The organism is Arthrobacter mangrovi (assembly GCF_026011795.1).
Lineage (GTDB): Bacteria > Actinomycetota > Actinomycetes > Actinomycetales > Micrococcaceae > Crystallibacter > Crystallibacter mangrovi.
On sequence record NZ_BRVS01000008.1, the window covers coordinates 113,414 to 169,525 of the forward strand.

Consider the following 56,112-nt stretch of genomic DNA (forward strand, 5'->3'; position numbering starts at 1 on the left):
ATGCTGTCCTGGTGCGCGCATCACTACCGCGAGCACGAACAAGCCCTGTTCGCCTACGCCATCAGCATCCAGGACGAACGGCATCTGCTCGACGCTTAGCCCCGTCCACCTCAGGCGGCGGCGAACAGCCCGGCGTCCAGCCGGCCGAGCACGTCGGATCCGTCCGTGTAGTTGAAGCCGCGGCGAAGCATCCGGACGCCGCCGTTCCTCGACGGATGCGCCAGGGCTACGTGCTAATCTGCGGGGACCAGCGGGCCGTCGCTGCCCTTGAGCGTAAAGTCCGGCTCAGTGGCTTCCTTTGCCGGTTTATAACGCGTCCGCGGACGTCATACGCCCGTGTGGGCGGCCGCCCTGCCGGTGGCGGTCCTACCGGCCGCTGCCCGGTTCCACGACCCCGGCCGCGGAATCGCCGGCCGGCCCGTCCGCCAGCGTATCCTCGACAGCCGGACCGCCGACGGCCTCACCCATCCACGTCACGGCTTCCCAGGTGCTGCCCGATCCCTCGAGCACCACGACGCCGGTGTTGCTGAGGATGTTGCGGGCCGCAAACTCCGCATCGAGGTTCTTCGCGCGGGCGCCTGCCCAACTGCGGATCATCGCCCCGTGGCTGAAGAGCGCCACCGTGCCCAGCCCCTCGGCCTCCGCCTCGGCGACCACGTCGTCGAACCGGCCGAACGTTTCAAAGCCGTCCGGCCCGCCGGGCATCCTCCGGTCCAGCTCTCCGGCAGTCCAGGCGAAGACGGTGCGCAGATAGACGGCGATCGACTCGCCGTCGCCAAGCATCTCGTACTCCCCGGCCGAGATCTCCCGCAGGCCGTCGCGGATTCCGACATCCAAGCGCGTGGACCCGGCCAGCGGCGATGCCGTCAGCTGCGTCCTGATCGCCGTCGAGGCATACAGTGCCTCGATCGGTTCCTCCGCCAGGGCCGACGGCAGCGCACGGGCCTGTTCATGGCCCAGCCGGGTCAGTTCGGGCCCGGGAACGGCGGTGTCCAGCAGCCCCTTGATATTGGACGGCGTCTGGCCGTGGCGGATCAGCAGCAGCCTCATGCGCCTGCCCCGTCAGGAGCCGAGCGGACGGCCGGCCATCCGCTCCAGCCGCGCCACCCGGTCATCCATCGGCGGATGGGTGCTGAACAGCTTGCCGACCCCGCCGCCCTTGAAGGGGTTGGCGATCATCAGGTGGCTGGTATTGACGAGCTTCTGGTCTTGCGGCAGCGGGGCCGCCTGGGTACCCAGCTGCAGCTTACGCAGCGCCGAGGCCAGGGCCAGCGGATCCTCGGTCAGCTTGGCGCCGTCCTCGTCGGCGTCGTACTCCCGGGTCCGGCTGATCGACATCTGGACCAGCGCGGCGGCGATCGGCGCGAGCAGCGACATCGCCAGCAGGGCGATCGGGTTCGCATTGCGGTCCCTGCCGCCGAAGAACAACATGAACTGGGCGACCGAGGTGATCACGCCGGCGACGGCGGCGGCAACCGAGGATGTCAGGATGTCGCGGTTGTAGACGTGCATCAGCTCGTGGCCGAGGACGCCGCGCAGCTCGCGTTCGGTGAGCAGCCGCAGGATTCCCTCGGTGCAGCAGACCGCGGCGTTCTGCGGGTTCCGCCCGGTGGCGAACGCGTTGGGGGCCTGCGTCGGCGAAACATAGAGCCGCGGCATCGGCTGGTTGGCGCGCGCGGACAGCTCGCGGACGATCCGGTACATCTCGGGCGCCTGCTGCTCCGTCACGGGGTAGGCATGCATCGCCCGGATCGCCAGCTTGTCGCTGTTCCAGTAGCTGTAGGCCGTCGTCCCCAAGCCGATCAGCGCCATGATCCAGATCCAGCTGCTGCTGCCCGTGCCGCTGGCCAGCAGGCCGCCGATCCCGAGCAGGATGGCGAACAGCACGCCGAACAGGACGGCGGTCTTCAAACCGTTGAAATGATGGTGCACCGCTTCAAGTCTCCTTCTGCGAACGACCGGCCGGCCGCCGTCGTACTGGCCGCCCCCGCGATGGGACCGGACACTTCCTATAACGCGCTGGCTTGGCCTGCTGTTCCATCACGGTTCGGGATGGCGGTCATCGTAGCCGGCAAACCGCGGCTGCCAGCGGTGCAGCAGCCAGACGGCCAGCACGCAGGCCAGGCCGCCCGCGAGCGCTGCCATCCCCTCGCCGAGCCACTGGCCATTGCCGCCGGCCACCGCGTCGCCCAGCCGCGGGCCGCCCGCGACCACCACGATGAAGATCCCCTGGAGCCGCCCGCGCATGGCGTCCGGTGTCGCGGATTGCAGAATGGTGTTGCGGAAGACTCCGCTGACCGTGTCCGCCGCGCCGGCGGCCATCAGCGCGGCCGCCGCGGGCAGCAGCCAGGGGCTAACGGTTCCGTCCAGGGGCGGACCATCGTTCCGGGCCAGTACGACGACGGCGCCAAAGACTGCGACGGCGGTTCCCCACAGTGCCACGCACCACAGCACGGCCAGGCCCTGCCGGCGCACCTGGCCCAGCGGGCCGGAAAACAGCGCAGCCAGGAAGGCACCGGCGGCAACCGCGGCGAGCAGGACGCCCGCTGTCGCCTCCCCTCCCCCGAGCACGACGGCGCCGATGGCCGGCATCAGCGCACGGGGCTGGGCCAGCACCATTGCGGCCAGGTCCACCAGGAACGTCATCCGGATGTTCGGCCTGGTGCGCAGGAACTGCAGGCCCTCCAGGACCGACCGGATGCCTGCCCTGTGCACGTCGCCCTCCGGGGGCAGCGGCGGCAGGCGGAACAGCGCCCACATGGCCGCGGTGAACGTAATGACGTCGATGGTGTAGGTCCAGCCGAAGCCCACGTTGGCCACGAGGACGCCGGCGAGCAGCGGGCCCAGCGTCATGCCCAAACCGAAGGTCATCATGTTCAGGGCATTGGCTGCCGGCAGCAGCTGCCGCTTGACCAGCCGCGGGATGATCGCGTTGCGGGCCGGCTGGTTGACGCCGGCGGCTGCGGAGTGGATGGCGATGAGCACATACAGCAGCCAGACCTGTCCCAGCCCGAACCACGCATGGAGGGCGAAGAGGCCGGCACAGACCCAGAGCACCAGCCCCGAATACAGTGCCACTTTGCGGCGGTCGTAGGCGTCCACGATGGCCCCGCCGTACAGCCCGGCGAGCACCAGCGGGACCAGCCCGACGATGCCGATCGCGCCGACCGCCAGCGTGGAGCGGGTGAGGTCGTAGACTTCCAGGCTGACCGCGACCAACGTCAGCTGGGCGCCGACCGAAGACAGCGAGGTGCCGGTCCATAGCCGGCGGAAATCCGGGCTCTTCTTCAGCGGCGTGGTGTCGGCCAGGAGTCTCGGCATGAGCAGATTCTAGTTTGCTCAGGCACCTTTCCTTGGCAGCCGGTCCCTGATGATCTGCAGCGGGCGAGGATCGGCGATGACACGGAAATGGCCGTACTTCTCCAGCACGATGTTCTCGGCATCGGCCAGATGGCTGCCGCCCGGAATATGGGGATCGAACTTACTGAAGACCGAGGTGATGCGGCTATGGGCCGCCCGCTTCCTGGCCAGTGCAAGCAGGGCGGGATTCCGGGGAGCGAAGGCCCGGATGCTCGGATCCAGGAAGAACCTGGCGTAGTGCGAACCCGAGAAGGGCGTATTGACCGCGACCATGTGGCGGATCCGGCCCGCCGATGCGGGCAGAGTCATCAGGAGCTTGCCGATCAGCCCGCCCTTGCTGTGCGCCACAATGGTCACGTTCGAGATCTCGGCTGCCTCCAGGTAGGCAGTGACCAGGGCGGCCATCTTGGCCACCGTTCCACGGTTGTACCCGAGAGTCCGAACAACGTGGACCGGGTGGCCGTCTGCATGCAGCGCGTCAGCGATCGGCTTGAGGAACTGCCAGTTTTCGTAGACCCCCGGCAGCAGCAGTACGGGAGCATCCTTACGCTCTCCGGCCTCAAGATACGGCAATGGATCATGCCGGACCAGGAAGCCGTGGATCTGCCGGTGGGCCACATAGGCGTAGTCCAGCACCCAGCCCCATGTCCGGCCGGCGACTGCCCGCAGCGCGGTCCTCAATGTGCTCAACATGCCCGCTCCGCCACCTCCCGGCAGTAGGCCGCTACCGTTTCCGGACGGCTGAACATCAGCGCATGGGGCTCGCCCTCGATCTCGACGAGGCGGCCCCTCGGCGCAGCCGCGGCCAGCTCTGCCGCCCAATCACGCGGCACGATCGGATCGCGTCCTCCGCGGAGAATCAGTGTAGGGACTTGGATAATGGGCATAACGTCCTCGAGATGGTGCCGCAGCAGCTCCTGCAGGGTTCGGAAGTACCAGCGCGGGCCGGACCGGAAATAGTCGCTCAGGACGATCCACACCAAGTGCGGAGACTCGCGGAGAGCGTCCTGGGCGAGCCGGAGGGCCTGCAACCGTCCGCTGCGTTCATGCCGGTTTGCTGATGGGCTGAGCAGCACCAGGGCCTGCGCCGGCGAGGGGCAGGAGACCGCCATTTCTGCAACGATCTGTGCGCCCATTGAGTGCCCGATCAGCACCGCTGAATCCACGCCGATCCGGGATAGGGCCTCGCGGACCAATGCTGCGAACTGCGCAATGGCCACCTGTCGCTGCGGAGAACGGACCGCTCCGAACCCAGGCAGTTCCACTGCATGTACGGTTCCTATTTTAGCAAGCGCTTCGGCCAGGGGACCGAAGTAGCGCGGCGATACCCCTATGCCGGGCACGAGCACGTAGGACTGGGCCCCTTGTCCCCGGGTCGTGATCCTCAACTCGCAGCCGCAGATATCGATGCTCAGCTGCCGCGTCTTATCCATCTCGTCGGCTCCGCTCTCCGTGAGGGAAATGGTAGTCCAAAGCGCCACCGCCCGCCCAAGCCCAGGAGGGTCCGGGACACCGCTGCCTTCTCCTGCGGGATCATGACGAGGCCCAAAACTTTTTCTGGACCCAGTCCAGAAAACCTGACATGATCGTGGCATGGTCGACATGAGGAAGCCGGAGGAGCTGCTGCGCGGAGCGATGCTGCGCGTGACGCGTCCTCGTACTGCAGTGCTGGAAGCAGTACGCGCACACCCTCATGCCGACGCCGACACCATCACCGGGGTGGTGCGGGACGAGCTCGGCACGGTATCCAAGCAGGCCGTGTACGACGTCCTCGCCGCACTGACCGACGCCAGGCTGGTGCGCCGGATCGAACCTTCGGGTTCGCCGGCGCGCTATGAGGCCAGGGTCGGCGACAACCATCACCACGTGGTGTGCCGGATTTGCGGCGCGATCGAAGATGTCGATTGCGCCGTGGGTGCAGCGCCGTGCCTTTCGGCGGCCGATGACCACGGTTTCGCGATTGACGAGGCCGAGGTCACATACTGGGGCACATGCCCGGCCTGCGCCGCCAAGCAGGACCGTCATATGGAAGATCCGACAAGGAGCAAAAGATAGATGGCTGACAACACCAAGCCGCTGACAACCGTTGCGGGCGCACCCGTAGCGGACAACCAGGACAGCTTGACCGCCGGGCCGCGCGGTCCCATGCTGCTCCAGGACGTCTGGTTCCTGGAGAAGATGGCGCACTTCGACCGTGAGGTCATTCCCGAGCGCCGCATGCATGCTAAGGGGTCCGGTGCCTTCGGTACCTTTACGGTTACCCACGACATCACGAAGTACAGCTCCGCGAAGATCTTCTCCGAGGTCGGCAAGAAGACCGAGATGTTCGCCCGCTTCTCCACCGTTGCCGGCGAGCGCGGCGCCGCCGACGCCGAGCGCGACATCCGCGGCTTCGCACTGCGCTTTTACACCGAAGAGGGCAACTGGGACGTGGTCGGCAACAACACGCCGGTCTTCTTCTTCCGCGATCCGCTGAAGTTCCCGGACCTCAACCATGCGGTCAAGCGCGACCCGCGCACCAACCTGCGCAGCGCCGAGAACAACTGGGACTTCTGGACCAACCTGCCCGAGGCCCTGCACCAGGTCACCATCGTCATGTCGGACCGCGGTATTCCCGCGAGCTACCGCCACATGCACGGCTTCGGCTCGCACACCTACAGCTTCATCAACGACGCCGGTGAGCGCTTCTGGGTGAAGTTCCACTTCCGCACCCAGCAGGGCATCAAGAACCTCAGCGATGCCGAGGCCGCCAAGCTGGTCGGCGAGGACCGCGAGTCGCACCAGCGCGACCTCTTCGACTCCATCGAACAGGGCGACTTCCCCAAGTGGACCCTCTTCGTGCAGGTCATGCCGGAAGCCGAGGCGGAGACCTACAAGTACCACCCGTTCGACCTCACCAAGGTCTGGTCCAAGAAGGACTACCCGCTCATCGAGGTCGGCGAGTTCGAACTCAACCGCAACCCGGAGAACTACTTCGCCGACGTCGAGCAGGCTGCCTTCACTCCGGCCAACGTGGTCCCGGGCATCAGCTTCTCGCCCGACCGCATGCTGCAGGGCCGCCTGTTCTCCTACGGTGACGCCGCCCGCTACCGCCTGGGCGTCAACCACCACCAGATTCCGGTGAACTACCCGCGCGGCGCCAAGCTCGTCAACTCCTTCCACCGCGACGGAGCCATGCGGGTCGACGGCAACCAGGGCGGGACCCCGGGCATCAACCCGAACTCCTACGGCCGCTGGGAGGAACAGCCGGCCTACCGCGACCCGGCCCAGGCCGTGGGTGCCGTGGCCGACCGGTTCAACTACCGCGAGGACGACGCCAACTACTTCGAGCAGCCGGGCATCCTCTTCCGCGAGAAGATGACCGAGGAGCAGCGGCAGGTCCTGTTCGAGAACACCGCCCGTGCGATCGACGGAGCCTCCCAGGCGACCATCGAGCGGCACATCGCCAACTGCACGCAGGCCGACCCGGCCTACGGCGAAGGCGTGCGCAAGGCGATCGAGGCCCTCCAGGCCGGCAAGATCTCCCCGGTCGACGTGAACACCGACTCCGCCTAATCCTTCCGAGGCGCGACTGCCCGGGACCAGCCGACACGGCCGGTCCCGGGCAGTTTTTTGTAGAGGGTCAGTCGGTGGCGGCCCATGTGGCTTGGCCGCCGGCCGGAGCCTTCCCTACTGGCTGAGGAGATGCTCCCGGCCGAACATCCTGGCCGCCTCCCGAGCGCTCGGGGTACCGGCGTCCACGTCCGCCCCCGCCGCGAGCAGCCTGGACACTACGGCGTCCTCGCCCTTGAACAGGGCTCCGGCGATCGGGGACTGGTCGCGGGCATTGCGGATATCGGGGTCCGCCCCGCGCCCCAGCAGCATCGCGACGGTCTCCTCCTGTCCGTGGTAGGCGGCCAGCATCAGCAGAGTGTTTCGGCTCTCGTCCGCCACGTCGACCGGAAGGCCGTGGTCGAGGAACTCGGCCAGCTCGGCACTCTTACCTTCCCGCGCCAGGTCCATGGCGAGTTCGATGATCCTCAGGGTCTGTTCAGCATTCAACGGCTCATTGTTGGTCACGTCTCCAGCGTAGGCGAAGCCCCTCGGCGCCGGCGCCATACCCTCCGGAGCTCGAAGGCACTACGGCTGCGGATGGTCCCCGTGTTCCTTCCGCAGCCGCACCCGCTCTTCGTGTTCCCGGCGGTGCTGTTCGTGTTCCAGCCGATGATGTTCCTCCCGCTCGTATTCGAGCGGGATCAGCTCCGGATGGTTCAGCCGCGAATGCTGCCGCCCGTACAGCAAGTAGATGGCCAGGCCGATAGCCAGCCAGACGGCGAAACGCACCCACGTGAGCGTGGTCAGGTTCAGCATCAGCCAGAAACAGAGAGCCGCCGAGAGGATGGGGATAACGGGCGACAGCGGAACCCGGAAAGCGCGCGGCAGGTCCGGCCGCGTCTTCCGCAGCACGACGATGCCGATGCTCACCAGCACGAAGGCGGAGAGGGTACCGATGTTGATCATCTCTTCGAGGACGTCCACGTTGGTAAAACCGGCCACGAGCGCGACCAGTGCGCCGGCCACGATCTGGACGCGGGCCGGCGTCCGCCGGCGTTCGGTGGTGTGGCTGAGCCATCGCGGCAGCAGCCCGTCCCGGCTCATGGCGAAAACGACCCGGGCCAGACCGAGCAGGAGCACCATGATGACCGTGGTCAAGCCGATCAGGATGCCGATCGAAATGACCTGCGCCGCCCAGTCCGCGCCGACATTGATGAACGCGGTGGCCAGGGACGCCTCGTCAGCGGCCGCCAGGTCTTTGTAGGAGACCATGCCCGTCAGGGCCAGCGTCACCAGGATGTAGAGCACGGTCACGATCGCCAGGCCGCCGAAGATGCCGCGGGGCAGGGTCTTCTGCGGGTTCCGTACCTCTTCGGCGCTGGTGGCAACGACGTCGAACCCGATGAAGGCGAAGAACACCAGGGCCGCGCCGGCCAGGATCCCCAGTACCCCGTACTGCTGCGGCTCGGCGCCGCTGAGGAAGGAGAACAGCGACTGGGTCCACACGCTTCCCCCGGTTCCGGACGTGGGCATCGGTTCCGGCACGAACGGGGTGTAGTTTTCCGCGCGCACATACAGGAAGCCGACCACGATCACGAACAGGACAATCGCCACCTTAATCAGGGTGAAGACGTTGTTTACCCGGGCCGACAGTTCGGTGCCGAGGACCAGCAAGGTCGTGAAGATGGCAACGATCAGCAGCGGGCCCCAGGTCAGCTCGAGGCCGAAGAAGCTCACGGTGGTGGGAACGTTGATGTCGAAGAGATGGAAGACATTGCTGAGGTAGATGCCCCAGTATTTGGCGATGACGGCGCCGGCCGTGAACAGCTCAAGGATCAGGTCCCAGCCGATGATCCAGGCGAGCAGTTCGCCGAGGGTCGCGTAGGTATAGGTGTAGGCGCTGCCGGCGACAGGAATGGCGGAGGCGAACTCGGCGTAGCACATGATTGCCAGGAAGCAGGTGATCGCCGCCAGCACGAAGGACAAGGTCACGGCCGGACCGGCGTAGCTGCCGGCGGCCTTCGCGCCGACGGAGAAGATGCCCGCCCCAACGGCCACCGCCACGCCCAGGATCATCAGGTCGAAGGTGCTCAGCGTGCGTTTAAGCTGATGCCCCGGCTCATCCGTGTCCGCAATGGACTGCTCAATCGACTTGGTCCGGAAGAGGCTCATAGGTCAAGTTTCCTCGCGAAGCCCCTCCTTGAATACCTTTTTTCCGCCTATTCCCCGGACCGGCGGCTGCCGCCCATGGAGCCCGTCGGCGTGTCCCGGTTCGCGGTTACGGAAAACTCCAAGATGCGCCCCCATACTGGTACAAGGAACCGGAGCGTCAGGCCGGTCCAACCGGAAACGGTTCCACGTTCAACCAAGGGGCGGGTCAAGTGGACACCAAGCGGTCGCTGCTGCAATGGTGCAGCGCGAAACTATGGGGAAGGCCGGGCATTGTTCCGGCTGCACGGGATGTTCCGGCGCGCCGGAATATCCTTGTGGAGGACAATTCGGACAGACTCATCACCAGCCTGCGCACGGCTTATCCGGGTGCCCGGATCAGCAGCGTCGGAGGATACAAGGTCCGCCTCGAACTCCCCAGCGGGGACGTGCTGAGCTTCTACGTCAACACCTGATCCGGCCCGGCCGCGAACAACCGGGCCGGATCGGTCAGGCCCGGGAGATCCTGACCATGTCCTCGCGCGGCACGACCTTGACCCGCTCGCGCTTAACCTCGGGTTCGCCGTCGTCCGTTGCGACGTACGCGGCACCCAGCTGGCGCTCATGCTCGTCCAGCTTTAGCCAGCCCTCCCACGTGGTGTATTCGACGCCCCGCTCCTCGAGCAGCGTGATGATCGCGTCTTCACCCGGATTCTTGGCCGCGGGCAGGTCCAGCCGGTCCTCGAGCAGGAATCCGATGGTCTCCAGGGCATCGCCCTTGGTGTGGCCGATCAGGCCGACCGGGCCGCGCTTGATCCACCCGGTGGCGTAGATGCCGGGGACCGGCTTGCCGTCGGTGTCGATGACGCGGCCACCCTCGTTCGGGATCACGCCGCGGCGCTCGTCGAAGCCCACTTCCGGAAGCTCCGAGCCGAAGTAGCCGATGGCCCGGTAGACGGCCTGGACCGGATACTCGACGAATTCGCCGGTGCCGCGCACGTTGCCCGTGCCGTCCAGCTCGTTGCGCTCGAACTTGATGCCTGCCACCTTGCCGGCACCGTCGGCGGTTCCCTCGATGATCTCCACCGGAGTGTGCAGGAAGTGCAGGTGAAGCCGGCGGGAGGCACCGGTGTCCTGCTCCTCCACCAGCCAGTTGGTCAGCGTGTTGACCATGGTCTTCGTCTGGTTGTTGGAACGGATCTGCTCGTCCGAGCCCTCGTCGAAGTCGAAGTCCTCCGGGTAGAGCACGATGTCCACGTCGCGCGAATGGGACAGTTCGCGCAGCTCCAGCGGCGTGAACTTCACCTGCGCCGGGCCGCGGCGGCCGAACACGTGCACATCCGTGACCGGGGAATTCTTCAGTCCGCGGTAGACATTCTCGGGGATTTCCGTGGTGAGCAGGTCCTCGGCGTGCTTGGAGAGGACGCGTGCGACGTCGAGGGCAACGTTTCCGTTTCCGATCACCGCGATTTCCTTCGCCTCGAGCGGCCACTCGCGGGAGACGTCGGGGTGTCCGTCGTACCAGGACACGAAGTCCGCGGCGCCGAAGGAGCCCTCAAGGTTGATGCCCGGAATGTCCAGGGCGGCGTCTTTGATAGCGCCGGTCGCGAAGATGATCGCGTCGTAGAAGTCCCGGAAGTCCTTCAGCGTCAGGTCCCGGCCGTAGTTGACGTTGCCAAGGAAGCGGATGTCGCCGCGGTCCAGCACCTTGTGCAGCGCGGTGACGATTCCCTTGATGCGGGGATGGTCCGGGGCCACGCCGTAGCGGATCAGGCCGTAGGGCGCCGGGTACTGGTCGAACAAGTCGATGCTGACCTCGAAGTCGCGCTCGGCCTTGGTCAGGATGTCGGCAGCGTACACGCCTGCAGGGCCGGCTCCGATGATGGCCACCCGCAGGGGGCGCTGGCGGTCTGCGGCTGGATTAGACACTGATCGTCCTTCTTTCGGGGAAACCTGCTGCTCAATAGAGCACAGTTTCCTATTCTAAATGGCGCCGCGGCCTGCGTCCTAAAGCAGTGGCCGACGCCTCACGGCCTGCCTGGTTGCCCAGTCACCATCCGGCTTTGCGAAGCGCAGCGGCGAGATCGCGGTGCCGGACGAGCCGGAAATCCGTGAGCTCGGCAGCGGGCACGATTGCTTCGACGCTGTCCCGTTCAGCCTGGCCGTGCCAGTGCCCCGACCGGTCGAGCAGGCCCACCAATCGTCCGCCGCTTAGCGATCTACCATCCGGCTCGCCAGCCCACCCGGTCGCCCGCCCATCGGCACCGATGCGCATGAGGCCGAATTCGTAGCCGTGCCATTGAGCCTTGACGATGAACTCCTCGTAGGCCTCGAGCTCGGCAAACGGCACGGTGCGTGTGAAGCGCCGGCCCGCAGGGGAGCTTTCCGCGTTCTCCTCCCATCCCGGCCCGGGCGCCTCGGCGCCTTCATGGGACAACAGCATCAGCTTCTCGTCATCGCTGTAGGTCCGGGCCTCGTACCAACCGCCCCGCCACAGCGCCCATTTGCCCGGGTACGGCACACCATAGGGTGAATCAACCACGCAGTCTCTTTTCCATCCGGCCCGGCTCCGTCAACGGGCGAACTGCGTCGGACGCAGCTGCACTTCCCTCACATCGGCGACTTCTGCCCGTGTTGCCGTGGCCCAGTACACGCCGGCGTCGGACTTGTGCAGGCCTGCTGCCTCCGCAGCGGCAGCATCGTGGCCAAGGTAATGGAGCTTGAAAATGTCCTGCCCCTGGTCGTCCCGCCCGAGACCCGTAATCCGGAAGTCCAAGCCGCGGAAGCTGGCCGTCCAAACCCCCTCGAACACGTCCGTGACTTCCCCGATATCGACCTTCTTCCGCCATAGACCGCGCGCGGTTTCGGTCCACGGCTCCCGGAACTCGTCCTCGTCCAGGTCACCGTCCTCAGGCTCCTCGTCATCGGGCTGGGCAAAGGCGCACAGCACCACGGCCCCGCCGTCGTCCACAATGTCGGCGATGTACGGGTTGAAGTCCCATACAGCGACAGTGCCGAGCACGTCCTGCGGCGCCAGCATCTCGAACGTACCCGGACCACCCCATTCAACCGGGACCCACCCTGAAGCGGCATCGGGGTACACGCCGAGTAGCGTCTCGGCGCCCTGTCCGGTGATCCGCCACAGCTCCGCTCCGGCCGGCACCCGCACAGGGTCCAGGTAGTAGAGCGGCACCGGCACGCCGCCATCCCAGCTGGCGAACCCGGTCCCGGTGAAGGGCGGATGATCCCGAATCTCAGGGGCCACCGCATCATGGCAGAATTCCCGGGCCGGTGCCGGGAACCGCAGGACGTCGACGTATTCGGGGTCGGCCGGGAACGGCGAACCAGCGAAGCCGAGACCGTGCACCATATGCAGTTGCGCGGGCGCCAGACCGGCGACCTGGGCAGCCGGAACCGCGTATCCTGCCAGTAGGTCCGCCGACCGTCCGAGGAACTGCTCCAGATCGAAGGCATGAACGGCCTTCTGCAAAATCGTTACCACACGTTCCCTTTCCTGCCCGGCGATGGCCGGCATGCGCCTTCATTCCATTCCGGAATGCCATTCCCCGCCGGATTCGTTTGCCGGCCGGGCCGGCTAGAGCCCGGCGTCTGCCTTCATCCAGTCCGGAATGTTCTCCGGCGAACGGGGAAACCGTTCCAGTTCCTCCCCGTACAGGCCGGGCTCCACTTCCATTCCCCATGCCGGCGGCTCGTCGTAGTTGTAGTCGGCGTCCGCGCTGCCGTCCGCGCTGATGGAGATCCTTACACTGAGCCATGTTCCGGTGTCCGGACGGTACATGGCCTCCTTGAGCTCCTCGAAGAGATCGATAACCTCTTCCGGAGGATCCGGCCAGGTCGTTTCCCCTCCGGCCACGACATCGACCGACGCAGATCCGAAGCCCGCGGCTTCGGCGTTCCAGATTTCGATCCGATCCCATCCCGGTTCCTGGCCAGCCACGACGAGGGCAACGATGCGGCTAACGATCTCTTGAGCAGCGATGCTGCCGTCCAGAAATGACACGGCTATCCTTCCTGCCTAAACCCGATTGGTCAGGCGGAGCACTTTGGGCTTGGCCCCGTCGATACTGTACCGAACTGTGTATCGGTGCGGCACTTTCGATTCGCCCCGGAACAGGTTGCGCACATCGAATTCTATGGAAGTACCCGGATTCGCCCGCAGGAGCGCCTCCAGTTCACGCTCCACCCGGAAGAACGACGCTATGCCCGTTCGTCCGCCGTTCAGGATCTTGCTCATCGGCGTGTAGTTCAGCCACTCCCGGATGCCTCCGAAGGCCCTGCCCAGCCCGTGGCCGCCTTCGTACTTGGCCTGGTGCTGGTACTCCGAGTACGGGCGCTTCGTGCCGTTCTCGTCAAGGCGTATGTCCTTCCCGCCGTTGAGCTCCGCGTTACCGATGTGGCCGACTTCGGTCTGGTTCACCCGGTGCCGGCCGCCGTCTGCCAGCGAGAGTGCGTCGACGTGGGTATGGACCGTCCTGCCCAGGTCGTCGGTCTTGACGACCATGTAGTCGTTGACATGGTAGGTGGCATTCGGAAGCGGGTTCTGCAGGTCGGGATTCAGCCGGCCGAACCGCTTCGTGGAGGTCTCGACCAGGACGACCTTGCCGTCGCCGTCCGTGTAGAACTTTCCGCGGCCGCTGACGTCGTAGAGCGTGTTGGGTTCCAGGTCGGTCCGTGCGCTGAAGATTTCCGTCTTCCGCAGGCCCTCGACCGGAACCTCGCGGACGATCTCGGGCCGTGCGGCGTCAATGAGCTGCTGGCCGGCACTGGGACCCGGAGTAGGTGTGCTTGGCGTGGAAGGGCCGGTACCGCCGTCGAACTCCGCCACGCGGTCCCAAATCTTGCCGTTGTAGACCCCCGTGAGCGTCTCTTTGCCCGAGCCGTTGATCTCCCACATCTCGGCACCCTTTTGGTACTGCACCGCGCCGATGTCCCGGTGGGTGGCCTCTTCCGGGATCAGGTCGCCGTTCGAGGATGTGCTGCTGGTGAAACCGTGTCCGGTGTTCGGGCTCGCGTCCCGGTGGGGCGATGGAGTGCTGTAGTCGTCCGGGGCATCCGGCCGGGCATGCGGGGCATCCGGGCCGTGCAGGGCGTCCATCATGCGCCCATCGGGCACCCGAACGTTTCCGATGGAGTCGGCCGTCCCCTGGAACCTGACCGCGTAGACCGGCAGCGAATTATCGGGCCGGTACGGCGTGTTGTCGTAGTCCAGCCGGAGGCCGTCGTGGATGTCTGCCGGCGTCCGAAGCCCGGCGGTGTGCTCCGCCCGCGAGATGTAGCCCATCGCGCCGCCCCGGTACGGGTTCGACGCATCGAAGAGGGCATCGGCGCTGCCGCGGTCCATGACCTTCTGGAACACCGTCGAGGTATCCGGTGCCGGGATGGAACGGCGGATGTCGTGGAGCGCGGCGGCATCTTCCGGCGAGAGTTCTTCGACCTGGCGTCCGACGACGTCGCGGAGCCAGTCCTCGTCCTTGCCGCTGCGTTCCAGCGCCTCGCGGACGTCGTCCCAGGCGTCGGCCTGGCGCAGGTTGGACAGGTTCGTGGTCACCTTGTGCTCGGTGCCGTCCGGGAACCGCACGATGCTCGGGTTGCCGTCGGCATCGCGGATCAATTCGCCCGCGGCGGGTCTTCCCGAGGTATCGGTTCCGGGAACAGAGCCAGCCTGGCCGTCCGCCGGGGCACCGCGGCCTGCCGGAGCCTCCGCCTCCGGAGTAGCGGCGGCCGGAGTGCGGTTGTCCCCCGAATCCGGCACGTTGGAGGCGGCATCCGTATCCGCGGCCGGGCCGCTGGGCTCCCGGGCGGGTGCATCCGCGTCGGCGTGGCCGGCCGGGCCGCGGTTGGGGCCGGAGGGGCCTTCGGTATCGAAGCGGGTGATGAGGTTGTCGATCCGGGTGCTGACCGGACCCGGGCCGTGGCCCGCGCTGACGCCGGCGTAGGCGGGACGCGGACCGGACAGCGTGTTGCCGACGTCGTTAAGGAAGTTGTCCACGCGGACCGCGGCGGGTGCCATCCGGCCGAGGGTTACGCGGGCGCTGTCGGTGGCGAAGTTGATGGTGTTGACCTTGAGCGCAGACCCGAGGTCCAGGACCTTGGTCGTCAGGCCGGCCATGCGGGAGAGGCCGCTGACGTTGACCACCGAGCCGATCTTGCTGCCGGTCTGGCCGATGCGGGTGACGGCGGAGGCGACCGAGCCGGTCTTGGCGACGGCACCGCCGCCGGCGGTGAGCAGGATGGATGCCAAGTCGAAGGTGGTGGCACCGGCGGCATACGCCGGGTCCCGCTTCCAGTCGTCCCAGTGGATGGCGGCCTTGCCGACGGCCACCAGCCGCTCCCCCGCCCCATCGGCGATGCGGCCGTTGCCGGTGGCACGCAGGGCGACCTGGGCCACCGGGGAAGTCACGATGGCCACGTCCAGCGCGAGCTGTCCGATCCCCTTCCAGGTCGCCGAGAACGTGTCCATGTCCGTGAAGTTGACCATGTTCCACAGGCCGGTCACGGTGCCGGTGATGCCGCTCCAAACGCCCTTGCCGAACGAGACGACCCCGTCCCATGCGTCCCGGTACCAGGGTTTGTCCCATTCGGTCGGCTCGCCCCAGGGGATGTGGCCCTCGGCGGTGGCGGCGTCGAGCTGCTCCGAGGTGTAGCCGTAGGCGACCTGGTTGGCGCCGGGGCCGTCCTCGGTGGTCACCACGTAGGAAGGACCGCCGAACAGGCCGGAGATGGCGCTCGCGCAGGCGCGTTCGGCGGCCATGTGGTCCTCGACCAGGACGTTGGCGTCCTTCAGGATCTGGTTGTCGTCATTGACCAGGTCCTCGTTCTTGCGCCAGTCGTCGCCCTCGTCGGCGATGCGCGCCCGCACCGAGAGCCAGTCGCTGTACAGGGCGTCGTAGCGCCGCTTGGCTTCGCGCGCCCACTCGGCATAGGTATCGATGGCGTCCGCGACTGAATTCGAGTCCTCCAGCACCGTGTCCGCCTCGGTGAGGACCCGGTTGAACGCCGAATGGACCTGCCAGTCCCCCGGTCCCTTATAGGCAGTGGCCGTGCCCTGCCAGATGCTGTGCGATTCCGAAGCCGCGGACTGGATGCCCTCAGCCTTGGTCCGGAGCTTGCCCGCGTGCTGTTCGAGCACCTCGGCATCCGGCAGCGGGGGAAACTCAGACGGGTTCCAGCCCATGGGTCTTTACCTTCTTCTTCGTCTCAAGCTCAGGGGGTCTTCGGCGGTGCGTCGGCTACTGCATTTGCGGCTGCCGGCCGCGGGGAGGGGCCCCGGACGGCGCCGGCTCCGGGATGTATTCGTCGTTGGCCTTGTCCTGGGCGGCACGGACCGACTGGGCCATGGTGGAATCCCCGGCGACGATGGCGTTCACGGCCTCGGTCGTCGAATTAAGGGCCTGCGCGCTGCGGCCCTGGACCTGCGTCATGGCGGCCTGCAGCTTCTCCTCGGACAGGCTGACAAGGGCCTCCCCGACAATCTGCGACTTGGACGCCTGGATCAGGGAGGAGACCTCCGCTCCGTAGTCCTCGAACAGCTGCGTGTACTTCTCCACCTGCGACTGCACCCTGGTCAGGATGCTGTTCAGGGAGCCGGTATCGAGATCCCAATCCGCTGCCATCTTTACCTCCGGTCGTGACGGGGGCGGCTTCCGGGCCGCCCCCGGGGGTGCTTGCTAGCCGATGTTCTGCACGGCGGCGCGGGCACGGGCGCCGGTGTTGGCAGCGGTCTGGTCGTTCTGCTCCATGGTGCTGCGGACGAGGCGGATAATCTCCTTGACCTCGCCGGCTGCGTTCTTCCAGCGGTTTTCCACGTGCTGGTACTCCTCGGAGACGCCGTCGGCCTGGTAGTCGGACATGGCGGCGGCAACGGCCTTCTCCCGGTCGGCGATGAGGCTCTCGAGGCGGCCGACGATGGACTGGATTTCGCCCTGGACCTGGGCGGAGACGTTGGTGTCGTACGTGAGGCGATCCTGGGACATTGCTGTTCCTTTCAGAAGGCGGCGGTGCTCTTGGCCCGCCTGCAAAGCATGGGTGGAAGAGGTGCAGACAGCAGGGTCAGCGCGAGGAGCCGAAGTTGGCCGCGTCGAAGTTGGCGGAGCCCTGTGCCTGCGCGGCGTTGTCAGCGGACTCCTGGTCGCCGGTGTGGAAGGCGGTATCCATCTCGCTCTGGCCGGTCAGGATCGCGGCGAGGGCACCGTTGAGGTTATTGGCGATCTCGTCGGCCCGGGACTTGAACTCGTCGAACTTCACACGGGCCTGGCCGTTGAACTTGCCCTCCAGCGGAGCGACTGCGTCGACGAGGTTGCGGACCAGCTGGCCCAGGTCCTCATTGGATCCGCCGGTCTGCGAAGTCAGCTGCGACAGGGTCTGGGATCCCATATCGAATTTCATTGTTACCACCTTTGCGGGCGCACTGGCGCTCTAGTTTCGGTCTGGTTTATCGTTTCCAGAAGCTGCCCGCAGTTTGCCCTTCATCAAGCGGAGGGTCTGGGGCTGTCGGCCTCTTCAATGAAACCGCAAGCGCCCAAATGTCTGCAAGGAAGGGCGATGGGGAGAACTACCCACCCGGCCCGCCGCGGCCCGATTGTGTCGGCCGGAGGTGACATGATGGAAAGCGCCGGCCCTCCTTGCCGCCGGCGAAACCTTTCCACATGCTGAATCAGCGACCAACGAGGAGTCCTGGGTGGCCAACGATTACGACAACCAGCTCATCGAGTCCGTCGTCGTCCGGCGCAACCGCATCACCTCCGCACTGCTGTACGGGGACAACCCGCATCAGCGCCGGTGGGTGGACAGCGTCAGGCTCTTCCTGTTCAGCATCGCCCTGGCCGCCCTGATCGCCGCTATCTGTGTCGGCTATTCCTTTATCAGCAATCTGCTGGCGCAGCAGCGCGCGGAACAGCAGCAGCGCCAGTCCGCGGCCGTAGAACTGCAGCAATCCACTGGACCCGGGGCCGAGCCCCTCGAAATCATTCCGGGAGCCTGACCGCAATGCCCCTTGCCTTCACCCGCGTCACGCTGATCGGCGATAGCCGTCATCTGGACCTGCTGCTCCCCTCCGAAGAGCCCGTCGGGACGCTCATGCCGCAGATCCTGGACATGCTGGCGGACTCCCCGCGGGACAATGTCGCCGCAAAGCTCCTGGTCCAGGCCTCCGGCGAACCGCTGGCGGAACAGCAGAGCCTGGCGGACCACGGGGTCACCGACGGCAGCAAGCTCACCCTGTTCAGCGCGTCCGACGCTCCTCCGCCCGCCGTGGTCTACGACGTCACGGACACCGTCGTGGAACAGACCGAGGCCGTGGCCGGCCGCTGGGACGAGCGCTGCCGCCACGCGGCCGCCGGCGTCTTCGCGGCAGCGGGCAGCTGGGCGGCGCTGGAGATCATGCTGGCCAGCTTTGCGGCGCCGCACGCCTGGTGGATCCTGCTGGCCCTCGCCGTCGTGCTGCTGGGCGCGTCCACGGGCTTCGGTGCCCGGCCCCGTCGAAGCATCGGCCTGACCCTGGCCGGGACCGGCTGGCTGTTCGGGCTGGGCACAGTGCTGCACCTGCCCGCGACGGCTGAGGTCAAGGTGCTGGTCCTGGCGGGCTTGTCCGCGGCTGCCTTGGCCGCCATCGGAATGGTGCTGGGACGCTCCCGGGCACTCTTCGGCGCGGCCGGAACCCTGGTTGCGCTGACCGCGGTCTGGGCAGCCAGCGGGCTCGCCGGCACTGCCCCGCGCACGGCCGCGATTGCCGGCATCCTGAGCATTGTCGGGCTGGGCCTGCTGCCCAAAACCGCCCTCTCCCTCTCCGGCCTGGCGACGCTGGATGACCAGCGTTCCCAGGGCCGCTCCATCCGCAGGACGGATGCGCTGGCCGCCATCGATGACGCACACCGCACCCTCGCCGTCGGAACCGTGCTCGTGGCGCTCTCGCTCGCCGCGGCGATGTGGCTCCTGGGCACGGACGCGGCGGACCCGGTCTGGACCCTGCCGCTGCTGGCGGCGCTGGTCCTCGCCACCGCGCTGCGCGCACGGTCCTTCCCCCTGGCCGTCGAGCGGCTGGCCCTCTACGCGGCCGCCTCGCTGGGCGTCGCCGCCCTGGCGCTGTCCGCGGCCCGGTACATGGCGGGCTCCGAATGGCTGGTGGGCCTGCTCCTGCTGGCGACCGCGCTGATCATCGGCTCGGCCCTCGCGCTGCGACTACCGGCACATTCGGCTGCAAGGCTCCGGTTGGCCGGCAACCGCCTCGAAACCATCGCCATCCTCGCCACCGTGCCGCTGGTGCTGGGGCTTTTCGGCCTCTTTGCCCAGCTGCTCGCCAGCTTCCCGTGACCGCGATGCGCTCCGCCCGCCCCGTCCCACTCCGTCCGGAAGGATGCCCTCAGTGACCTACGATCCGTGGAGCCCGCAGCCCGGCCCGCAGACCCGGCGCCAGGCCCAGGCCCTCGCCGCGGCGGACGGCGGCGGTTTCGAATCCGCCTCGGAGGCGTCCCGCCGCCGGCTGCGCACGCGCCCCGGCATGCCTGCCGGCCGCCGGTTCCTGCGCCAGCTCAGCGGCCTCTTCCGTTCCGACGACTACTCGCAGCGGCTGATCGCGGCGGCAGCCGGGGTGCAGGACCCGGTCTCCACGGGCCGCAGGATCGCGGTCATCAGTTCGCGCGGCGGGTCCGGCAAGACAACGACGACGGCGGTCCTCGCCTCGGTCTTCGCGTCCATGCGGCAGGATGCCGTGGCGGCCGTGGACAATGACCCGGGCCTCGGCTCGCTCCCCCTTCGCCTGGGCCTCGATTCCGCTCCGTCCCTCGACCTGCTGGCCTCCGCCGTCGCTCAGAAGGCGCCGGAGACGCGCGATGAGCTTGCCGCCCGGATGGCCGCGGCGGACGGGAACCTCTTCGCGACCGGGGCACGGCTGTGGCATCCCCGGGCGGATGCGCAGGCGCTGGACCGCGCGGTGACCAGCCTCAGCCGCTTCTTCCCCATCACCCTGCTGGACTCCCCGACCGGGATCAGCCATCCGGACGCAGTCTGGGCGGTCAAGGCGGCGCACGCGGTACTGCTGGTGGTTCCGGCGACCGTCGCGGGAAGACAGGACGCGCTCGTCTACCACCAGGCGTGGCAGCAGGACCCGGCCACCCGCGAGGTCCCGCTGCTGGCCGTGGTAACCGGCACGGATGCCGGCGCCCCGCTGGACCCGGTACGCGAGGCCGTCCGGCTCAGCCGCGACGGGCTCGACGCCATGACCCTGCCCTACGACCGGCACCTGGCCGCCGGCGTGGAGATCGACCTGGCCCTGCTCGCGCCGCAGACCCGGCTGGACGCGACGGCGCTGGCCTCGCGGGTGCTGCTGGCTGCCAACGGGAACCGCTGACCATGGGCGTGACATTGATCCACCGCCCCGCCCGGACCACCGCCCCGGCCCGCAGCGCCGAGCCGTATGCCCTGGACGCGCCGCCGCCCGTCACCGACCGCCCGGGCGGAGTGAACATGATGTCGCTCGTCCCGCTGCTCGGTGCCGGCGCATCGATGACCGTAATGATGCTCTTCCGCGGTTCCTCGCTGGCGGCCGTCGGCGCGCTGATGATGATCGTGACCATCCTCGCCTCTATTGCCCTGATGATCAGCCAAAAGGGCAAGCAGGCCCGGCAGGGCCGCGAGCAGCGCGAGCGCTACCTGGAGTACCTGGAGCGCGCGCGGACCGAGCTGCGCAGCGACGAGCAGCAGGCGATCAGGGTCGCGCGCATTGCCAGCCCGCCGCCGTCGGCCTTGTTCGACATCATCCGCAATCCGAAACGGCTGTGGGAACGGCGGCGGCGCAATGAGGATTTCCTGCACGTCCGGCTGGGCAGCGGGGAACGGCGCAACCGCGACATCCGGGTCAATGATTCCTCCTCCAGCCTGCAGCAGAACGACACGTTCATGACCACCGAACTGGAGATCCTCCGGCAGCGGTTCGAGTCCTCTCCCGAGCTGCCGCTGACGGTGCCGCTGGATTCGGCCGGCAACGTCAGCGTGGTCGGCTCCCGGGAGTTCGCCCTAGCCGTCTGCCGCAACCTCCTGCTGGAGGCGGCCGCCTTCCATTCGCCCGAGGACCTGCACGTCGCACTCTCCGTCCCCGAAGACCGTTACGACGACTGGGCGTGGGCGACGTGGCTGCCGCACCTGGCCGACCAGTCCAAAACGCATGCCACCGGTCCGGTGCGGCGGCTCGCGCCGTCGCTGGAGGCGCTGGCGGACGTCCTGAAGGATGACCTGCAGGGCCGCTCCACCAAGGCCGCGGCGGCGCGGCAGAACCACCTGGGCCGCAGCGCAGGCGGCGTCGGCAGCGGCATGCCGCGGCTGCTCGTCATCGCGGACACCTATGGCGAGGAACCGCAGGAGCTCGTGCTGCCGGAGAAGCATTCGAGCCCCGGACAGCTTGGCATCACCGTCATCTATCTGGCCGGGAACCGCGGCTCCGAGCCGGGCGAGGTCAGCATCCGGATCAGCGAGACCGGCACCGGCCCGGGCGCTTTCGCGAGCCAGAACTACCGGGAGGATCCGGTCGAGCCGCTGACCGAAGAGGGCACTCTGGACGAGCTCCCCGTGGCCACGGCGGAGGCGCTGGCCCGCGAGCTGGCACCGCTGCGGCTGTCCCCGGACTCGCTGGAACACAACAGCACCGAGAGCTCGACGGACTACCTGGAGATGCTCGGGCTGTCGAAGCGGCTGGATGCCGAGGACGTCCGCAGGCTGTGGCGGCCGCGCGGCGAAATCGATTTCCTGCGGGTGCCGCTGGGGCCGGACGACCGCGGCAAGCCCGCGATGCTTGACCTCAAGGAGGCGGCCCAGTTCGGCATGGGCCCGCACGGCCTCTGTGTTGGCGCCACCGGCTCGGGCAAGTCCGAGATGCTGCGCAGCCTGGTGCTCGGCCTGCTCGCCACGCACTCCCCCGAGGTGCTGGCCATGGTGCTGGTGGACTTCAAGGGCGGCGCGACGTTCGCCCCGTTCGAGGGCGCACCGCAGGTCACCGGCATCATCACGAACCTCTCCGACGACCTGTCCCTGATCGAGCGCGTCTATGCCAGCCTGAATGGCGAAATCCTGCGCCGCCAGGAACTGCTGAAGGCCGCCGGCAACATCGCCAACATCACCGACTACCAGCTGCACCGCCAGGAACGGCTGGCCCGCGGGGAGCATATGGACCCGCTGCCCCACCTGGTGGTCATCATCGACGAGTTCGGCGAACTGCTGACCGCACGGCCGGACTTCATCGAACTGTTCCTGTCCATCGGCCGCATCGGCCGCTCCATCGGCGTGCACCTGCTGCTCAGCAGCCAGCGCATCGAGGGCGGCAAGCTGCGCGGCCTGGACACCTACCTGTCCTACCGGATCGGGCTGCGCACTCTCTCCGAGGCGGAAAGCCGCACTGTGCTGGACACCCCGGATGCCTTCCACCTGCCGCCGGCGCCGGGATTCGGCTACCTCAAGGTGGACACCACCACCTACACCCGTTTCAAGTCCGGCTACGTGTCCGGTCCGGTGGACGTGGAAGAGGACGACGACGAACCGCAGGCCGCCGAGCCTATGGTCCTCCGCGCCCCGCGCTATGCCGCCGTGCTGGAGGCGCCGCCGCCGTCGGCTGCCGGGAAGAAGTCGGGGCTGAAGACCAAGGCGTCCCAGCGCACCACCGGCCCGACGGTCATGTCCACCCTGATGGACACCCTGCGGACCTTCCCGCGCTCAGTGCAGCCGATCTGGCTGCCGCCGCTGCCCCGGGGCATCGCGCTGGACAAGGCCGCCGGTTCGGCCGCGGCGACCAGCCAGGGCATCCGGCTGGCCAAGGGCGGCAATCTGCGCGTGCCCATAGGGCTGCTGGATGATCCGGCCAAGCAGTGGCAGGGGCTGTGGGAGCTGGACCTGAACAACGCCGGCGGCAATGTCATCATCGTCGGCGGCCCGCAGTCGGGCAAAAGCACCGCGCTGCGCACCATCGTGGCGAGCCTGGCGCTGACCCACGGCCCCGCCGAGGTGGGCATCTACGCTGTCGACCTGCTGGGCAGTTCCCTGCTGCCGCTGGAGGGCCTGCCGCACGTGGGCGGCGTGGCCGTGCGCACCAACCGCGAGGTCGTGCGGCGGACGATCGAGGAGGTCGCGGCGATGCTGACGCTGCGCGAGCAGGTCTTCGAGCGGTACCAGATCGATTCCCTCCAGACGCTGCGGCGGATGTGCGCCAAGGGCATGGTCCCCGAGCTGGCCAGTGCGGACATTGTCCTGGTACTGGACGGTTACGGCCAGCTCAGCGACGAGTTCGACGACATCGAGAAGCAGGTGCATTCGATCATCTCGCGCGGGGGCGGCTACGGCATCCACGTCATCGCGACCTCCGTCCGCACCAACGAAGTGCGGATCGCGCAGCAGAGCTTCTTCGGCAACCGCATCGAACTGCGGCTGGGCGACCCCGCCGAATCCGCATTCGGGCGGAAGCTCGCCGAAGGCATCAGCGCGGACCGGCCCGGCCGCGGCCTCATGGACCAGAAGCTGATCGGGCACATCGCGCTGCCGAGGATCGACGGAAATCCGGATCCGGACAGCGCGGTCCAGGGCATGCGGGACCTGGTGGCCGCGGTGGCGGCCTCTACGGACGGGCGTGCCATGCAGGTCCGGGTGCTCCCGCCGCTGGTGGACGCCGCCACGGCCCGGATTCCCGCGCGGCAGGGCCGGATTCCGCTGGGCCTGCGCGAGACGGACCTGGGCGCCGAGTACCTGGACATGCACTCAAAGGACCGGCATCTTGTGGTGCTCGGCGACGAGGGCGCGGGAAAGTCCAACCTGATGCGCTCGGTGATCCGTTCCCTCTCCGCCCAGCACGGGCCCGAGGAGCTGGTCTTCGCGGTGTTCGATCCGCGCCGGGGGCTGGCCGACGAGGTGCCCGAGGCATACCTAGGCGGCTACGCCACGAGCCCGGCGCTGGCGGAGCAGCTGGCCGGCGCCGTCGCCACGGAACTGGACAAGCGGGTCAACGGCGACGGCGAAGCCGGCAACGGCGGGAAGCCGCCGCGCGTGGTCCTCCTGATCGATGATTACGACGTGCTCACCGCGGGCGGCTCCTCGCCGCTGAGCCGCCTGGTTCCCTACCTGCCGCTGGGACCCGAGATCGGCCTGCACGCCGTACTCACCCGCCGCGTGCGCGGGGCGAGCCGGGGCATGTACGAGTCCTTCTTCATGTCACTGCGGGATTCGGGCAGTACCGGCATCCTGATGTCCGGCGACCGCGGCGAAGGCGCCCTGCTCAATGGGATCCGCGCGCGTGCGCTGCCGCCGGGCCGGGCCCAACTGGTGCAGGCGGGCAAGCCCGTCAATACGGTCCAGCTCTACTACCACAGCACGGAAGAGGAAACCGATGAGCTCTGATTGGACCGTGGTCAGCCTCCGCGAGCCCGACCAGCTGACCCTGGTCGAGGCCATGGTGGCGGCCGTGCCGGACCTGAACGTCCGCCAGGCTGCGGGCGATTCCCTGCTCGAGCTGCTTGATGATGCAGGCGAGCTCCAGCTGGCCATCGAGCTGCCCCGGCTCGTCCGGGTGCCGCAGGAAGCGACGCGGCTGCTTGCCGGGGCCGAGATCTCGGCCGTGCCCGGCACGCCTGTTCCGGCCATCTTCAGCCCGGGCAGCGGGAATCCGGCAGACCAGCCGCTGTGGTGGCAGGAAATCCACGTCCGCGACGGCGCACCAAAGGCAACCGTCCGGGCGGAATCCCTCTGCCACGAAATTGCCCGCCGATGCGACGGCGTCGTGGCCCTGCCGCAGGTTGCCGGCGCATGAGCCACGAATCCGCCTTCGACTTCCGCAGCGCCGGCACCGGCGTGGTGTTCCAGAACAAGCCGCTGGCCACCCTCTCGCCGTGGCTGGCCAAGTCGCGCGCCGCCGCGGCCGCGGACGCCATGCAGTTCGTGCTGGTCACGCCGAGCTCCACCGCCATCAGCCTGCCGTTGTCGGCGCTGCTCGCGGAACCGGGCTGCCAATGGCTGGCGACCACGGAGGACGGCACCTTCTTCGACGGATTCACCGGCCGCGTGCACGCCTGGGACGGCGCGGCCTTCCGGCCCCTGGAAGAGATCGGAGAGGACTTCCTGCTCACACCGGCGCTGCCCGGCGGGCTGGTCCACGTTCGGGCGGAAACCATGCATCCGGCCAGCCACTCCACCCGGATCGGCGGCTTTACCGAGCAGCTGTTCATCGAACTTACCGGTGCCGCCCCCACCGGCTGGGGCGTGGCCGAACCCGTCAGCGAGCCGTGGGACGAAGCCGCCGTCACCGCGCACTGCTTCGATCTCGCCCCGGAGACAGCGTTGCTGGTGGTGGTGGGGCACGCCCGGGTCGGAACCGCGTCACCGGCCATCGCCGTCGTCACGGTGGAACGCTCTGCCGCCGGCGTCCACGAAAGCGTCGAACTACTGGTGGAGAGCCCGGAACCGCTCGATGCCGCGGCGCTTGATTCCTTCAGCGCGCGCATGCACCGGATCCATGCCCGCACCGCCGTGCTGGGGCACGCCCTCGCCTTCGACGGCCTTGCCCGGCCCGCCCGATTCACGGGAGTATCAGTGCCGGCCTGTGCGGTCTTCGGTCCGGAGGCCCTGCGGGATTACGGTGCCAATGCCGCCCTGGCCGCGGCCGGACCCCGCGCCAGGCTGATCGGCGTGGCCCCCGCCCAGTCGCTGGCGGTCCAGTACCAGCAGGAGCCGGACGGGGAACGCCACCCGCTGGAGGCATGGGCCATGCTCTGTGCGCGGCTGTCCGGAGAACCGGGACCGGCGGACGGGCTGGAATAGCTCCGCGGGAGGTGATGTTATGAGCCTTGTGCCCCATAACGACGGCGTCAGCGCCTCCCTGCCAGATCCCTCCGTGACCGCTGCTGCGTCAGTGCCTGGCGGCACCGTCGGTGCGGACGCGGGACCGGCAGGCACAGTGCCGGGCGGCACCGGTCCGGCAGCGGCACGGCCTTTGGCATCCCGACCCGGCCCTGCCGGCCGTGGCAAGGGCCGCCGCCCGCGCAGCGAGGGCAGCGTGGGCCTGGCCTTCGGACTCGCCGCCTACGGCATCTGGGGCATCCTGCCGCTGTACTTCGCCACGCTCGATCCCGCCGGTCCGCTGGAAATCGTGGCCAACCGGATCGTCTGGTCCCTGCTCTTCTGCGTGCTGCTGATGACGGCGATGCGCAGCTGGCGCCCCTTCCTCGCGGCGGTGCGCAACCGCCGCATCCTGGGGATTCTCTCGCTCGCGGCACTGCTCATCGCCATCAACTGGTTCACCTACACGGTGGCCGTGCTGAGCGAGCGCACCGTCGAGGCCTCGCTGGGCTATTTCATCAACCCGCTGGTGTCCGTGCTGCTGGGCGTCCTGTTGTTGAAGGAAAAGCTGCGCCGGGCCCAGTGGGCCGCGCTCATCGTCGCCTTCGTCGCGGTCCTGGTGCTGGCCTTCGGCTACGGCAACGTCCCCTGGCTTTCGCTGGTGCTGGCGCTGAGTTTCGGTTTCTACGGGCTGGTCAAGAAGAATGTCGGCACCAGGGTGGATGCGGTCTCCAGCCTGAGCGTCGAGACGCTGGTCCTGACGCCGGTCTCCGCCGTGATCATGGGCGTGCTGATGGTGCAGGGGCAGGCCACGCTGTTGGCCAACGGCCCGGGGCACTTCTGGCTGATGGCCGCCGGCGGCCTGATCACCGCCCTGCCGCTGCTGTTCTTCGGCGCGGCCGCCCGGAGGCTGCCGCTGAGCACCGTGGGCCTGCTGCAATACCTGGCGCCCCTGCTGCAGTTCATCACCGCGCTGTTGGTCTTCCACGAACCGATGCCTCCGGAGCGCTGGGCCGGCTTCGCCCTCGTCTGGCTCTCGCTGGTCATCCTGACGGCGGACATGGTCGTGTCCTACCGCAAGGCGCCCCGCCCCGTCGCCGCGTGACCGCCGTCGTATCCTAGCGCCGCCCCCGCGCGGCCGCCGTCGTCCCCCTACGGAGACCTCGAGGACACCGTCAGACGTGCGGCACCCGCCGCTCCCCCGCCCCGTGATCGTGGGGACGCGGCACGACGACCATCGGCACCGGGAGCGCCCGCAGCACCTTCAGCGCCGTGCTTCCCAGGAACAAGCGGTTGTGCTGGGCGAGCCGGCCGGAGCCGATGATGACCAGTTCGCCGTCCTCCCAGTCCAGCGAATCGATGGCCTGCTCGATGCTCCGTCCGTGCGCCACCGTCACCGTGGCCGTCCCTTCCAGCAGCTTGGAGGCCGCCTCGGCCAGCACCGAATTGGCGTGCAGGTGGGCCTGGTGGATGGCCTCGCCGGAGTCCGAGTGCTCATGGGTGTCGAGCGCGACCAGGGAGACCAGGCGCAGCGGCAGCCCGCGGCGGGAAGCGGCGGACACCGCGACGTCCCGAGCCGCCTGCGCGCCGGGCCGGTCACCGATGAAGGCCGTGAGCCGCGTCAGAGGTCCCTGGTTCTGGTAGCCGCGCGGGGCAAGTGCCACCGGCACGGGCGAGGCGTGCAGCAGCGCGTTGGCCACGCTGCCGATGGTGAAGCGCTTGAAGACCCCGGAGGATGCGGCGCCGATGACGATCAGCGCGGCTTCGTCCTCCTGGGCGGTCTTGATCAGGCCCTCGGAGAAGGAGTCGGCGTCCACCACGCGGAAATCAGCCTCGACGTCGGACGGCACGAGCTTCAGCGCCTGCCGCCGGGCGTTCGTTATCTCCTGTTCGCCGGCCCGGATCCGGCGGCCGCGCGGCTGGACCGAGACAAAGGGCGCGTTCTCCGGGACCACGTAGACGATGTCCAGCCCCACTCCCTGGGCGCGGGCGATGGCGACCCCCAGGGCGACGGCATCAGCCCCGCGCTCATCCGGCTGGTATCCGACGACATAACGCATGAGTCACTCCCCCTCGCGGCATCTGGTGGAACAGACTCTACCGTCAGGCTGCCGACAAATCATCAGGTCAGCGGGCAGCCGAAAGGGGCAGGCGCACCACGAATCGGTGCCCCTGCCCCTCGCTATCGCTGCGGTGGACGGTCCGGATCGGGCCGTCCTGCGAACCGCCCCTTACGCCGCTTCGCGGATGGCCGCCTCCAGCACGTCCAGCGCGTCGGCCAGAAGCTCGTCGCTGATGACCAGCGGCGGGAGCAGCCGGATGACGTTTCCGTAGGTGCCGCAGGTCAGGATCACGACGCCGGCCTTCAGGCACGCGTCGGCGATCGCCTTGGTCGCGGCGGGGTTGGGCTCCTTGGTGGTGGCGGCGGTGCCGGCCTGGACAAACTCCAGGGCCAGCATGGCGCCGCGGCCGCGCACCTCGCCGATGATGCTGTTCGCGCCCAGCTCCTCGGCGAGCCTGCGCAGCCGGCCCATGACCTGCTCCTCGATGGACCGGGCGCGGGCGTTCAGGTCCTGCTGCTCCATGGACTCGATCGCGGCCAGTGCGGCCGCGCAGGCCACCGGGTTGCCGCCGTAGGTGCCGCCGAGGCCGCCGGGGTGGACAGCGTCGAGCAGGTCGGCGCGGCCGGTGATCGCGGACAGCGGCATGCCGCCCGCGATGCCCTTCGCCATCGTGATGATGTCCGGAACGATGCCCTCATGGTCGGAAGCGAACCAGGCGCCGGTGCGGCAGAAGCCCGCCTGGACCTCGTCCGCGATGAAGACGACGCCCTTCTCCTTGGCCCAGGCCGCCAGCGCCGGCAGGAAGCCCTCGGCCGGGACGATGAAGCCGCCCTCGCCCTGGATCGGCTCGATCAGGATGGCAGCGACGTTCTCGGCGCCGATCTGCTTCTCGATCATGGTGATGGCGCGGCGGGCGGCGTCCTCGCCCTTCAGCTCCGCCTCTTCCCGGAACGGGTAGCTCATCGGAACCCGGTAGATCTCCGGGGCGAAGGGGCCGAAGCTGCCGGCCGGGCTGGACTTGTAGGGGTTGGCCTTGGCGGTTAGCCCCATGGTCAGGTTGGTCCGGCCGTGGTAGGCGTGGTCGAAAGCAACGACGGCGGTGCGGCCCGTGGCCACGCGGGCCACCTTCACCGCGTTCTCCACCGCTTCCGCGCCCGAGTTGAACAGCACCGAACGCTTCTCGTGGTCGCCCGGCGTCAGCTGGGCGAGCTTTTCGGCGACGGCGATGTAGCCCTCGTATGGGCTGACCATGAAGCAGGTGTGCGTGAAGTGCCCGACCTGCTCCCTGACGGCCTCCGCCACGGCCGGGTCGGAGGCACCGACGCTGGTCACGGCGATGCCGGAACCGAGGTCGATGAAGGAGTTGCCGTCGACGTCCACGATGATGCCGCCGTCGGCGTCCGCCACGTACACCGGAACGCTGGAGGCCACGCCGCCGGCCACAACCTTCGCCCGGCGGGCCGCGAGTTCCGCCGACTTCGGGCCCGGGAACTCGCCGGTGATCCTGCGCTTCTGTTCCAGCCGGTAGGTCCGCTGGGTGGTCTGCGTCGTCATCAGAGTGCCTTTCATGCGAGGTTCGGGGTGTATCCGGATGTATCGGCGCACAGCAGGCGGCCGGCGGTGCGGAGACACTGCCGACCTTATGCCCCGGCTCCGGCGCCGGGCCATGGCCCCTTGCACACAGCCTCACCCGATCCTTGGTGCATTTGTCCAGCGGGCCTTGGTACCGTCCGCGGCACCGGCCGCGGCACCGGCGCCGTGGCTAGAGTTCGGGAGCGTGGTCTTCCGGCATCATCGTGTCGTCTTCGGGGTGGCGCTGCAGGTTCAGCAGGGCGAGCGCCAGCCCGCCCCAGACGGTCAGGATGGCGATGATCAGCATGATGATCGAGGCTGTGCTCATCGGGCGGCCTCCTTCCGGGTGTTGGCGTCCGCGTCGAGGACGGGATGGTTTGCTGCGGAACGTCTGCTCCACGGGATCAGCGACAGGATGAACGCCACCACGATGAGGGCGCCGGCCATGCCCCAGCCGAAGACGCCCACGAACCAGGCAGGCATATCGTTGTAGCCTTCCTGGATCCTGGCGATCAGCTCGTTGACCAGGATGTAGCCCAGGACAATGGGGGCGACCACGCCTGCCATGATGCGCCATCCGAGGCCCAGCTTGATCGAGGACGTCTCGTTGACGTGGCCGCCCAGCATGGGCAGGGCACGGAAGCCGTAGGCGAGCATCAGCACTGCAACCAGCGCCGCAGCCATGATGCCGAAATTGTTGACGAAGGCGTCGGTGACGTCGAGCAGGTTCAGCCCGGTCGTCGTCGGGAACAGCAGAATGGAGAGCACGGCCAGCGGCAGGCCCACGGCCATGGTCGCCGGCACCCGCTGCAGGCCCAGCTTGTCCTGGACGGCGGCAATGATGACTTCGACGATGCTGATCAGGGAGGTCAGCCCGGCGAACACGAGCGAACCGAAGAACAGCACGCCCAGCAGGGTCCCCAGCGGGGCCTCGGAAATGATGGTCGGGAAGGCGATGAAGGCCAGGCCGATGCCGCCGGAGCCGGCCACCTCGCCAACCGGCGCGCCGGCCGAGTGCGCCATGAAGCCCACGGCCGCAAAAACGCCGATGCCGGCCAGGATTTCGAATCCGGAGTTGGAGAACGCCACCACGTAGCCTGAGCCGGTCAGGTCGGTCTTGCGCTTCAGGTAGGAGGCGTAGGTGACCATGATGCCGAACGCCACCGAGAGCGAGAAGAAGATCTGGCCGAACGCGGCGGCCCAGACCCCGGTGTCCGCCAGCGCGGCCCAGTCCGGCCGGAACAGGGCATCCAGCCCCTCGCCCGCGCCGGGCAGGAACAGCGCCTGCACCACCAGCAGCAGGAACATCACCAGCAGCAGCGGCAGGAAGATGATGTTGGCCCGGCCGATGCCCTTCTGCACCCCGGCGGCCAGCACGAACAACACCACGGCCCAGACCAGGACGAGCGGGATCAGCACACCGGGGACGAAGTCGAAGCCGATGTTCACGTTCCCGCTCACCTGCAGGAACTCGCCCAGGAAGAAGCCTTCCGGGTCGTCGCCCCAGGCCTCGGTGACGGAGAAGATCATGTACATCGCGGCCCAGGCGATGATGACCGCGTAATACACGGCGATGACGAAGCAGATGGCGACCTGCCACCAGCCCAGTCCCTCCGCCCGGGGGTGCAGCCTCCGGTAGGCCAGGGGCGCCGAGCCGCGGAACTTGTGCCCGACCGCGTAGTCAAGGAACAGCAGCGGAATACCGGCGGTCAGCAGCGCGACCAGATAGGGGATGATGAAGGCGCCGCCGCCGTTCTCATAGGCGACGTAGGGAAAGCGCCAGATATTGCCCAGGCCGACGGCGGAACCAATCGCCGCGAGGATGAAGACTTTGCGGGTGGACCAGGTTTCCCTCTTGGGACCGGCCTCGGGCGTCGCTTGGGGGGACGCGGTGTTACTCATCGGAACCTCATAGTGTTGTCCGCGGGTGATCCCGACCATCTTAGTCAGGCGCCTTACGTCTCCCTTGCACGGCGCAGTGCGGATGCACAAAGCCGCCCCGTATAGTGGCCTCATGGCTGTCACTCTCGCCAATCTCCTGGCCAGTAAGTCGCTCCACCTGCGGGTTGCCGGCCGAGCCTCCGGCAACCCCGACGCCGTCGTAACCTGGGTGGCCACCACCGAGCTGGAGGACCCGCTGCCCTTCCTCAGCGGGGGCGAAGTCGTCCTGACCACCGGCCTGCGGCAGAAATCCGCCGCGGCGCAGCGCCGCTTCATCACCCGCGTGCACGAGGCCGGCGTGGTCGCCGTCGGCTTTGCCCTGGGCCTGAGCCACAGCAAGATCCCTCCGGCGGTCCTTGCCGAAGCCGACCGGCTCGACCTGCCGGTCTTCGAGGTCCCCTACGAGACGCCCTTCGTCGCGATCAGCCGGATGGTGGCAGACGCGATTTCGGCGGACCACTATGGCAAGCTCGAACAGTTGCTGAAGGACCACCAGGCCCTGGCTTCGGCGCTGCTTGGGGGCGGCGGACTTCCAGCCCTATTGCGCACACTCGCCACCACGCTGCGCACCGACGTCGTGCTTTCCCAGTACGGCACCCGGGTCTTCGCCTCCTCCAAGAAGCAGCACGCAGGCTGGCACGAGGTGCCCATCTCCACAGGGATGAAGGACCGCTGCACGCTGGCCCTCGCCGAGCCGTTCGAACGCAACGCGATTGTCGACTACGCGCAGAGCCTGATCAGCCTGGAACTGAACAACCAGGCCAAGCACCGCGAACGCGAACGACGGACCAACGGACAGATCCTGCAGGACGTGGTGCGCGGAACCCTGCAGGGCCAGGACGCTGCCCTGCGGCTGGACAACATCGGCGTCGACACCTCGCTGCGGCAGCAGCTCATCGTGGTGCAGGCCTCCGCGAACCACCGGCGGGCGCTCCGTACGCTGCCGCTTCCGGCCGGCCTGGAGGGCACCATAACCGGGCTGCTCGAGGACCGGCTGGTCCTCATCCTGCAGGACGCCGAGTCCGCGGAGGAACCCGGCCGCCGGCTCAGCGAGTACTTCCGCGAGGCGGGCCTGTCCGCCACCGTGGGTGTCGGCGGCGGCTACGCCCAGGCAAACGGCCTGCGCTGGAGCTACTTCGAGGCCAAGGAGGCGCTCAGCCACGGCCGGCCGCTCAACGTGCCGCAGCGGCTCTCGCTGACCTCGCTGCTGCTGGCCTCCGAGGACGTCCCGCTGGCCGACCTGGCCGCCGAGGCCCTGGACCCCCTGGTCGCCTTCGACGCCGCGCACGCCGGCCAGCTGATGTCCACGCTGGAGGCCTACCTCGACCTCAACGGCTCCGTCGCCGCGGTCGCCGATTCCCTTGGCCTGCACCGCAACTCGGTGCGCTACCGGCTGGGCCAGATCGTCGACCTGACCGGCTACGACCCGGCCATCACCGCGGACCGCGTGCACCTCTGGCTCGCCCTGACCGTTCGGCGGCTGGAGTCCGAAGCCGGCTAACCCTTGCCATGCGCGCGCCGAGGCACAAGGCTGTGACCATGCACGAAACCCACGAATCCCGGACGCATGCCTGGCTCGGCGAGGACGACCCGAAGCGGGCGGACACCGCCACCATCAACCTCGAACCCGAGCGCCTCACCGCGCACGGCGCAACCCGCACGGCCGGCTACGCCGCCAGCTGGGCCCTGCGCTGTGGCGAGAACTGGATCACCGAGCATTTCGAGATTTCCGTCCACGGCCAAGGCTTCAGCCGGCACCTGTGGCTGGACCGCGCACCCAACGGAACCTGGAGCGTGCAGACCAAGCAATCAGGCACCGCCGACCTGCCCGAGCCAGGCCTCGCGGACCCGCATGTCCTCGACCTCGCCCTCGACTGCGACCTTGAGGCCTGTCCCGCGACCAACACCATGCCGATCCTGCGGCTGGGCGCCGTGCACAACCCGGACGCCCAGCACACCTTCACCATGGCCATGGTCCACCTGCCCAGCCTGCAGGTCACCGCCTCGGAACAGAACTACAGCAGCGTCCGCACGTACGACGACGACTCCCGCACCGCCGTCGTCAACTATTCTTCCAACGGGTTCAGCGCGGACCTTGTGGTGGACGCGGATGGCATCGTGATCGATTACCCCGGCCTGGCGAAGCGCCGCCGCAGCTGAGCCTCCACGGCCCGCATCGGGGCGGCGCTGACCGGGGCGAGGCGGCCAGGGGGCGGGCACATATGGCTGCTCAGCGGGACACACGCGCGCCGACGCGTAGGATGGTCTCGGACCTCCAGCCCGCCCTTTTACCGTCCCCTTCTCCCGCCAGCCAAGGAAGCAGCAGCATGCCTGAAATGTTCGTCGACAAGTTCCGTTCCCTCGTGCCGAAGTACCTCGGCCGGAAATGGTCCGAAGAGGACGGCATCTCCTACGACGACCTCGAGGGGTTGCTTGGCGAGCACAAGTTCCCGGTCCCGCAGGCCCTGGTCGAGTTCTACCACGCACTCGGCGGCTGCGAGGACCTCATGGAGGCCCACGACTTCTTCTGGGACCCGGACGAGCTGGAGATCGAGGACGGCTACCTGCTGTTCCTCGACGAGATGGACGAAGAAGCCAACTGGGGCTTCCGCGAGGAGCACCTGGCGGTGCCGGACCCCATCGTCTGGATCCGGACCAACACGAGCAACCAGGGCTGGCAGAGCGAAGACGCCACGTTCAGCGAGTTCGTCTTCGACATGTTCGACTGGGTCTTCAGCGACGAAGAAGACGACGACTAAGCCGGCCGCGGCATCCCCCTCGGCCGCCGCAGGAGCCGGAGTCCCTGGGTTCCGGGGTGCGGTAGTCGCCTCATCGCCTCGCCCCCGGCGAACCGATTGGCACGGGGTCTAGCGTCCTGACACCGCGCCGGAATCTGACAGATTTTGGCGCGAACGTGCGGGTTTTCAGCAGCCTCCCCTTGCGCTGACCTGCCGTTTCGTCGAACGCACCTGCAGAAAGCCTGCAGTTATCCGCCGCCCGTCTTGGGCGGCTGGCTGAACCTGCCTTTGTCAGCCGGGCCGGCGCGGCCGGCCGCAGGAGGGGCACCGACCTCATCGGGCCAACACCGTCTGGTCTCTCCTCCACAAGCTGGTCGACCGGCTAGTCGTCCCCACACCGGTCACTCGGGCAAGCTCACCAGCATTGTCCAGGGCATGGTGTTTGGCATGGAACTGGTTGCGCTGCTTCACTCGTTCGGGGATTCGGCGAGGGTCAAAGACCTGTTGGCGTCGGGGGTCTCGGAGCGCCAACTGCGCTCGGCATTGGACGCGCAGGTGTTGCTGAGGCCGCGTCGGGGAATCGTTGCGTTGCCCGGGGCCAGACAAGATTTTCTGGCAGCGAGGATAGCTGGCGGTGTGCTCACCTGCACGTCTGCGGCGCTCCATCACGGGCTCTGGCAGCTCAGACCAGACGAACACGTTCATCTTGCCTCGGTCCGGAACTGCCGCGAGCGGGAAGTCAGCCACGGGACTATATCTGTCCCTCCAATGCAGCGGCTGCCAGTAGCCGGACTGGTCGATGTCGTGATCCATGCGCTGCGCTGCCTGCCCGAGGATGACGCTCTGGTCATCGCCGAATCAGCCCTGAAGTCCGGCAACGTGGCACTGGAGGTGCTGAAGCTCCGCCTTCAGGGGCCACGGAACGGAACCGGCCGCCGGCGGCTTGAGCTCGCGGATGCACGTGCGGATTCGGCTCCGGAGGTCGTTGTCCGTGGAATGCTTCGGCGCGCGGGACTGGAGTTCAGACACAGAGTCTGGGTGAAGGGCATCGGCGAAGTAGACTTCCTCGTTGATGGCTGGCTGATCATCGAGTTCGACGGCGCGGCCTTCCATATGGACCGCAAGTCATTCCGGCGCGACCTCCGCCGCAATAATGCTGGCGTGGTCCGCAGCTACGCCACGCTGCGCTTCGTATATGAAGACGTGTTCGGAAACCCGGCGGGAATGCTCCGGGATATCCAGCAGGCGTTGCAGCGCCGCCCCAGGGGCGTGGCGTGAGGGCGACGGAAAACAGCATGGTTTCGACGCCGCCCCCAAAGAACGTGCAGGTCAACGCATTGGGCGCCTGGATAAAGCGCGTCGGTTTCCGCCAAAGTCTGCAGCTTTCCGACGCCGTGCCGCCGCTGGGCGGTCGTCGGCGGCTAGACGTCGCGGTCGACGACGGCTTCGGCGAACGCGGCCAAGGCGAACTTGACGGTGCTCTCCGGCAACGGATCCAGGGCAGCCTTGGCAGCGTCGGCCCATTCACGGGCCGTGTCCCAGGACTGCTGGGTGACGGGGTGCTCGCGCAGGGCCTCGACGGCCTTGGCCAGGGCCTCGTCGGAGGTCAGGTCGGCATCCACCAGCTCCAGCACGTCCGCGGCGGAAGCATCTCCGGCGGCTGCCGCCTTGCGGAGCAGCAGCACGGGCAGGGTGGGCACGCCCTCGCGCAGGTCGGTGCCCGGGGACTTGCCGGACTTGGCCTTGAGGCCGGTCACGTCGATGACGTCGTCGGCCAGCTGGAAGGCCACGCCAACGCGTTCGCCGTACTCGACCATCACGTCGACCACGTCCTGCCCGGCCCCGGCGAACATGGCGCCGAGCTGGCCGGCCGTGGCAATCAGCGAACCGGTCTTCCCGCCGATGACGGACAGGTAGTGCTCCACCGGGTCCTCGCCGTCGCGCGGGCCCACGGTCTCCTGCAGCTGCCCCAGCACCAGGCGTTCGAAGGTGCGGGCCTGGATCAGCACCGCCTCCGGCCCCAGTTCAGACACCAGGATGGAGGCCCGGGCGAAGATCAGGTCGCCGGCGAGGATGGCCACCTGGTTGCCCCAGACCTCGTGGGCGGTGGGAGCACCGCGGCGGTAAGGCGCCGAGTCCATCACGTCGTCGTGGTAGAGCGTGGCCAGATGCGTCAGCTCCACGACCACCGCGGCCTGCAGCACCTCGGCCACCGGGCCCTTGCCCAGCTGCGACGCCAGGATGGTCAGCAGCGGCCGGACCCGCTTGCCGCCGGCCTCCACCAGGTGCCGGCTGGTCGCGTCCGCGAGCGGGTCCGAATGCGCGATCGCCACCCGAAGCTGCTTCTCCACGCGCGCGAGGGCGGTGGAAACAGCCGGTCCGAGGTCAGGATCCTGGGCCACCAGGCCGAAGCCTGCCGGGAGGTTCAGGCTTGAGGCGATGGCGGCAGTAGCCGTGTCCAGCTCCAGGGAATCCGGAACGTGGCCGGCAGGAGTCCAGCTCGGGTTTGCGTCAGTCACGGTTCAACACTAACTAATCGTCGGGACGGTTGGTCTGCGGTCAACGGTTACGCCGCCGGTCTGGTTGGAAGCCTGCGGCGTGATTTTCTCCAGCAAGTGAATAACTCTATCCTCAAAGCCCGCGCCGTTCGCGTCCGTCAGGTTGGCCAGCATGCGCACCACGAAGCGCATCAGCGGCGGGACGGGCATGCCGGTGCGCAGCGCCAGCTTCATGATCGCCGGCTGGCCGATCAGGCCGGCAAAGACCCTCCCGAGCGTGAAGTGGCTGCCCCACTGGTTGCGGATGATTTCCGGGTAGCGGGTTAGGACCTGCTCATCCAGCTCTCCGGCCCCGGACTGCGCGTCGATGATGAGCTCCGCCGCGTACCGGGCCGACTCCATCGCGTAGGAGATGCCCTCGCCATTGAACGGGCTGACCATGCCGCCCGCGTCGCCCAGCAGCAACAGGCCCGGAGAGTAGTGCGGGGTGCGGTTGAACCCCATGGGCAGGGCCGCGCCCCGCACCTGCCCCACCTGGTTCTCCTCGGTGAAGCCCCACTCCTCGGGCATTCCGGCGGTCCAGTCCCGCAGCACCTGCCGGTAATCGAGCTTGCCGAAGGACTTCGACGAGTTCAGGATGCCTAGGCCCACGTTGGAGGTGCCGTCGCCGACGCCGAAGACCCAGCCGTAGCCCGGCAGCGGGTTCCCTTGGGCGTCCGGCAGTTCCAGCCAGCCCTCCATCCAGTCGTCCTCGTGCCGCGGGCTGGTGAAGTACGTCCGTACGGCCACGCCGAGCGGCCGGTCGTCCCGCTTTTCGATACCGAGGCTGAGCGCGGTGCGGGCGGAGTTGCCGTCAGCGGCCAGCACGACGTCGGCAGTAAAGTCCCGCGTCTCGCCCGTCTTGCGGCCGCGATCGTCCAGGACGCTGGCACGCACTCCGGTGACCCGACCGGCGTCGTCGCGCAGCGCCTCGGACACCGAGTGCCGTTCCAGCACCCGCGCTCCGGCCGCCTCGGCGTGCCGGGCCAGCTCCTCATCGAATCCCAGCCGGGTGCGGATCAGGCCGTAGTCCGGGAAGTCGGACAGCTCGGGCCAGGGCAGCTCCAGGCGGCGGCCGCCGGCGATCAGGCGCAGCCCGCGGTTCCGCCGCCAGCCGGCGGCTTCCTCGTGCGGCAGGCCCAGCAGCTGGATTTCGCGGACGGCGCGCGGCGTCAGCCCGTCGCCGCAGACCTTCTCGCGCGGGAATGATGTCTTCTCCAGCACCGTCACTTCGATGCCGGCCTTGGCCAGATAGTAGGCAGCGGTCGACCCGGCAGGTCCTGCCCCGACAATCAGTACGGACACGTCAGCCGGCGGTCCTGGAGCTCCGGCGGCGCAGCGCGGTCTGGGAGTCCGCGTTGGAGGCGTCGGCGCGGCCCGGCTTTTCCGCCCGGTGGACGGCTACGATGCCGCCGCTGAGGTTGCGGTAGGCGACGTTCTGCCAGCCCTCTTCCCTGATCCAGGCGGCGAGGCCGTGCTGGTCCGGCCACGCGCGGATGGACTCCGCCAGGTAGACGTAGGAGGCCGGGTTGGAGGAGATCTTGCTGGCGATCGCGGGCAGCGCCCGCATCAGGTACTCGGTGTAGATGGTCCGCCAGACCGGCAGGGCCGGCGAGGAGAACTCGGCGATCACCAGCCGCGCGCCGGGCTTGGCCACCCGCAGCATCTCCCGCAGGGCCACCCGCGGCTCATTCACGTTGCGCAGGCCGAAGGAGATGGTCACGGCGTCGAAGGAGTTGTCCGCGAAGGGCAGGTTGGTGGCGTCTCCGGCGACGAAGTCGATATCCGGCCGGCGGCGCTTGCCCACCTCGAGCATGCCGAGGGAGAAGTCGCAGGCGACGACCTCGATCCCGGCGTCCGCGTACGGTTCGCTGGAAGTTCCGGTCCCGGCCGCCAGGTCCAGGACCCGCTGGCCCGGCTTGGCGCCCACGGCCTCGACCACCACACGGCGCCAGCGGCGGGTCTGGCCCATGGAAAGGACATCGTTGACCAGGTCGTATTTGGGGGCGACGTCGTCGAACATGGCGGCGACTTCGTCGGGGCGCTTCTCCAGGGATGCTCGGTTCACGGCATCATTCTCTCAAAGTTTGTCCCGGCGGCCGAACCCGTCGTCCCGGCGCCGGGAGGCCGGTGGCGCCGCGGGTTCCGCCGAAGGGTACCCTTGAATCCATCATGACCTCCCTGCGCTCCGTCACCGTCGACCTCGGCGGGCTCTCCTCTTCCACCGGCATTCTGGATTACCTGGTGCGTGACGACGCGCACTGCTGGATCCGCCACGGGGCAGGGCTGGTGGCCTTCGGCGAGGCGGCCAGGTTCACGTCCTCCGGCCCGGACCGGTTCAGCGACGCCGCCGAATGGTGGCGCCGGACAGCCCGGGCGGCCGAGGTGGACAACCCGCTCAGCGCTCCCGGCACGGGCCTGGTGGCCTTCGGCTCGTTCGCTTTCTCCAAGACGTCGGCCTACGAATCCCGCCTGATCGTTCCGCGAATCGTCGTGGGAGCAGACGAGTCCGGTGCGTGGCTGACCCTGATCTCGGACGACGGCGGGGCCGAGCTGACGGCCGATGCCGCCCGGGCCGAGCTGGCCGGATGGCTGGAGGAGGTCTCGCCCGAACACGGTCCGGACGGCGCCGATACCCTGCACCCCGGCCAGGTGTCCGAGGAAGCCTACATGGCTGCCGTCGCGGCCGGCGTCGAGCGCATTGCCGGCGGCGGCCTGACCAAACTGGTGCTTGCCCGCGACCTGGTGGCGGACCTGTCCTCCCCCATCGCCACCGCCCAGGTGCTCCGCGAGCTGGCCGCGCGCTACCACGACTGCTGGACCTACAGCGTGGACGGGCTGATCGGTTCCACGCCCGAGATGCTGATCAAGGTGGAGGACAACGTGGCGCGGGCACGGGTGCTCGCGGGGACCCTGGACCGGGCCAACACGCACAAGATCGAGGGCGAGTCGGATGCGGCCTACGCCGAGCGCGTGCTGGCCGGCTCGGAGAAGCAGCAGCACGAACACGAGATCGCGATCGACTCGCTCACGCGCAAGCTCCAGCCCTACACCTCCGCCATGACCTCGCACAGCGAGCCGTTCGTGCTGGAACTGCCCAACGTCTGGCATCTGGCCTCGGACGTCTCGGCCGATCTCGCACTCGACGGCGGAAGGACGCCGTCGTCCCTGGAACTCGCCGAGGCGGTGCATCCCACCGCGGCAGTGTGCGGCAGCCCCACGGAGGCCGCCGGCGACCTCATCCGCGAGCTCGAGCAGATGGACCGCGGACCTTACGCCGGCCCGGTCGGCTGGACGGACGGCGCTGGCAACGGCGAGTGGGGCATTGCCCTGCGCGGGGCCGTCGTCGAGACGCCCACCCGCGTGCGGCTCTACGCCGGCTGCGGGATCGTGGAGGCCTCGACACCGGAGGCGGAGCTGGCGGAGACCTGGGCGAAGTTCCGGCCGATGATCGAATCCCTCGGACTGCGCCGCTGAGCCGAGGCCTGCTTCCCGCCCCTGCCGCTGGTTACTCATAGGCAAAACCTGTAGCCTGTGGGGCAAGTCATACTGTGACGCTAGAATTACGTTTGTTTTGCCAGCTCTGCTAGATCGCTTCAAGTAAAGGATTGCCCACCATGCGGCTAACCATCTCCAAGTCCTCGCGGGTTGCTGTCCTGTTGGCAGCCTCCGCCCTGGCCCTGACAGCCTGCGGCAGCGGCTCGTCCTCCGACGGCGGCAGCCAGGCCGCGGACAACGAGCTCGGGCTCGTGACTCCCGGAACCCTGACGGTCTGCTCGGACATTCCCTACCCGCCGTTCGAATTCGAAAAGGACGGCCAGTACACCGGCTTCGACATGGACATGGTGGGGGAGATCGCCAAGGGCCTCGACCTGGAGCTGAAGGTCCAGGACGTCGGCTTCGACGGCCTCCAGAGCGGCGTGGTGCTGAACGCCGGCCAGTGCGACATGGGTGCCAGCGCCATCACCATCACCGAAGAGCGCAAGAAGAACCTGGCCTTCACCGAGCCCTACTACGACTCGCTGCAGTCGCTGCTCGTGCCGGCGGGCTCCGACATCAAGACCATCGATGACCTCTCGGGCAAGTCCGTGGGCGTCCAGCAGGGCACCACCGGCGAGAAATACACCCGCGAGAATGCACCGTCCGACGCGGAAATCCGCGCCTACCCGTCCGACGGCGAGCTCTTCCCGGCCCTGCAGTCCGGCGGTGTCGACGCCGTGCTTCAGGATCTCCCGGTCAACCTTGGCCACCTGGAGAACGGCAAGTACGAAGTGGTGCAGGAGTTCAAGACGGACGAACAGTACGGCTTCGCCATGAAGAAGGAAGGCACCGAAGCCCTGCTCAAGGCCGTCGACGGCCAGCTGAAGGACCTGCGCGACAGCGGCAAGTACCAGGAAATCTACGACAAGTACTTCAAGCAGTAGCAGTCTCGGCTCCGCCCCGGACCATCAGCGTCCGGGGCGGAGCCCGTTCCCTGACCTTTGGAAGGCCACCTTGTGAAACCATCTGCCCGCCGGCGCCTCTTCCGCGGCGTGCTGTACGCCGTCTTCGTCATCGTCCTCGCCGCCGTGCTCTTCGCCGCGGACTGGGAGGCGATCCAGACCAACTTCTTCAACCCGGAGGTCGCGGCCGCCACCTTCCCCGACGTGATCGTCGTCGCGGCGAAGAACACGATCATCTACACGGCCATCGCCTTCGTCGGCGGCCTGGTCCTGGGCCTCATCCTGGCCTTGATGAAACTCTCCCCGGTCGCACCGTACCGCTGGGTGGCCACCGCCTACGTGGAACTCTTCCGCGGCCTGCCCGCGCTGCTGGTCATCTTCGGGTTCGCCTTCGCCGTGCCGATCGCCTTCGATTGGCGGCCGCCGGGCGGCAGCGCCGGCGCGGGGCTGATCGCCCTGATCATCGTCTCCGGCGCGTACATCGCCGAGACCCTGCGGGCCGGCATCGAGGCCGTTCCCGCCGGCCAGCGCGAGGCCGCCCGGTCGCTCGGCATGAATCCGAGCTGGACCATGGTTTCCGTTGTGCTGCCGCAGGCCTTCCGCATCGTGACCCCGCCGCTGACCAACGAACTGGTCATCCTGATCAAGGACACCTCGCTGCTGTTCATCGCCGGCATGGCCCTGAACGAGCGGGAGCTCACCACCTTCGCGCGCGACTCGGTCTCCCAGTCGGCCAACGCCACGCCGCTGGTGATCGCCGCGCTGATGTACCTGATCATCACCCTGCCGCTGACCCAGCTTGTCGCCAGGCTCGAACGACACAACAAGAGAGGCCGGTAAGCGATGGCCACCAATAGTCCGCAGAAGGACCGTCCCGCGATCGAGGTCCGGGATCTCTGCAAGAACTTCGGTGACAACGAGGTCCTCAAGGGCATCGATTTCCACGTCGACCAGGGCGAGGTGGTCTGCGTGATCGGGCCGTCCGGCTCCGGAAAGTCCACCCTGCTCCGCTGCGTCAACCGGCTCGAGGAGCCCACGAGCGGCACGGTGCTGGTCGAGGGCGTCGACATCACGGACCCGGAGACGGACCTCGACAAGATCCGTACCCGGATTGGGATGGTGTTCCAGCAGTTCAACCTCTTCCCGCACCTGAGCGTGCTGCGGAACCTGACCCTCGCCCAGCAGCGCGCCAAGCGGCGCCCGAAGGCCGAGGCCGTCGAGATTGCGCGGAAGAACCTGGCGAAGGTCGGACTGGCCAACCGCGAGGATGCCTACCCGTCCCAGCTTTCCGGCGGGCAGCAGCAGCGGGTGGCTATCGCCCGTGCCCTGTCCATGAACCCGGACATGATGCTTTTCGACGAGCCCACCAGCGCGCTGGACCCCGAACTGGTCGGCGACGTGCTCGGCGTGATGCGCCAGCTCGCGGACGAGGGCATGACCATGATGGTGGTGACCCATGAGATGGGCTTCGCCCGCGAGGTCGGCGACCGCGTCGTCTTCATGGACGGCGGCGTCGTCGTGGAACAGGGTGACCCCAAGGAAGTGCTCGGCAACCCGCAGCACGCCCGGACCCAGGCCTTCCTCTCCAAGGTCCTCTAAGGCCCCGGGGCCCTGCCCCGGGGCCCTTCCCCGAGGCAGCGGCACCCGGACGGTCAGGCCTGCTGCGGGACCAGCGGGGCGGCGGCGCCGCTGACCGCCGCGGCAATCCGGGCGTGCAGGTCCCGCAGCCGGGAGCGGTCCGTCCGGACCTCCAGCAGGCTGCGCCCGACGATGGGCTCCCGCAGCGCGGCCTCCAGCCCGCTTTCGTCCTCGACCAGCCGGTAGCGCACGCCGTACGCGGCCGCCACGGCCGACAGGTCCACCCGGTGCGGCGTCCCGAAGAGGCGTTCGACGGCGGCGGTGTAGTTTGCCTCAAGGCCCACTTTCCCGTGCTCCAGCAGGGTGAAGATCCCGCCGCCGCCATCGTTGAGCACCACGATCTGCAGCGCCGGCTCCGGTTCACCCGCACCGAGGAAGAGGCCGCCCGCATCATGCAGGAAGGTCAGGTCGCCCAGCAGCACCCGGGTGGGTTCCTGCGCCGCCAGCGCGACCCCGGTCGCAGTGGAGACCGTGCCGTCGATCCCGGCGAGCCCGCGGTTGGCGTGCACGAAGGCGGCCGGTTCCGTTGCGGCCGGGCCGAGAAGATCCACGTCGCGGATGGGGTTGGACGAGCCGAGCACCAGCCTGCCCGCGGTGTGGCGCCACACGGCCGCACCGACCCGCAGTCCGGTCAGCCCGGGTTCGGCCGCCAGCACCTCGGCCGCGGCCGCGGCTCCCGCCTCGCCCGCCTGCTGCCAGCGCTCCAGCCAGCCCTCCGGCCCCAGCCCGGAGAAGAGAGACAGGTCGGCGGGTTCGTCGATGAGCCGCTCCCGGCGCCGCCCCGCATCGAACCAGGCCACGGGCTCGGGCATGAAGAGCGCCGACTGGACGTCCTCGCGGCCCAGCAGGGCGGCCACCGGCCGCGACAGGGTCGGCCGCCCGAAGACCACCACGCGCTCCACCGCGGCACCCAACTGGGCCAGCAGCATCCGGTAGACGGCCACGGCGTTGGGCCCGAAGCGGGCGTTGGACGACGGCTCGGCGAGCAGCGGCAGGCGGTGCGCGCGGGCAAAGGCTTCGGCATACGCGCCGGCCCCGTGGCCCGCGACGACGACGGTGCGCCGCTCCTCGGCGGTTTCCACAGTCGGCACCGGCGCCCGCTTCGGCGCCTTCAAGGGTGCGGGCACTTCCAAGACCGCTGGCGACGCCTCGTTTCCGTCGACTGGAACAGCGCCGCTGCCCACGGCGACAGGCTCCCCCAGCCCCGCAGCCGGACCGCCGCCGTCGCCAATCAACGGCACCAGCGGATCCCGCAGCGCCAGGTTGATGTGCACCGGCCCCACCGCTCCTCGGTGACGGTCCGGTTCCGCGGCCGCGGCACCCGGCGACGGGGTGGCCGCGAGGCCGTGGGTGTCCGCACCCTGGCCGGACTCCGGCAGCGGAATGCCCTTGGCCGCGAGCAGGCCGACGGCCACCGGTTCGGCCGGGTCGGCACCGGCTGCCACATCGACGGCATAGCGGACGTGGCTGCCGAAAATCCCGGGCTGCACCGTGGTCTGGTTGGCGCCGGTTCCGCGCAGTTCCTCGGGACGGTCGGCGCTGAGCACCACGAGTTCGACGCCGGCGTGATTGGCTTCCATCACCGCCGGCAGCAGTTCGCCCACAGCCGTGCCGGAGGTCGTCACCACCGGGACCGGGCGCAGCGAGCCGAGCGAGAGCCCCAGCGCGGTGAATCCCGCCGCACGCTCGTCGATGCGCACGTGCAGCCGCAGTCCCCCGCGGCCCTCCTCCTCGGCCAGCGCGTAGGCCAGCGGGGCGCTGCGGGATCCGGGCGCGACGACGACGTCCCGCACCCCGCCCTCGAGCAGTGCGCGGACGGCGGAGCGGGCGGCATCGATGGCGTTGAGCGCGGCAGTCACGGTTCCATCCTAGGCAGACGCACCGGCCGGCCGGCCCAACACCAAGTACGAAGCCCAAGCACGAAGGCCGCGCCCACCCTTCGGTGGACGCGGCCTTCGCGCGGAGCGTGGCAGCGGCCGGACCCCTTGGCGGGACCGGCCGCCGGCGCGGACTAGAATCCGGTCTTGCCCTTGTACATCTGGATCACGGACGGGCGGGGCAAACCGCCCTTGCCCGACGGCGTGCCGGCCGGCAGGTAGTCCGGGAACAGCGAGTTCTGCTTCTCCCAGGAGCCGTCCTCGCCGGGGTGCTGGACGGCCACGTAGACCATCCCGTCCTGGTCGTCGATGACCGGGCCGCAGGTTTCGGCATCGACCGGCACGGCCATGAACTGCTCGACCTTGCCGCGCTCCGGCCCCTCCAGCGTGACGCGGTACAGGGCGTCGTTGCGCTGGATGGTGCCCGGCTGGCCATCGGTGGAGATCCAGAGATTGCCGACGGAGTCGAAGGCGACGTTGTCCGGGCAGGAGATCGGCTGGACCTTGTCCGCCGGGTAGCCGCCGAAGTAGGCGCTCTCGTCCACGGCCGGATCACCGGCGACGAGGAGGAGGTTCCAGCTGAACTCAGTGGAGGCCTGGTCGCCCGTCTCGGACAGCTCCACGATGTGGCCGTGCTTGTTGTTGGCGCGCGGATTGGCCTCATCGGCCTGGGCCGCGGTGCGCTTGGTGTTATTCGTGCAGGCCACGTAGACCTTGCCGGTCAAGGGGTTGACCTCGACGTCCTCCGGGCGGTCCATCTTGGTGGCGCCCATCTTGTCCGCGGCCAGGCGGGTGTACACGAGGACCTGGTCGATCTCCATACCCGGAACCATGGAGTTGCCGTCCTTGGTGAGCTGGATCCAGTGTCCGACGCCGTCGAAGGCACCGTCTGACGGCAGCACGCCGGCGCCGTCGATCTGGTTCGCCGGGGAGTTGCCCGTGAAGCTGGCCACGAAGAGGTCGCCCTCGGTCAGCAGGGTCATGTTGTGCTTCTTGTCGCCCTCGACGTACTTGCCCTTCGAGACGAACTTGTACAGGTAGTCGAAGCGCTCGTCGTCGCCCGAGTAGGAAACCACGTGGCCGGACTTGGCGATGGTGACGTTGGCGCCCTCGTGCTTGAAGCGGCCCAGCGCGGTGTGCTTGCGGGGCGTGGAGGTCGGGTCGAACGGGTCGACCTCGACGATCCAGCCGAAGCGGTTGTCCTCGTTCTTGCCTTCCGGCAGGTCGGTGTCGAAGCGGGTTTCCTCGAGGTGCCAGCCGCGGCTCGGGTTGGGGTCGGTCAGGCCGTAGCGGCGCTGCTCAGCGGTCGGGTTGGCGACCTTGAAGTACTGGTTGAAGTTCTCCTCGCCGGAGAGGATGGTTCCCCACGGGGTGGTGCCGCCGGCGCAGTTGTTCTGGGTGCCCAGCACCTTCCGACCCGTCGGATCCGCCTTGGTCTGCAGCAGCTTGGAGCCGGCAGCCGGGCCGGTCAGTTCGTACTCGGTGTCGAACAGGAAGCGGCGGTTCAGCTTGGCTCCGCGCACGTATTCCCAGGGCTGGCCCTTGCCCTTGCGGCGCAGCTCGACGACGCTCAGCCCGTGGGCGGCCATGGCAGTGCGGCGCACGTCGGAGGCCGACATGGTCGGCGGGAACATGATCGCTTCATTGGTGTACTCGTGGTTGGAGAACAGCACCGCGCGCTTGCCGTTAGTGCCCGGGATCTCGAGGATGTCCAGGTAGTCGTTGTTGTAGCCGAACTGGCCGGCCTGCGATTCCGGAGTCTGGTTCTCAGGGTCGAACTCGGCGGAATCGGCGAACAGCGGGTCACCCCAGCGGATGACGGGCTTCCAGTTGTACCCCTTAGGCACCGTGACATTGTCAACGGTCGCCTCGACGCCGTCGATGCCCGTGAACTTCAGCTTGCTGCCGGCGCCGGAGGCCACCTTGGCGGCCGGCGACAGGCCCGAGGCGGAGGTTGCGCTGGCTGCGGCGCTGCCGCCAAAGACCAGGGCGAGCACGCCCGCGCTGCTGACGCCGAGCATGTTGCGGCGCGAGAACTCGGCGGACACGACATCCCGGAAGTAGTTGTTGGAGGAGGTATTGCAGACGCCCTGCGCACAGGCATTGCCGCACTTGAGAGCGCAGGTCACGGCGCTGCGCTTGCCCGAAACATGCCCCAGCATGGGCAGCAGACGCTTCTTGAGATCAGACACTTCAGGAGGCCTTCCAGGTTTTGAACGATTAAGCAACGCCTCCCAAGTTTCCAGCCGAATCCGACCTTGAAGCCGAGTACAGGTGAACGCGGGGCAAACAACTTACGACGACGGGGCGAACCTTATCGCTGCGGGGTTGCCAAACACCGGTAGGTGCGGGACAGCCTCCCCGCCCACCACGCTTCCCTATCCGGTGCGGCCCGGTACCGCCCGAGCAGCTCAGGATCCGCTGCAGCCGCGCGCACCGGCAGCGACCCGTCCACCGGCACCAGCCGGTCCCGGACTACGTCCCCGTCCATCAGGGCCACCGTGCCCAGGCCGCACGCGTACGGCAGATCCGGCAGGGCAGCCGCGAGCGCGACGCCGGCGCTGATCCCGACCGACGAATCCAGGGCGGAGCTCACGACCGCGGGCAGGCCGGCCTCGGCGACGATCTTCAGTGCCCGCCGGACCCCGCCCAGCGGCTGGACCTTCACCACGATCAGGTCCGCGGCGTCCTGGCGCGCCACCAGCAGCGGATCGGACTCCTTGCGCACGCTTTCGTCGGCCGCCACCGGCACCGCGAGGCCCCGGCGGCGCAGTTCCTGCCGGACCCGGCGCAGGCCTGCGATGTCCGGGGCGGGCTGCTCCGCGTACTGCAGGCCGAAGGGGGCCAGCCGGGCCAGGACTCCGACGGCGGTGTCCGGGTCCCAGCCGCCGTTGGCGTCGACCCGCAGCGCCGCGTCCGGTAGCACGTCGCGGACCGCCGCCACCCGGAGCACGTCCTCGTCCGCGGTCTGGCCGGCCTCCGCCACCTTAACCTTCACGGTCCGCGGGCGGTCGTACCGGGCGAGCACGGCCGGCACGTCCTCGGGGCCCACCGCCGGCACCGTGGCATTGACCGGCACGCTTGTGCGCAGCGGCGCTGGGAACCCGTGCCACCCCGCCTCGATCGCCGCGCCGAGCCACGAAGCCGCTTCGGCGTCGTCGTACTCCAGGAACGGCGAGAATTCCGCCCACCCCGCGGGCCCTTCGAAGAGCATGAGCTCGCGCCGCAGCACCCCGCGGAACGTCACCCGCATGGGCAGCGAGACCACGCGCGCCGCCGCCTGGAGCTCCTCGAGCGAAGGCAGCGGAAAACCGGTCTCGGGCTGGGGCGTCGTCACGGCTCCACTGTACGCCGTGCGCCCGCCTGCCCCTGCCGCGGCCGCCCGTCCGGCCGCCGGCCCGCGGAACGGAATGGGCCTTCGCCCGGCCTGGTGTGGCAACCTTGAGTCGATGAACAATCGGCAGAAGCAGCAGACCCGGCCCGCACCACGCCGCCGTCCGGGGCACAGTCCGTACTTGTTCTGGCTCGGCGCCGGCCTGTGCGCGGCTGCGTTCGCCTTCAACTATTACGCGCTGGTCCGGACCACCACCGGGCAGTTCGCCGACGAGTCCGCGTGGGCCGAAGCCGAAGCCGGCTGGAGCTTCGGACGGGGCGTCTTCCTCGACTTCCTGGACCTGCTGCCCGACGTGTCGGCGGCGGTCGCGGCCGTGGTGCTGGTCGTCGTCGCGCTGGTGCGGCGCCGGTGGAAAGCCGCCGGAATCGCGGTCGGGGTAGTCCTCGCCTCGGCGGCGACGACGTGGATCCTCAAGAACCTCATCCTCGACCGCCCCGACCGCGGCGTTCCCACATTGGAGCACAACTCCCTGCCGTCGGGCCACACCACCATCGCCGCCGCGGCGGCGCTGGCGGTGTTCCTGGTGGTCTCGCCCCGCTGGCGGCCGTTCGCGGCCGCGGCCGGCGGGGCCTACGCTGTGCTCGCGGGATCGGCCACGCTGATCAACGGCTGGCACCGGCCGTCCGACGTGGTGGCCGCGTTCCTGGTCGCCGGCTTCTGGGCGCTGCTGGCCGGGCCCGCGGTCCTGCGCTCGGGCGATGCCTGGAACGACTTCCGCGGCTACGGCAGCCACTGGTCCTCGTCCCCGGTCTGGCCGCGGCTCTGCTGGCTGCTCGCGCTGCTGGGACTGGCCCTCGCCGCCGGCCTGTACTGGGTCGTCCAGCAGGTGGGCGCCGCCCCGGTCCCTGGCTCGGGCCGGCTGCCGCTGTTCTTCTGGGCCGGCATGGCGCTGATCCTCGGCTGCGGCATGCTGATGAGCGCGCTGCTCACCTGGCTGTTCAGCTCGCAGACCCGGCGGCGCTGACCGCGTCCCGGGGACGAATCACCGCCCGCGGAACGGATCCCCGCACCTCGGGGCGGCCCCTCAGGTAGCGGCCCTTAGCGCGGCGGCGTCTGCAGCCGCTTCAGCAGGGCCCTGGACTGCAGCGGCCCGTAGGGCAGGATCGGAATCGCCTTGGTGGAATCCCCCGGCGTCTCGCGGCTGGCCTGCTCCGCCTGCCGCACGGCCATGTTCATCGTCTCCCACATGCTCCGCACGAAGGCGTCGGACACGGTCTGGCCGTGCCCCGGCACCAGCACGTCGTACTCGTGGCGCAGGCTGGACACCCGCCGCAGGGTTTCCACCCAATCGCGCGGGTAGGAGTCCTCGAAGGCGGGCGGCGCGCCCTGCTCCACGAGATCGCCCGCGAACAGGGTGGACGGCGTGCCCACCAGCAGATCGCCGTCGGTGTGGCCGCGGCCCAGGTAGAACAGCTTGACCGGCATGTCCCCCAGGTTGACCGTCAACTCCTGGTCCACCGGCTTGGTGGGGACCTTGATCCCCGTGTGCGGGCCGTTCCCGGCCGCCATCTCGGGCTCCGTGTCCGCCACCATTCCGCGCTGGAGCTTCGCCGTCTCGGCCATGTCGTGGGCGCAGTTGCGCTGCGCGTAGAAATCGTGGACACCATTGTCCGCGAAGTAGGCGTTGCCGAAAATGTGGTCGAAGTGCGAGTGCGTATTGACCACGACCAGCGGCAGCTTGGTCAGCGAGCGGACGGTCCGGTAGATGAGGCTGGCCTGGCGCGGACCGGCGCCGGTGTCGATCACCATGGCCTTGGTCCGCCCCACCACCAGGCCCGAGTTCAGCGAGTAGTTCCCGGTGCGGATGACATAGTTCCCGGGTGCGACCTGGACGTACTCGGCCATGTCCTTGGTCTGCACGGTTTCGCTCATGCTTCGCGGTACCTCCGTTGGCGCCATTCCTGAGGCCGCCTCGGCGCGGCCTTCCCCCTTACCGTACCCCGCCCGGCCTCAGCCGCCGCCCCGCCCTGCGCTGCCAACCGGCGGCGCACGGCCTTCAGCCAGTCGCCGTCGGGCAGCGCATCAATCCCAGATGTAGCCTTCGTGGATCTGGCCGAACGGCACACGTTCATCCACCACGGCCTGGACGTGCTGGGATCCCGCTCCGCGGACCAGGACGCCGTGGTCCCCCTCGGCCACGGACTCCATGAACACGGGACGCAGGGCATCCGCTTCGGCAGGGCTCAACTTGGCCAGGTAGCTCTGGTAGGCCTCCGGAAGTGCTTTCATGGCACAAGGGTAGACCTGCGGCTGCGGGCGGTACAGAGCCGATGGGCCGCCCGCGGCCGCGGGTCCCGCTAAAGCTCGGCGAGGATGCCGGCAGGGTTCTCGACCGCGTCCGCCACGAACCGCAGGAAGCCTCCGGCTGTGGCGCCGTCGCAGACCCGGTGGTCGAAGGACAGCGTCAGCTCGGTGACGCTGCGGACGACGAGGGCGCCATCCACCACCCACGGCCGCTCAATGATCCGGCCGACGCCCAGGATGGCCACCTCCGGGTAGTTGATGATGGCGGCGCTGCCGTCCACGCCGAACACGCCGTAGTTGTTCAGCGTGAAGGTTCCGCGCGTCAGCTCCTCAGGTGTCGCCTTTCCGGAACGTACGACGGCGGTGAGCCGGCGGATCTCCGCGTCCAGCGAGCGGGCGTTGAGCTTTCCGGCGTCGCGGACGCTCGGCACCATCAGGCCGCGGTCCGTCTGGGCCGCAAAGCCCAGGTTGACGCCGTCGAAGCGCACGATGTCCTCGCCCTCAACACGCGAATTGAGCTCCGGGTACTTGCGCAGCCCGGCCGTGACGAACCGGCCGATAAAGGCGAGCAGGCCGGGGGTGCCGTCCGGGTCCTTCCGCTTCAAGGCCGCGCGGAGCTCGAGCAGCGCGGTGGCGTCCACGTCCACCCACACCGTGGCCTCCGGAATCTCGCGCCGGCTGCGCGCCATGGCGGCAGCGACGGTCTTCCGCACGCCGCGCATCGGGGTGCGCCCGGCGATGGCCAGCCCGCTCCGGGCGTCCATCTCCGGCGCTCCCGCGGCAGCCTCGGAGACCTGCTCCCCCGGGTAGCCCGGCGCTGCGGCTTCGCCGGGCGGAAGTCCGCCGCCGGCCAGCGCGGCCTCGACGTCCCTGCGCAGGACCAGCCCGCCGGCCCCGGAACCGTCAATGTCGGCCAGCCGGAGGCCCGCGTCCCGCGCCAGCTTGCGGACCAGCGGCGAGATCACCAGCGGAGCCTGTTTCGGCGCCGTCGGCCGGTCCATGAGCCCGGACGGCGCCGAGGCCTCGGCCCGGGCAACGGGACCGGAAGCGCCGGGGCCGGCGCTGGCTGCCCCGACATGCGCGGAGCCCGACGCGCCCGCGGGCCCCGGGCGGACATTGCCGGCCGCCCTCGCGCGCGGCCTCCGGGTCCGCTTCGCCGGGCCGTGCCCGCCGCGCGTCCCGTAGCCGATCAGCACGTTTCCGGAGCCGCTCTCGGCGGCCACCTCGGGGGCGGGCGCGGCAGCCGCCGCGGGCTCCGCGCCGGCGCGCTCTTCCTGGCGGTAGGCCACGGCCGCGGGATGCTCACCGCCGGCAGGCCCCTGGCTGCGTTGTCCGCCGGCCTCGACGGAGATCAGCGGCTTGCCGACGTCGATAGTGTCCCCGGCCTTCCCGTGCAGTTCCGCAACGGTCCCGGCGAACGGGCTCGGCACCTCCACCATCGACTTGGCGGTTTCCACTTCCGCGATGGGCTGGTCCACCCGGACCTCGTCGCCGACGCCGACCAGCCAATTGACCAGCTCGGCCTCGGTCAGGCCCTCGCCGAGATCCGGCAGCATGAATGTCTGTCGGGCCATGGTCACGCGTCCTCCCACTGGAGCTCATCGACGGCGTCGAGGATCCGGTCCACGCTGGGCAGGTAGAAGTGCTCCAGCTTCGGCGCCGGGTATGGAATGTCGAAGCCCGTCACCCGCAGGACGGGCGCGGCAAGCGAGTGGAAGCAGCGTTCCTGCACGCGGGCCACGATTTCCGAGGCCACCGAGGCGAAGCCGGGGGCTTCGGCGATGACGACGGCGCGTCCGGTCTTCCGCACGGACGCGGACACCGTCTCATCGTCGAACGGCACGATCGAGCGCACGTCGACCACCTCGAGCGAACGGCCCTCCTCGGCCGCGGCGGCAGCCGCGTTGAGCGCGGTGGAGACGGACGGGCCGTAGGTAATCAGCGTTGCGTCCGTCCCCTCGCGCGCCACCACGGCCCGCCCGAAGGAGCCGGCCGAGGACCGCAGCGCCTCCAGCTCAAGGTCTTCCTTGGACCAGTACAGCTTCTTCGGCTCCAGGAACACCACGGGGTCCGGATGGCGGATCGCCTCGCGCAGCATTGTGTAGGCGTCCGGCACCGTCGCGGGCGACACCACGGTCAGGCCCGGGGTGTGGGCGTAGTAGGACTCCGACGAGTCGCAGTGGTGCTCCACGCCGCCGATCCCGCCGGCGTAGGGAATCCGGATGACGAGCGGCAGCTTGACCTTGCCGCGCGTCCGGTTGGGCATCTTGGCCACGTGCGAGACCACCTGCTCGAAAGCGGGGTAGGCGAACGCGTCGAACTGCATCTCCACCACGGGCCGCAGGCCGTTCATCGCCATCCCGACGGCCATGCCCATGATGCCGGATTCCGCCAGCGGCGTGTCGAAGCAGCGCTCCTCGCCGAAGCGCGCCGTCAGGCCGTCGGTGATGCGGAAGACTCCGCCCAGGGCACCCACGTCTTCGCCGAAAACAACGACGGTGGGGTCTGCTTCCATTTCGTCGGCCAGCGCGGTGTTCAGCGCCTTGGCAAACGTCAGTGTCGTGCCCACCGGCTACGCCCCGCTTCCGTGCGCCGAGGGTTCCTCGCGGGAGAGCTCCTCGCGCAGCTTCGCCGCCTGCTCGCGCAGCTGGCTGGTCTGTTCGCTGAAGACGTGGCGGAACAGGTCCTCGGGGTCCACCTGGGTTTCCGCGTTCAGCCCGTCCCGCAGCGCCGTGGCCACGCGCTCGGCCTCGCCTGCGATGTCCTCCTCGACAGCGCCGTCGAGCAGCTTCAGCTCCGACAGGTAGGTCCGCATCCGCTGGAGCGGATCCCGGGGCACCCACTGCGCGACTTCGTCGTCCGTGCGGTAGCGCGTCGCGTCGTCGGCGTTGGTGTGCGACTGCATCCGGTAGGTGTGGGCCTCTACCAGGGCCGGGCCGCCGCCGTCGCGCGCCCGGTCCACGGCTTTGCCGAGGACGGCCAGCAGGGCCGCCAGGTCGTTGCCGTCCACGCGCTCCCCCGGCATTCCGTAGCCGACCGCTTTGTGGGCCAGCGACGGCGCTACGCTCTGCCGGCTCAGCGGCACCGAGATGGCGTACTGGTTGTTCTGCACGAAGAACACCACCGGCAGGTGGAAGACCGCGGCGAAATTCAGCGCCTCGTGGAAGTCGCCCTCGCTGGTGGCGCCGTCGCCGCACATGGCCAGGACCACCGTGTTCTCGCCCCTGAGTTTGGCCGCGTGGGCCACGCCGACGGCATGCAGCAGCTGGGTGGCCAGCGGAGTGGCCTGGATGGAAACGTTGTGCTCGTAGGGGTCGTACCCGCTGTGCCAGTCGCCGCGGAGGAGGGTCAGGGCCTGGATCGGGTCCACGCCGCGGGCCAGCACGGCCACGGTGTCCCGGTAGGTCGGGAAGAGCCAGTCGCCGGCTCCGAGGCATAGGGCTGCGGCTACCTGGCAGGCCTCCTGCCCGTGCGACGAGGGATACACTGCCATGCGGCCCTGCCGGACCAGGGCGTTGGCCTGGTCGTTCACGCGCCGGCCGACCACCAGCTCCCGGTAGGCGGACAGGAGGGCGCCGCCGTCCGGCAGCGGGTAGGTGTCGTTATGGACGTGGCGGCCCTCCGGATCCACCAGCCGGACCGGCTCCGCCGAGGGCAGCATGTAGGCCTCGACGGCACGCCGGGCGTCGAGGTCCGCGCCGCCCGCGGGTTCCTGCATGGAGCCGTGCCACGGACTTCCCGTTGAAATGGTCATGGGCATCTCCTCTGCCGAGCCGTTCTGGTGTGGAAACTGTGTGGCTTCAGTATGCGATTCGGTGACTTTTCGTATCCACTTAGCAGGAAAACAGTGGAAGAAGTTGGTTTAGATCCGTATTGTGGAAGACAAATCGCCATTGTGAACTGGATTACTTATCGAGGTGTAGACGAATGCCAGAGTCTCCTCCAGGCGCCAAGCTGGACGACATCGACCGCCGGATCCTGGCCGAACTGACCAGGGACGGCAGGCTCTCGGTCACGGCGGTCGCGGAGAACGTACACATCTCGCGCGCGCACGCCTATTCGCGCATCGCGCGGCTCACCGAAGCAGGGGTGCTGACCAAGTTCACCGCACTGGTGGACCCGATCAAGGCAGGCTTGAAGGCGTCGGCCTACGTCACGCTGAAGCTGCGCCAGCACTCCTGGCGGGAATTGAGGGAGGCCCTGAGGGCCATCCCGGAGGTGCACCACATAGCCCTGGTAGGCGGCAACTTCGATGTCATCCTGCTGGTGCGTGCCGTGGACAACGTGGACCTGCGCCGTGTCATTTTCGACCAGATCCAGTCCATGCCCGGCATCCTGGATACCCAGACCTTCCTGGTGTTCGAGGACCTCGATACCAGATGAACCCACGGTGACCGCAGGCCGGGGCGCGGCAGCCGCGACCGGCGGGAAACTGAAACGCCGCCGGGCGTGGACCGGCGGCGTTTCGGTTTCGGCTCCCCCTCGACAGCACCTGCTGGAGGCGGAACGGCATGGCGCTTTCCGCCTTCCCCCATGAGGCCTCAGGTACTGCCTGGACTACCGATATTCAGTTGGCGGGCCGGCCCGACCCGGATTTCCCCGGGTCCGCAAATTTGTTGAATCGATTCTGCGCCGGACCCGGAGGGCTGTCAATAGGCCGGTGAACGGTTCAATCCGGGAGGGCAGAATTCCCGCGGAATACCGGCTTGCGCTTCTCCTGGAAGGCCTTGAACCCTTCGGAGTAGTCCTCGCTCTTGCAGAGCCGCCCCTGGGCGGCGTTCTCTTCCTCCACCGACGCCCACAGCCCCAGGCGCTGGTCGCGGATGGCGGCGACGAGCTCCTTCGAGGCGGTGAACGCGCCGGTGGCCCCTTCGGCCACCTTCGCCACGGTCACCCTCGTGCGCTCGAGCAGTTCTTCGACCGGCAGGGCCCGGCTGAACAGGCCCGAGGCCACCGCTTCCGAACCGCTCATCAGTTCGGCCGTGTAGATCAGGTCGAGGGTGCGGTGCGCGCCCAGCCGCTCAGTGAAGAGCCAGTGCCCGCCCGAGTCCAGCGTGGCGCCCAGGTTGGCGAACGGCGAACCGATCTTGGCGTTGTCCGCCACGTACACCACGTCCGTGGCAATCAGCAGGCCCAGTCCGACGCCGAGGCAGGCACCCTGCGCGGCGGCGAAGGTAGGTGCCGGGAAGGCGGACATCTTCCTCAGCAGCGGCGTCACGAGGTCGCCGAGGTAACCGTAGGCGTCGTCCGTCTCCGGAACGACGGCGGAAATGTCGCGGCCGGCGCAGAAGCCGCGGCCTTCGCCGCGCAGCAGGAGCGCCCTGACCTGGCCCTCGGCTGCGGCGGCAGCGGCCTCGTCATACGCCTGCCCCAGCTCGGCCAACGCCTCTTCGTTGAGCGCGTTCATCTTCTGCGGCGCGTTGAGCACCACCTCGGCTACGTTGTTCCCGATCGACAGCTCGATCATGCCCATGCTGTTCTCCTTTGCAGGCGGCGGCCTTGTCAGGCGTCGTAGTCGACCGTCAGTTCGTCGCTGGTGGGTCGGGTCTGGCAGGTCAGGACGTAGCCGCGCTCGATCTCTTCCGGTTCCAGCGCGTAGTTCTCGTCCATTTCGAACGTTCCGGAAACCACCTTGGCCCGGCAGGTGCCGCAGACGCCGCCGGCGCAGGCGAAGGGCACGTCGGGGCGGACCCGGAGCGCCGCGTTCAGCACGGACTCGCGGGCGTGTTTGGGGCTGGCCACCTTGCCGGAAAGCCCGTCCAGGCGGAAGTTGATTTCGAAGTTGTCCGCGTTCGGATCGACG

At 68.6% G+C, this 56,112-nt stretch carries 53 protein-coding genes and 1 pseudogene (2 of these 54 only partly in view); 21 read left to right on the plus strand and 33 right to left on the minus strand.

Features of this window, described 5'->3' with window-relative positions; translation table 11 throughout:
• Nucleotides 1-99 carry the 3' portion of a DUF7455 domain-containing protein gene (locus AHIS1636_RS10035; RefSeq protein ID WP_264795682.1) on the plus strand. 60 nt of this gene lie to the left of the window's left edge, so 99 of the gene's 159 nt are visible here — the last part of the coding sequence; the start codon falls outside the window, past its left edge; it ends in the stop codon at nt 97-99.
• Nucleotides 100-113: 14 nt separating this feature from the next.
• Here AHIS1636_RS10035 and AHIS1636_RS10040 read toward each other — a convergent pair.
• The 6 genes and pseudogenes from AHIS1636_RS10040 to AHIS1636_RS10065 all read right to left on the minus strand — a co-directional run.
• Nucleotides 114-296 (minus strand): annotated as a pseudogene (locus AHIS1636_RS10040) (deferrochelatase/peroxidase EfeB); the annotation flags it as partial.
• A 70-nt stretch (nt 297-366) separates the two neighbouring features.
• Nucleotides 367-1,050 (minus strand): histidine phosphatase family protein, encoded by a 684-nt coding sequence (locus tag AHIS1636_RS10045; protein ID WP_264795683.1) that lies wholly within the window; start codon nt 1,048-1,050, stop codon nt 367-369.
• Between the two features lie 12 nt (nt 1,051-1,062).
• Nucleotides 1,063-1,932, minus strand: coding sequence for a zinc metalloprotease HtpX (gene htpX, locus AHIS1636_RS10050; RefSeq protein WP_264795684.1), 870 nt, complete (start codon nt 1,930-1,932; stop codon nt 1,063-1,065).
• A gap of 108 nt (nt 1,933-2,040) precedes the next feature.
• Entirely contained in the window at nt 2,041-3,321 is a 1,281-nt protein-coding gene (locus AHIS1636_RS10055; RefSeq protein WP_264795685.1) for an MFS transporter, read from the minus strand.
• An 18-nt stretch (nt 3,322-3,339) separates the two neighbouring features.
• Nucleotides 3,340-4,053 carry an esterase/lipase family protein gene (locus AHIS1636_RS10060; protein ID WP_264795686.1) on the minus strand — a complete coding sequence of 238 codons (714 nt, stop codon included), beginning with the start codon at nt 4,051-4,053 and terminating at the stop codon, nt 3,340-3,342.
• Complete coding sequence (locus tag AHIS1636_RS10065) at nt 4,047-4,793, minus strand: alpha/beta fold hydrolase (RefSeq protein ID WP_264795687.1); 747 nt, start codon at nt 4,791-4,793, stop codon at nt 4,047-4,049. Before AHIS1636_RS10065 ends, AHIS1636_RS10060 begins: the two co-directional genes overlap by 7 nt.
• Before the next feature lie 160 nt (nt 4,794-4,953).
• Here AHIS1636_RS10065 and AHIS1636_RS10070 point away from each other — a divergent pair, with 160 nt between their 5' ends.
• Together AHIS1636_RS10070 and AHIS1636_RS10075 are read left to right on the plus strand one after the other, a co-directional pair.
• Nucleotides 4,954-5,415: a Fur family transcriptional regulator gene (locus AHIS1636_RS10070; protein WP_264795688.1), complete on the plus strand. Its 462-nt coding sequence runs from the start codon at nt 4,954-4,956 to the stop codon at nt 5,413-5,415.
• Nucleotides 5,416-6,915 carry a catalase gene (locus AHIS1636_RS10075; protein ID WP_264795689.1) on the plus strand — a complete coding sequence of 500 codons (1,500 nt, stop codon included), beginning with the start codon at nt 5,416-5,418 and terminating at the stop codon, nt 6,913-6,915. It abuts the gene before it with no gap.
• 114 nt (nt 6,916-7,029) lie between these two features.
• Here AHIS1636_RS10075 and AHIS1636_RS10080 read toward each other — a convergent pair whose 3' ends face one another.
• Together AHIS1636_RS10080 and AHIS1636_RS10085 are read right to left on the minus strand one after the other, a co-directional pair.
• Nucleotides 7,030-7,362, minus strand: coding sequence for an ankyrin repeat domain-containing protein (locus tag AHIS1636_RS10080; RefSeq protein WP_264795906.1), 333 nt, complete (start codon nt 7,360-7,362; stop codon nt 7,030-7,032).
• A 117-nt stretch (nt 7,363-7,479) separates the two neighbouring features.
• The gene (locus AHIS1636_RS10085; RefSeq protein WP_264795690.1) at nt 7,480-9,066 is read right to left on the minus strand and encodes an amino acid permease; all 1,587 of its coding nucleotides are present in this window, start codon (nt 9,064-9,066) and stop codon (nt 7,480-7,482) included.
• Nucleotides 9,067-9,380: 314 nt separating this feature from the next.
• Here AHIS1636_RS10085 and AHIS1636_RS10090 point away from each other — a divergent pair, with 314 nt between their 5' ends.
• Nucleotides 9,381-9,518 (plus strand): hypothetical protein, encoded by a 138-nt coding sequence (locus AHIS1636_RS10090; RefSeq protein WP_264795691.1) that lies wholly within the window; start codon nt 9,381-9,383, stop codon nt 9,516-9,518.
• 34 nt (nt 9,519-9,552) lie between these two features.
• Here the strand turns inward: AHIS1636_RS10090 and AHIS1636_RS10095 are convergent, their stop codons facing one another.
• From AHIS1636_RS10095 to AHIS1636_RS10130, 8 genes are all read right to left on the minus strand, one after another.
• Nucleotides 9,553-10,971, minus strand: a complete 1,419-nt coding sequence (locus AHIS1636_RS10095; protein ID WP_264795692.1) for an FAD-dependent oxidoreductase — start codon at nt 10,969-10,971, stop codon at nt 9,553-9,555.
• A gap of 121 nt (nt 10,972-11,092) precedes the next feature.
• On the minus strand, nt 11,093-11,584 hold the full coding sequence (locus AHIS1636_RS10100; RefSeq protein ID WP_264795693.1) for a hypothetical protein: 492 nt from the start codon (nt 11,582-11,584) through the stop codon (nt 11,093-11,095).
• Nucleotides 11,585-11,614: 30 nt separating this feature from the next.
• Complete coding sequence (locus tag AHIS1636_RS10105) at nt 11,615-12,544, minus strand: hypothetical protein (RefSeq protein WP_264795694.1); 930 nt, start codon at nt 12,542-12,544, stop codon at nt 11,615-11,617.
• A gap of 93 nt (nt 12,545-12,637) precedes the next feature.
• Entirely contained in the window at nt 12,638-13,063 is a 426-nt protein-coding gene (locus tag AHIS1636_RS10110; RefSeq protein ID WP_264795695.1) for a hypothetical protein, read from the minus strand.
• Nucleotides 13,064-13,078: 15 nt separating this feature from the next.
• Entirely contained in the window at nt 13,079-16,237 is a 3,159-nt protein-coding gene (locus AHIS1636_RS10115; protein ID WP_264795696.1) for a DNA/RNA non-specific endonuclease, read from the minus strand.
• Nucleotides 16,238-16,292: 55 nt separating this feature from the next.
• Nucleotides 16,293-16,676, minus strand: a complete 384-nt coding sequence (locus AHIS1636_RS10120) for a DUF6507 family protein (RefSeq protein WP_264795697.1) — start codon at nt 16,674-16,676, stop codon at nt 16,293-16,295.
• A 54-nt stretch (nt 16,677-16,730) separates the two neighbouring features.
• Nucleotides 16,731-17,036, minus strand: a complete 306-nt coding sequence (locus tag AHIS1636_RS10125; protein WP_262105890.1) for a pore-forming ESAT-6 family protein — start codon at nt 17,034-17,036, stop codon at nt 16,731-16,733.
• A 76-nt stretch (nt 17,037-17,112) separates the two neighbouring features.
• On the minus strand, nt 17,113-17,448 hold the full coding sequence (locus AHIS1636_RS10130; protein WP_262105891.1) for a hypothetical protein: 336 nt from the start codon (nt 17,446-17,448) through the stop codon (nt 17,113-17,115).
• Nucleotides 17,449-17,740: 292 nt separating this feature from the next.
• Here AHIS1636_RS10130 and AHIS1636_RS10135 point away from each other — a divergent pair, with 292 nt between their 5' ends.
• The 7 genes from AHIS1636_RS10135 to rarD are packed head-to-tail and all read left to right on the plus strand — an operon-like array spanning nt 17,741 to nt 26,968.
• On the plus strand, nt 17,741-18,043 hold the full coding sequence (locus tag AHIS1636_RS10135) for a hypothetical protein (RefSeq protein ID WP_264795698.1): 303 nt from the start codon (nt 17,741-17,743) through the stop codon (nt 18,041-18,043).
• Nucleotides 18,044-18,048: 5 nt separating this feature from the next.
• On the plus strand, nt 18,049-19,371 hold the full coding sequence (gene eccD / locus AHIS1636_RS10140; protein ID WP_264795699.1) for a type VII secretion integral membrane protein EccD: 1,323 nt from the start codon (nt 18,049-18,051) through the stop codon (nt 19,369-19,371).
• Between the two features lie 52 nt (nt 19,372-19,423).
• Complete coding sequence (locus tag AHIS1636_RS10145) at nt 19,424-20,407, plus strand: MinD/ParA family ATP-binding protein (RefSeq protein ID WP_264795700.1); 984 nt, start codon at nt 19,424-19,426, stop codon at nt 20,405-20,407.
• A gap of 2 nt (nt 20,408-20,409) precedes the next feature.
• Nucleotides 20,410-24,429, plus strand: coding sequence for a type VII secretion protein EccCa (gene eccCa / locus AHIS1636_RS10150; RefSeq protein ID WP_264795701.1), 4,020 nt, complete (start codon nt 20,410-20,412; stop codon nt 24,427-24,429).
• A complete protein-coding gene (locus AHIS1636_RS10155; protein WP_264795702.1) occupies nt 24,419-24,838 on the plus strand; it encodes a hypothetical protein in 420 nt (139 codons plus the stop codon). The genes eccCa and AHIS1636_RS10155 overlap by 11 nt, the downstream gene beginning before the upstream one ends.
• A complete protein-coding gene (locus AHIS1636_RS10160; protein ID WP_264795703.1) occupies nt 24,835-25,845 on the plus strand; it encodes a DUF6177 family protein in 1,011 nt (336 codons plus the stop codon). The genes AHIS1636_RS10155 and AHIS1636_RS10160 overlap by 4 nt, the downstream gene beginning before the upstream one ends.
• Nucleotides 25,846-25,864: 19 nt before the next feature.
• Complete coding sequence (rarD, locus tag AHIS1636_RS10165) at nt 25,865-26,968, plus strand: EamA family transporter RarD (RefSeq protein ID WP_264795704.1); 1,104 nt, start codon at nt 25,865-25,867, stop codon at nt 26,966-26,968.
• Between the two features lie 70 nt (nt 26,969-27,038).
• Here rarD and AHIS1636_RS10170 read toward each other — a convergent pair whose 3' ends face one another.
• The 4 genes from AHIS1636_RS10170 to AHIS1636_RS10185 form a co-directional block, all read right to left on the minus strand.
• A complete protein-coding gene (locus AHIS1636_RS10170) occupies nt 27,039-27,923 on the minus strand; it encodes a universal stress protein (protein ID WP_264795705.1) in 885 nt (294 codons plus the stop codon).
• 171 nt (nt 27,924-28,094) lie between these two features.
• Nucleotides 28,095-29,480: a 4-aminobutyrate--2-oxoglutarate transaminase gene (gabT, locus tag AHIS1636_RS10175; RefSeq protein WP_264795706.1), complete on the minus strand. Its 1,386-nt coding sequence runs from the start codon at nt 29,478-29,480 to the stop codon at nt 28,095-28,097.
• Between the two features lie 208 nt (nt 29,481-29,688).
• Complete coding sequence (locus tag AHIS1636_RS10180) at nt 29,689-29,826, minus strand: methionine/alanine import family NSS transporter small subunit (RefSeq protein WP_264795707.1); 138 nt, start codon at nt 29,824-29,826, stop codon at nt 29,689-29,691.
• Nucleotides 29,823-31,400 (minus strand): sodium-dependent transporter, encoded by a 1,578-nt coding sequence (locus AHIS1636_RS10185; protein ID WP_264795708.1) that lies wholly within the window; start codon nt 31,398-31,400, stop codon nt 29,823-29,825. The genes AHIS1636_RS10180 and AHIS1636_RS10185 overlap by 4 nt, the downstream gene beginning before the upstream one ends.
• Before the next feature lie 112 nt (nt 31,401-31,512).
• Between AHIS1636_RS10185 and AHIS1636_RS10190 the strand changes: the two genes are divergently transcribed.
• The 4 genes from AHIS1636_RS10190 to AHIS1636_RS10205 all read left to right on the plus strand — a co-directional run bounded on the left by AHIS1636_RS10190 (nt 31,513) and on the right by AHIS1636_RS10205 (nt 35,455).
• A complete protein-coding gene (locus AHIS1636_RS10190; protein WP_264795709.1) occupies nt 31,513-32,940 on the plus strand; it encodes a PucR family transcriptional regulator in 1,428 nt (475 codons plus the stop codon).
• A gap of 38 nt (nt 32,941-32,978) precedes the next feature.
• Nucleotides 32,979-33,599, plus strand: a complete 621-nt coding sequence (locus AHIS1636_RS10195) for a putative glycolipid-binding domain-containing protein (protein ID WP_264795710.1) — start codon at nt 32,979-32,981, stop codon at nt 33,597-33,599.
• Between the two features lie 167 nt (nt 33,600-33,766).
• Entirely contained in the window at nt 33,767-34,198 is a 432-nt protein-coding gene (locus AHIS1636_RS10200) for a hypothetical protein (RefSeq protein WP_264795711.1), read from the plus strand.
• 426 nt (nt 34,199-34,624) lie between these two features.
• Complete coding sequence (locus tag AHIS1636_RS10205; protein WP_264795712.1) at nt 34,625-35,455, plus strand: DUF559 domain-containing protein; 831 nt, start codon at nt 34,625-34,627, stop codon at nt 35,453-35,455.
• Nucleotides 35,456-35,598: 143 nt separating this feature from the next.
• Here AHIS1636_RS10205 and AHIS1636_RS10210 read toward each other — a convergent pair whose 3' ends face one another.
• Genes AHIS1636_RS10210 through AHIS1636_RS10220 form a run of 3 tightly spaced genes read right to left on the minus strand, consistent with a single transcriptional unit; the run spans nt 35,599 to nt 38,782 of the window.
• On the minus strand, nt 35,599-36,696 hold the full coding sequence (locus tag AHIS1636_RS10210; RefSeq protein WP_264795713.1) for a polyprenyl synthetase family protein: 1,098 nt from the start codon (nt 36,694-36,696) through the stop codon (nt 35,599-35,601).
• Nucleotides 36,697-36,705: 9 nt separating this feature from the next.
• A complete protein-coding gene (locus AHIS1636_RS10215) occupies nt 36,706-38,019 on the minus strand; it encodes a geranylgeranyl reductase family protein (RefSeq protein WP_264795714.1) in 1,314 nt (437 codons plus the stop codon).
• Nucleotide 38,020: 1 nt separating this feature from the next.
• Nucleotides 38,021-38,782, minus strand: a complete 762-nt coding sequence (locus tag AHIS1636_RS10220) for a demethylmenaquinone methyltransferase (RefSeq protein WP_264795715.1) — start codon at nt 38,780-38,782, stop codon at nt 38,021-38,023.
• Between the two features lie 104 nt (nt 38,783-38,886).
• Between AHIS1636_RS10220 and AHIS1636_RS10225 the strand changes: the two genes are divergently transcribed.
• The 4 genes from AHIS1636_RS10225 to AHIS1636_RS10240 all read left to right on the plus strand — a co-directional run bounded on the left by AHIS1636_RS10225 (nt 38,887) and on the right by AHIS1636_RS10240 (nt 42,755).
• The gene (locus tag AHIS1636_RS10225; protein ID WP_264795716.1) at nt 38,887-40,191 is read left to right on the plus strand and encodes an isochorismate synthase; all 1,305 of its coding nucleotides are present in this window, start codon (nt 38,887-38,889) and stop codon (nt 40,189-40,191) included.
• Nucleotides 40,192-40,331: 140 nt separating this feature from the next.
• Complete coding sequence (locus tag AHIS1636_RS10230) at nt 40,332-41,138, plus strand: basic amino acid ABC transporter substrate-binding protein (protein ID WP_264795717.1); 807 nt, start codon at nt 40,332-40,334, stop codon at nt 41,136-41,138.
• A 72-nt stretch (nt 41,139-41,210) separates the two neighbouring features.
• Nucleotides 41,211-41,996, plus strand: coding sequence for an amino acid ABC transporter permease (locus AHIS1636_RS10235; protein WP_264795718.1), 786 nt, complete (start codon nt 41,211-41,213; stop codon nt 41,994-41,996).
• 3 nt (nt 41,997-41,999) lie between these two features.
• Nucleotides 42,000-42,755 (plus strand): amino acid ABC transporter ATP-binding protein, encoded by a 756-nt coding sequence (locus AHIS1636_RS10240; protein ID WP_264795719.1) that lies wholly within the window; start codon nt 42,000-42,002, stop codon nt 42,753-42,755.
• A gap of 53 nt (nt 42,756-42,808) precedes the next feature.
• On the opposite strand, the gene menD is transcribed toward AHIS1636_RS10240, so the two are convergent.
• From menD to AHIS1636_RS10255, 3 genes are all read right to left on the minus strand, one after another.
• Nucleotides 42,809-44,653 (minus strand): 2-succinyl-5-enolpyruvyl-6-hydroxy-3-cyclohexene-1-carboxylate synthase, encoded by a 1,845-nt coding sequence (gene menD / locus AHIS1636_RS10245; protein WP_264795720.1) that lies wholly within the window; start codon nt 44,651-44,653, stop codon nt 42,809-42,811.
• A 152-nt stretch (nt 44,654-44,805) separates the two neighbouring features.
• The gene (locus AHIS1636_RS10250; RefSeq protein ID WP_264795907.1) at nt 44,806-46,833 is read right to left on the minus strand and encodes a PhoX family protein; all 2,028 of its coding nucleotides are present in this window, start codon (nt 46,831-46,833) and stop codon (nt 44,806-44,808) included.
• Between the two features lie 152 nt (nt 46,834-46,985).
• A complete protein-coding gene (locus tag AHIS1636_RS10255) occupies nt 46,986-48,008 on the minus strand; it encodes an o-succinylbenzoate synthase (protein WP_264795721.1) in 1,023 nt (340 codons plus the stop codon).
• Between the two features lie 112 nt (nt 48,009-48,120).
• Here AHIS1636_RS10255 and AHIS1636_RS10260 point away from each other — a divergent pair, with 112 nt between their 5' ends.
• Nucleotides 48,121-49,029, plus strand: a complete 909-nt coding sequence (locus AHIS1636_RS10260) for a phosphatase PAP2 family protein (RefSeq protein WP_264795722.1) — start codon at nt 48,121-48,123, stop codon at nt 49,027-49,029.
• Between the two features lie 74 nt (nt 49,030-49,103).
• On the opposite strand, the gene AHIS1636_RS10265 is transcribed toward AHIS1636_RS10260, so the two are convergent.
• The 5 genes from AHIS1636_RS10265 to pdhA form a co-directional block, all read right to left on the minus strand.
• Nucleotides 49,104-49,937, minus strand: a complete 834-nt coding sequence (locus AHIS1636_RS10265) for an MBL fold metallo-hydrolase (protein WP_264795723.1) — start codon at nt 49,935-49,937, stop codon at nt 49,104-49,106.
• Nucleotides 49,938-50,087: 150 nt separating this feature from the next.
• Nucleotides 50,088-50,294 carry a hypothetical protein gene (locus tag AHIS1636_RS10270; RefSeq protein ID WP_264795724.1) on the minus strand — a complete coding sequence of 69 codons (207 nt, stop codon included), beginning with the start codon at nt 50,292-50,294 and terminating at the stop codon, nt 50,088-50,090.
• A 68-nt stretch (nt 50,295-50,362) separates the two neighbouring features.
• Entirely contained in the window at nt 50,363-51,883 is a 1,521-nt protein-coding gene (locus tag AHIS1636_RS10275; RefSeq protein ID WP_264795725.1) for a dihydrolipoamide acetyltransferase family protein, read from the minus strand.
• Nucleotides 51,884-51,885: 2 nt separating this feature from the next.
• Nucleotides 51,886-52,824, minus strand: a complete 939-nt coding sequence (locus AHIS1636_RS10280) for an alpha-ketoacid dehydrogenase subunit beta (protein WP_373875823.1) — start codon at nt 52,822-52,824, stop codon at nt 51,886-51,888.
• A gap of 57 nt (nt 52,825-52,881) precedes the next feature.
• Nucleotides 52,882-54,027 (minus strand): pyruvate dehydrogenase (acetyl-transferring) E1 component subunit alpha, encoded by a 1,146-nt coding sequence (gene pdhA, locus AHIS1636_RS10285; RefSeq protein WP_264795908.1) that lies wholly within the window; start codon nt 54,025-54,027, stop codon nt 52,882-52,884.
• A gap of 209 nt (nt 54,028-54,236) precedes the next feature.
• Here pdhA and AHIS1636_RS10290 point away from each other — a divergent pair, with 209 nt between their 5' ends.
• A complete protein-coding gene (locus tag AHIS1636_RS10290) occupies nt 54,237-54,692 on the plus strand; it encodes an Lrp/AsnC family transcriptional regulator (RefSeq protein WP_264795727.1) in 456 nt (151 codons plus the stop codon).
• Between the two features lie 286 nt (nt 54,693-54,978).
• On the opposite strand, the gene AHIS1636_RS10295 is transcribed toward AHIS1636_RS10290, so the two are convergent.
• Together AHIS1636_RS10295 and paaE are read right to left on the minus strand one after the other, a co-directional pair.
• Nucleotides 54,979-55,776, minus strand: a complete 798-nt coding sequence (locus tag AHIS1636_RS10295) for an enoyl-CoA hydratase/isomerase family protein (RefSeq protein WP_264795909.1) — start codon at nt 55,774-55,776, stop codon at nt 54,979-54,981.
• 35 nt (nt 55,777-55,811) lie between these two features.
• Nucleotides 55,812-56,112, minus strand: the 3' end of a protein-coding gene (gene paaE, locus AHIS1636_RS10300) for a 1,2-phenylacetyl-CoA epoxidase subunit PaaE (protein ID WP_264795728.1). The gene runs 884 nt beyond the window's last position; only the last 301 of its 1,185 coding nucleotides appear in the window; its start codon lies off the right edge, out of view; the stop codon is at nt 55,812-55,814.

What these genes read in the sequence shown, in the direction of transcription:
- AHIS1636_RS10045 (WP_264795683.1), bottom strand. Translation starts at nt 1,050, where the DNA reads ATGAGGCTGCTGCTGATCCGCCACGGCCAGACGCCGTCCAATATCAAG.
- AHIS1636_RS10055 (WP_264795685.1), bottom strand. Translation starts at nt 3,321, where the DNA reads ATGCCGAGACTCCTGGCCGACACCACGCCGCTGAAGAAGAGCCCGGAT.
- AHIS1636_RS10060 (WP_264795686.1), bottom strand. Translation starts at nt 4,053, where the DNA reads ATGTTGAGCACATTGAGGACCGCGCTGCGGGCAGTCGCCGGCCGGACA.
- AHIS1636_RS10065 (WP_264795687.1), bottom strand. Translation starts at nt 4,793, where the DNA reads ATGGATAAGACGCGGCAGCTGAGCATCGATATCTGCGGCTGCGAGTTG.
- AHIS1636_RS10070 (WP_264795688.1), top strand. Translation starts at nt 4,954, where the DNA reads ATGGTCGACATGAGGAAGCCGGAGGAGCTGCTGCGCGGAGCGATGCTG.
- AHIS1636_RS10075 (WP_264795689.1), top strand. Translation starts at nt 5,416, where the DNA reads ATGGCTGACAACACCAAGCCGCTGACAACCGTTGCGGGCGCACCCGTA.
- AHIS1636_RS10080 (WP_264795906.1), bottom strand. Translation starts at nt 7,362, where the DNA reads ATGGACCTGGCGCGGGAAGGTAAGAGTGCCGAGCTGGCCGAGTTCCTC.
- AHIS1636_RS10085 (WP_264795690.1), bottom strand. Translation starts at nt 9,066, where the DNA reads ATGAGCCTCTTCCGGACCAAGTCGATTGAGCAGTCCATTGCGGACACG.
- AHIS1636_RS10115 (WP_264795696.1), bottom strand. Translation starts at nt 16,237, where the DNA reads ATGGGCTGGAACCCGTCTGAGTTTCCCCCGCTGCCGGATGCCGAGGTG.
- AHIS1636_RS10120 (WP_264795697.1), bottom strand. Translation starts at nt 16,676, where the DNA reads ATGGCAGCGGATTGGGATCTCGATACCGGCTCCCTGAACAGCATCCTG.
- AHIS1636_RS10125 (WP_262105890.1), bottom strand. Translation starts at nt 17,036, where the DNA reads ATGTCCCAGGATCGCCTCACGTACGACACCAACGTCTCCGCCCAGGTC.
- AHIS1636_RS10130 (WP_262105891.1), bottom strand. Translation starts at nt 17,448, where the DNA reads ATGAAATTCGATATGGGATCCCAGACCCTGTCGCAGCTGACTTCGCAG.
- eccD (WP_264795699.1), top strand. Translation starts at nt 18,049, where the DNA reads ATGCCCCTTGCCTTCACCCGCGTCACGCTGATCGGCGATAGCCGTCAT.
- eccCa (WP_264795701.1), top strand. Translation starts at nt 20,410, where the DNA reads ATGGGCGTGACATTGATCCACCGCCCCGCCCGGACCACCGCCCCGGCC.
- AHIS1636_RS10155 (WP_264795702.1), top strand. Translation starts at nt 24,419, where the DNA reads ATGAGCTCTGATTGGACCGTGGTCAGCCTCCGCGAGCCCGACCAGCTG.
- AHIS1636_RS10160 (WP_264795703.1), top strand. Translation starts at nt 24,835, where the DNA reads ATGAGCCACGAATCCGCCTTCGACTTCCGCAGCGCCGGCACCGGCGTG.
- rarD (WP_264795704.1), top strand. Translation starts at nt 25,865, where the DNA reads ATGAGCCTTGTGCCCCATAACGACGGCGTCAGCGCCTCCCTGCCAGAT.
- AHIS1636_RS10170 (WP_264795705.1), bottom strand. Translation starts at nt 27,923, where the DNA reads ATGCGTTATGTCGTCGGATACCAGCCGGATGAGCGCGGGGCTGATGCC.
- gabT (WP_264795706.1), bottom strand. Translation starts at nt 29,480, where the DNA reads ATGACGACGCAGACCACCCAGCGGACCTACCGGCTGGAACAGAAGCGC.
- AHIS1636_RS10180 (WP_264795707.1), bottom strand. Translation starts at nt 29,826, where the DNA reads ATGAGCACAGCCTCGATCATCATGCTGATCATCGCCATCCTGACCGTC.
- AHIS1636_RS10185 (WP_264795708.1), bottom strand. Translation starts at nt 31,400, where the DNA reads ATGAGTAACACCGCGTCCCCCCAAGCGACGCCCGAGGCCGGTCCCAAG.
- AHIS1636_RS10190 (WP_264795709.1), top strand. Translation starts at nt 31,513, where the DNA reads ATGGCTGTCACTCTCGCCAATCTCCTGGCCAGTAAGTCGCTCCACCTG.
- AHIS1636_RS10195 (WP_264795710.1), top strand. Translation starts at nt 32,979, where the DNA reads ATGCACGAAACCCACGAATCCCGGACGCATGCCTGGCTCGGCGAGGAC.
- AHIS1636_RS10200 (WP_264795711.1), top strand. Translation starts at nt 33,767, where the DNA reads ATGCCTGAAATGTTCGTCGACAAGTTCCGTTCCCTCGTGCCGAAGTAC.
- AHIS1636_RS10205 (WP_264795712.1), top strand. Translation starts at nt 34,625, where the DNA reads ATGGAACTGGTTGCGCTGCTTCACTCGTTCGGGGATTCGGCGAGGGTC.
- AHIS1636_RS10225 (WP_264795716.1), top strand. Translation starts at nt 38,887, where the DNA reads ATGACCTCCCTGCGCTCCGTCACCGTCGACCTCGGCGGGCTCTCCTCT.
- AHIS1636_RS10230 (WP_264795717.1), top strand. Translation starts at nt 40,332, where the DNA reads ATGCGGCTAACCATCTCCAAGTCCTCGCGGGTTGCTGTCCTGTTGGCA.
- AHIS1636_RS10240 (WP_264795719.1), top strand. Translation starts at nt 42,000, where the DNA reads ATGGCCACCAATAGTCCGCAGAAGGACCGTCCCGCGATCGAGGTCCGG.
- AHIS1636_RS10250 (WP_264795907.1), bottom strand. Translation starts at nt 46,833, where the DNA reads ATGCTGGGGCATGTTTCGGGCAAGCGCAGCGCCGTGACCTGCGCTCTC.
- AHIS1636_RS10260 (WP_264795722.1), top strand. Translation starts at nt 48,121, where the DNA reads ATGAACAATCGGCAGAAGCAGCAGACCCGGCCCGCACCACGCCGCCGT.
- AHIS1636_RS10265 (WP_264795723.1), bottom strand. Translation starts at nt 49,937, where the DNA reads ATGAGCGAAACCGTGCAGACCAAGGACATGGCCGAGTACGTCCAGGTC.
- AHIS1636_RS10270 (WP_264795724.1), bottom strand. Translation starts at nt 50,294, where the DNA reads ATGAAAGCACTTCCGGAGGCCTACCAGAGCTACCTGGCCAAGTTGAGC.
- AHIS1636_RS10275 (WP_264795725.1), bottom strand. Translation starts at nt 51,883, where the DNA reads ATGGCCCGACAGACATTCATGCTGCCGGATCTCGGCGAGGGCCTGACC.
- AHIS1636_RS10280 (WP_373875823.1), bottom strand. Translation starts at nt 52,824, where the DNA reads ATGGAAGCAGACCCCACCGTCGTTGTTTTCGGCGAAGACGTGGGTGCC.
- pdhA (WP_264795908.1), bottom strand. Translation starts at nt 54,027, where the DNA reads ATGCAGGAACCCGCGGGCGGCGCGGACCTCGACGCCCGGCGTGCCGTC.
- AHIS1636_RS10290 (WP_264795727.1), top strand. Translation starts at nt 54,237, where the DNA reads ATGCCAGAGTCTCCTCCAGGCGCCAAGCTGGACGACATCGACCGCCGG.
- AHIS1636_RS10295 (WP_264795909.1), bottom strand. Translation starts at nt 55,776, where the DNA reads ATGATCGAGCTGTCGATCGGGAACAACGTAGCCGAGGTGGTGCTCAAC.